This window comes from Hymenobacter metallicola (assembly GCF_004745645.1).
GTDB lineage: Bacteria > Bacteroidota > Bacteroidia > Cytophagales > Hymenobacteraceae > Hymenobacter > Hymenobacter metallicola.
On the sequence record NZ_SRMB01000005.1, the window covers coordinates 340,993 to 398,663 of the forward strand.

At 62.2% G+C, this 57,671-nt stretch carries 46 protein-coding genes (2 of these 46 only partly in view); 23 read left to right on the plus strand and 23 right to left on the minus strand.

Features of this window, described 5'->3' with window-relative positions:
• The 3 genes from E5K02_RS22175 to E5K02_RS22185 form a co-directional block, all read right to left on the minus strand.
• Positions 1-181 carry the 5' end (the start) of a ParB/RepB/Spo0J family partition protein gene (locus E5K02_RS22175; protein WP_135398078.1) on the minus strand. 782 nt of this gene lie to the left of the window's left edge, so 181 of the gene's 963 nt are visible here — the first part of the coding sequence; the start codon lies at positions 179-181; the stop codon falls past the left edge of the window.
• Positions 182-409: 228 nt separating this feature from the next.
• The gene (locus E5K02_RS22180; RefSeq protein ID WP_135398080.1) at positions 410-1,216 is read right to left on the minus strand and encodes a ParA family protein; all 807 of its coding nucleotides are present in this window, start codon (positions 1,214-1,216) and stop codon (positions 410-412) included.
• Positions 1,217-1,317: 101 nt separating this feature from the next.
• Positions 1,318-1,998, minus strand: coding sequence for a metal-dependent hydrolase (locus E5K02_RS22185; protein ID WP_135398082.1), 681 nt, complete (start codon positions 1,996-1,998; stop codon positions 1,318-1,320).
• A gap of 153 nt (positions 1,999-2,151) precedes the next feature.
• Between E5K02_RS22185 and E5K02_RS22190 the strand changes: the two genes are divergently transcribed.
• Both E5K02_RS22190 and E5K02_RS22195 read left to right on the plus strand, forming a co-directional pair.
• Positions 2,152-3,819: an ABC transporter substrate-binding protein gene (locus E5K02_RS22190; RefSeq protein WP_135398084.1), complete on the plus strand. Its 1,668-nt coding sequence runs from the start codon at positions 2,152-2,154 to the stop codon at positions 3,817-3,819.
• Positions 3,820-4,054: 235 nt separating this feature from the next.
• Positions 4,055-6,502, plus strand: coding sequence for a TonB-dependent receptor (locus E5K02_RS22195; RefSeq protein WP_135398086.1), 2,448 nt, complete (start codon positions 4,055-4,057; stop codon positions 6,500-6,502).
• 68 nt (positions 6,503-6,570) lie between these two features.
• On the opposite strand, the gene E5K02_RS22200 is transcribed toward E5K02_RS22195, so the two are convergent.
• The 3 genes from E5K02_RS22200 to E5K02_RS22210 all read right to left on the minus strand — a co-directional run bounded on the left by E5K02_RS22200 (position 6,571) and on the right by E5K02_RS22210 (position 11,304).
• Entirely contained in the window at positions 6,571-7,128 is a 558-nt protein-coding gene (locus E5K02_RS22200) for a DUF6438 domain-containing protein (protein ID WP_135398088.1), read from the minus strand.
• Between the two features lie 261 nt (positions 7,129-7,389).
• Positions 7,390-9,252, minus strand: coding sequence for a membrane protein insertase YidC (yidC, locus tag E5K02_RS22205; RefSeq protein WP_135398089.1), 1,863 nt, complete (start codon positions 9,250-9,252; stop codon positions 7,390-7,392).
• Positions 9,253-9,657: 405 nt separating this feature from the next.
• Positions 9,658-11,304 carry a CTP synthase gene (locus E5K02_RS22210; protein WP_135398091.1) on the minus strand — a complete coding sequence of 549 codons (1,647 nt, stop codon included), beginning with the start codon at positions 11,302-11,304 and terminating at the stop codon, positions 9,658-9,660.
• Positions 11,305-11,628: 324 nt separating this feature from the next.
• On the opposite strand from E5K02_RS22210, the gene E5K02_RS22215 reads away from it, so the two are divergent.
• Entirely contained in the window at positions 11,629-12,945 is a 1,317-nt protein-coding gene (locus E5K02_RS22215) for a D-alanyl-D-alanine carboxypeptidase/D-alanyl-D-alanine-endopeptidase (protein WP_167856540.1), read from the plus strand.
• A 383-nt stretch (positions 12,946-13,328) separates the two neighbouring features.
• Positions 13,329-15,050 (plus strand): RICIN domain-containing protein, encoded by a 1,722-nt coding sequence (locus tag E5K02_RS22220; RefSeq protein WP_135398095.1) that lies wholly within the window; start codon positions 13,329-13,331, stop codon positions 15,048-15,050.
• A gap of 105 nt (positions 15,051-15,155) precedes the next feature.
• On the opposite strand, the gene serA is transcribed toward E5K02_RS22220, so the two are convergent.
• Entirely contained in the window at positions 15,156-17,087 is a 1,932-nt protein-coding gene (gene serA, locus E5K02_RS22225) for a phosphoglycerate dehydrogenase (RefSeq protein WP_240737403.1), read from the minus strand.
• Between the two features lie 100 nt (positions 17,088-17,187).
• Here serA and E5K02_RS22230 point away from each other — a divergent pair, with 100 nt between their 5' ends.
• A complete protein-coding gene (locus E5K02_RS22230) occupies positions 17,188-17,940 on the plus strand; it encodes a hypothetical protein (RefSeq protein WP_167856541.1) in 753 nt (250 codons plus the stop codon).
• Between the two features lie 6 nt (positions 17,941-17,946).
• Here E5K02_RS22230 and gloA2 read toward each other — a convergent pair whose 3' ends face one another.
• Both gloA2 and E5K02_RS22240 read right to left on the minus strand, forming a co-directional pair.
• Positions 17,947-18,336: an SMU1112c/YaeR family gloxylase I-like metalloprotein gene (gloA2, locus tag E5K02_RS22235; RefSeq protein WP_135398098.1), complete on the minus strand. Its 390-nt coding sequence runs from the start codon at positions 18,334-18,336 to the stop codon at positions 17,947-17,949.
• Positions 18,337-18,382: 46 nt separating this feature from the next.
• On the minus strand, positions 18,383-19,096 hold the full coding sequence (locus E5K02_RS22240) for a DUF421 domain-containing protein (protein ID WP_135398100.1): 714 nt from the start codon (positions 19,094-19,096) through the stop codon (positions 18,383-18,385).
• A gap of 246 nt (positions 19,097-19,342) precedes the next feature.
• Between E5K02_RS22240 and E5K02_RS22245 the strand changes: the two genes are divergently transcribed.
• Complete coding sequence (locus tag E5K02_RS22245) at positions 19,343-20,020, plus strand: alpha/beta hydrolase (protein ID WP_135398102.1); 678 nt, start codon at positions 19,343-19,345, stop codon at positions 20,018-20,020.
• A 78-nt stretch (positions 20,021-20,098) separates the two neighbouring features.
• Here the strand turns inward: E5K02_RS22245 and E5K02_RS22250 are convergent, their stop codons facing one another.
• Positions 20,099-20,398, minus strand: coding sequence for a hypothetical protein (locus E5K02_RS22250; protein WP_135398104.1), 300 nt, complete (start codon positions 20,396-20,398; stop codon positions 20,099-20,101).
• Between the two features lie 193 nt (positions 20,399-20,591).
• Here E5K02_RS22250 and E5K02_RS22255 point away from each other — a divergent pair, with 193 nt between their 5' ends.
• The 4 genes from E5K02_RS22255 (at position 20,592) to E5K02_RS22270 (ending at position 23,993) form a co-directional block, all read left to right on the plus strand.
• Positions 20,592-21,782, plus strand: a complete 1,191-nt coding sequence (locus tag E5K02_RS22255; RefSeq protein WP_135398106.1) for a helix-turn-helix domain-containing protein — start codon at positions 20,592-20,594, stop codon at positions 21,780-21,782.
• A 109-nt stretch (positions 21,783-21,891) separates the two neighbouring features.
• Positions 21,892-22,419 (plus strand): hypothetical protein, encoded by a 528-nt coding sequence (locus E5K02_RS22260; RefSeq protein WP_135398108.1) that lies wholly within the window; start codon positions 21,892-21,894, stop codon positions 22,417-22,419.
• 32 nt (positions 22,420-22,451) lie between these two features.
• On the plus strand, positions 22,452-23,021 hold the full coding sequence (locus E5K02_RS22265) for a YceI family protein (RefSeq protein ID WP_135398110.1): 570 nt from the start codon (positions 22,452-22,454) through the stop codon (positions 23,019-23,021).
• Positions 23,022-23,138: 117 nt separating this feature from the next.
• The gene (locus E5K02_RS22270; protein ID WP_135398112.1) at positions 23,139-23,993 is read left to right on the plus strand and encodes a pirin family protein; all 855 of its coding nucleotides are present in this window, start codon (positions 23,139-23,141) and stop codon (positions 23,991-23,993) included.
• 47 nt (positions 23,994-24,040) lie between these two features.
• On the opposite strand, the gene E5K02_RS22275 is transcribed toward E5K02_RS22270, so the two are convergent.
• Together E5K02_RS22275 and E5K02_RS22280 are read right to left on the minus strand one after the other, a co-directional pair.
• Entirely contained in the window at positions 24,041-25,474 is a 1,434-nt protein-coding gene (locus tag E5K02_RS22275) for an alpha-amylase family glycosyl hydrolase (protein ID WP_135398114.1), read from the minus strand.
• Between the two features lie 157 nt (positions 25,475-25,631).
• Complete coding sequence (locus E5K02_RS22280; protein ID WP_135398116.1) at positions 25,632-26,585, minus strand: aldo/keto reductase; 954 nt, start codon at positions 26,583-26,585, stop codon at positions 25,632-25,634.
• 249 nt (positions 26,586-26,834) lie between these two features.
• On the opposite strand from E5K02_RS22280, the gene E5K02_RS22285 reads away from it, so the two are divergent.
• The 3 genes from E5K02_RS22285 to E5K02_RS22295 all read left to right on the plus strand — a co-directional run bounded on the left by E5K02_RS22285 (position 26,835) and on the right by E5K02_RS22295 (position 28,669).
• A complete protein-coding gene (locus E5K02_RS22285; protein WP_167856542.1) occupies positions 26,835-27,242 on the plus strand; it encodes a YciI family protein in 408 nt (135 codons plus the stop codon).
• 119 nt (positions 27,243-27,361) lie between these two features.
• On the plus strand, positions 27,362-28,168 hold the full coding sequence (locus tag E5K02_RS22290) for a class D beta-lactamase (protein ID WP_135398120.1): 807 nt from the start codon (positions 27,362-27,364) through the stop codon (positions 28,166-28,168).
• A 48-nt stretch (positions 28,169-28,216) separates the two neighbouring features.
• Complete coding sequence (locus E5K02_RS22295; RefSeq protein WP_135398122.1) at positions 28,217-28,669, plus strand: hypothetical protein; 453 nt, start codon at positions 28,217-28,219, stop codon at positions 28,667-28,669.
• Positions 28,670-28,698: 29 nt separating this feature from the next.
• On the opposite strand, the gene E5K02_RS22300 is transcribed toward E5K02_RS22295, so the two are convergent.
• A complete protein-coding gene (locus E5K02_RS22300; protein WP_135398124.1) occupies positions 28,699-31,722 on the minus strand; it encodes a TIM-barrel domain-containing protein in 3,024 nt (1,007 codons plus the stop codon).
• Positions 31,723-31,831: 109 nt separating this feature from the next.
• Here E5K02_RS22300 and E5K02_RS22305 point away from each other — a divergent pair, with 109 nt between their 5' ends.
• Together E5K02_RS22305 and E5K02_RS22310 are read left to right on the plus strand one after the other, a co-directional pair.
• Complete coding sequence (locus E5K02_RS22305; RefSeq protein WP_135398126.1) at positions 31,832-32,221, plus strand: hypothetical protein; 390 nt, start codon at positions 31,832-31,834, stop codon at positions 32,219-32,221.
• A 39-nt stretch (positions 32,222-32,260) separates the two neighbouring features.
• Positions 32,261-32,614 carry a hypothetical protein gene (locus tag E5K02_RS22310; protein WP_135398128.1) on the plus strand — a complete coding sequence of 118 codons (354 nt, stop codon included), beginning with the start codon at positions 32,261-32,263 and terminating at the stop codon, positions 32,612-32,614.
• Positions 32,615-32,908: 294 nt separating this feature from the next.
• Here the strand turns inward: E5K02_RS22310 and ggt are convergent, their stop codons facing one another.
• Positions 32,909-34,630 (minus strand): gamma-glutamyltransferase, encoded by a 1,722-nt coding sequence (gene ggt / locus E5K02_RS22315; RefSeq protein WP_135398130.1) that lies wholly within the window; start codon positions 34,628-34,630, stop codon positions 32,909-32,911.
• A gap of 304 nt (positions 34,631-34,934) precedes the next feature.
• Here ggt and E5K02_RS22320 point away from each other — a divergent pair, with 304 nt between their 5' ends.
• Both E5K02_RS22320 and E5K02_RS22325 read left to right on the plus strand, forming a co-directional pair.
• Positions 34,935-36,977: an alpha-amylase family glycosyl hydrolase gene (locus tag E5K02_RS22320; protein WP_135398132.1), complete on the plus strand. Its 2,043-nt coding sequence runs from the start codon at positions 34,935-34,937 to the stop codon at positions 36,975-36,977.
• A 20-nt stretch (positions 36,978-36,997) separates the two neighbouring features.
• On the plus strand, positions 36,998-37,357 hold the full coding sequence (locus E5K02_RS22325; protein ID WP_135398134.1) for a hypothetical protein: 360 nt from the start codon (positions 36,998-37,000) through the stop codon (positions 37,355-37,357).
• A 68-nt stretch (positions 37,358-37,425) separates the two neighbouring features.
• Here the strand turns inward: E5K02_RS22325 and E5K02_RS22330 are convergent, their stop codons facing one another.
• Both E5K02_RS22330 and E5K02_RS22335 read right to left on the minus strand, forming a co-directional pair.
• Positions 37,426-37,899: a YdeI/OmpD-associated family protein gene (locus E5K02_RS22330; protein ID WP_135398136.1), complete on the minus strand. Its 474-nt coding sequence runs from the start codon at positions 37,897-37,899 to the stop codon at positions 37,426-37,428.
• Between the two features lie 29 nt (positions 37,900-37,928).
• Complete coding sequence (locus tag E5K02_RS22335) at positions 37,929-38,951, minus strand: glycosyltransferase (protein WP_135398138.1); 1,023 nt, start codon at positions 38,949-38,951, stop codon at positions 37,929-37,931.
• A gap of 194 nt (positions 38,952-39,145) precedes the next feature.
• On the opposite strand from E5K02_RS22335, the gene E5K02_RS22340 reads away from it, so the two are divergent.
• Positions 39,146-41,590: a glycoside hydrolase family 31 protein gene (locus tag E5K02_RS22340; protein WP_240737404.1), complete on the plus strand. Its 2,445-nt coding sequence runs from the start codon at positions 39,146-39,148 to the stop codon at positions 41,588-41,590.
• Between the two features lie 873 nt (positions 41,591-42,463).
• Here the strand turns inward: E5K02_RS22340 and E5K02_RS22345 are convergent.
• From E5K02_RS22345 to E5K02_RS22360, 4 genes are all read right to left on the minus strand, one after another.
• On the minus strand, positions 42,464-43,540 hold the full coding sequence (locus E5K02_RS22345) for a lipase family alpha/beta hydrolase (protein ID WP_135398140.1): 1,077 nt from the start codon (positions 43,538-43,540) through the stop codon (positions 42,464-42,466).
• Positions 43,537-44,463, minus strand: a complete 927-nt coding sequence (locus E5K02_RS22350; protein WP_167856543.1) for a T9SS type A sorting domain-containing protein — start codon at positions 44,461-44,463, stop codon at positions 43,537-43,539. Before E5K02_RS22350 ends, E5K02_RS22345 begins: the two co-directional genes overlap by 4 nt.
• 96 nt (positions 44,464-44,559) lie before the next feature.
• A complete protein-coding gene (locus E5K02_RS22355) occupies positions 44,560-45,420 on the minus strand; it encodes a rhomboid family intramembrane serine protease (protein WP_135398144.1) in 861 nt (286 codons plus the stop codon).
• A 72-nt stretch (positions 45,421-45,492) separates the two neighbouring features.
• Positions 45,493-46,359 carry a hypothetical protein gene (locus tag E5K02_RS22360; RefSeq protein ID WP_135398146.1) on the minus strand — a complete coding sequence of 289 codons (867 nt, stop codon included), beginning with the start codon at positions 46,357-46,359 and terminating at the stop codon, positions 45,493-45,495.
• A 154-nt stretch (positions 46,360-46,513) separates the two neighbouring features.
• Here E5K02_RS22360 and E5K02_RS22365 point away from each other — a divergent pair, with 154 nt between their 5' ends.
• The 4 genes from E5K02_RS22365 to E5K02_RS22380 all read left to right on the plus strand — a co-directional run bounded on the left by E5K02_RS22365 (position 46,514) and on the right by E5K02_RS22380 (position 49,995).
• A complete protein-coding gene (locus E5K02_RS22365; protein WP_135398148.1) occupies positions 46,514-46,822 on the plus strand; it encodes a hypothetical protein in 309 nt (102 codons plus the stop codon).
• A gap of 69 nt (positions 46,823-46,891) precedes the next feature.
• Positions 46,892-47,191, plus strand: a complete 300-nt coding sequence (locus E5K02_RS22370) for a hypothetical protein (RefSeq protein ID WP_135398150.1) — start codon at positions 46,892-46,894, stop codon at positions 47,189-47,191.
• Positions 47,192-47,337: 146 nt separating this feature from the next.
• Positions 47,338-48,099 carry an arylamine N-acetyltransferase family protein gene (locus E5K02_RS22375; protein ID WP_135398152.1) on the plus strand — a complete coding sequence of 254 codons (762 nt, stop codon included), beginning with the start codon at positions 47,338-47,340 and terminating at the stop codon, positions 48,097-48,099.
• A gap of 129 nt (positions 48,100-48,228) precedes the next feature.
• Positions 48,229-49,995 carry a glycoside hydrolase family 10 protein gene (locus tag E5K02_RS22380; protein WP_135398154.1) on the plus strand — a complete coding sequence of 589 codons (1,767 nt, stop codon included), beginning with the start codon at positions 48,229-48,231 and terminating at the stop codon, positions 49,993-49,995.
• Between the two features lie 72 nt (positions 49,996-50,067).
• Here E5K02_RS22380 and E5K02_RS22385 read toward each other — a convergent pair whose 3' ends face one another.
• Genes E5K02_RS22385 through E5K02_RS22395 form a run of 3 tightly spaced genes read right to left on the minus strand, consistent with a single transcriptional unit; the run spans position 50,068 to position 56,128 of the window.
• Entirely contained in the window at positions 50,068-51,354 is a 1,287-nt protein-coding gene (locus E5K02_RS22385; protein ID WP_135398156.1) for a hypothetical protein, read from the minus strand.
• A gap of 49 nt (positions 51,355-51,403) precedes the next feature.
• Positions 51,404-52,933 carry a SusD/RagB family nutrient-binding outer membrane lipoprotein gene (locus E5K02_RS22390; protein ID WP_135398158.1) on the minus strand — a complete coding sequence of 510 codons (1,530 nt, stop codon included), beginning with the start codon at positions 52,931-52,933 and terminating at the stop codon, positions 51,404-51,406.
• Between the two features lie 48 nt (positions 52,934-52,981).
• Positions 52,982-56,128, minus strand: coding sequence for a SusC/RagA family TonB-linked outer membrane protein (locus E5K02_RS22395; RefSeq protein ID WP_135398160.1), 3,147 nt, complete (start codon positions 56,126-56,128; stop codon positions 52,982-52,984).
• Positions 56,129-56,490: 362 nt separating this feature from the next.
• On the opposite strand from E5K02_RS22395, the gene nagB reads away from it, so the two are divergent.
• Positions 56,491-57,671: the 5' portion of a glucosamine-6-phosphate deaminase gene (gene nagB, locus E5K02_RS22400; RefSeq protein WP_135398162.1), read on the plus strand. 733 nt of this gene lie beyond the right edge of the window; 1,181 of the gene's 1,914 nt are visible here — the first part of the coding sequence; it begins with the start codon at positions 56,491-56,493; its stop codon lies beyond the right edge, outside the window.

Genomic DNA, 57,671 nt, shown 5'->3' on the forward strand with positions numbered 1-57,671 from the left:
TTTGCCCGACCGGAATAAAGCCCACGGAGTTCATGGGATGAGGCACTAGGCCCACCCGCTCACTCTTCTTCTCGTAGCTTCCTTCAATCAGGGCATTCAGGCCGCGGCCCAGGCCACCGATTTTGCGTTTGGCCGCTGCGGGAGCCGCCGGAGCGTTTTTCTCTTCGTTCTTCTCTGACATACCGACATTCAGTTTCCACCCAATACCAGGGGAAAGCAGGATCCAAAAATACACAAACGACCGGGAAGCAGCGGGAAAAATGTTCCACGGATCGGAAATAATCGTGGAACATTACGCGCTGGTTGGCTTGAGCTAAGGAATAGGCCGATGTGAGTCAGGTGCTTAGGCCAAATGCAAACGGCCAGCAAAAGTCGCTGGCCGTTTGCATTAACTTGAATGGGGGTTCTTCTACGCCGCCTCGTCGCTGGTTGCTTCGGGGGTGCCGGCCTCCACGTTCTTTTCCACGATTTCGCGGGCCAGGTTGAGGTAGCTGATGCTGCCCTTGCTTTCGGCGTCGTGCAGGATAACCGGGATGCCGAACGAAGGCGACTCCGACAGCTTCACGTTGCGCGGGATGATGGTGTCGAACACGAGCTGCTGGAAGTGCAGCTTTACTTCTTCCACCACTTGGTTGGAGAGGCGCAGGCGCACGTCGTACATCGTGAGCAGGATGCCCTCAATTTCGAGCTCTGTGTTCAGGCGGCTCTGAATGATCTTGATGGTGTTGAGCAGCTTGCCCAGGCCTTCGAGGGCGAAATATTCGCACTGCACGGGCACAATCACCGAGTGGGCGGCCGTCAGGGCATTCACCGTAATGAGGCCCAGGGACGGGGAGCAGTCGATGATGATAAAATCGTACTGGTCGATGAGGGGGCGCAGGGCGTCCTTCATCTTCTCTTCCCGGTTGGGCAGGTTAATCATCTCGACCTCGGCCCCTACCAGGTCGATATGGGAGGGCATCAGGTCGAGGTGGGGCAGAATATTGGTGTTGAGGATGATATCCTGGGCGTTGATGCCATCCACCATGCACTCGTAGATGCTGTTCTCGATGTCCTTCGGGTCGAAGCCCACGCCGGAAGTGGCATTGGCCTGCGGATCGGCATCCACCAGGAGCGTCCGGTACTCCAGCGCTGCCAGACTGGCCGCCAGGTTGATGGCCGAGGTGGTTTTGCCAACGCCGCCCTTCTGATTGGCTACCGCAATGATTTTTCCCATGAGTTGTAGAAGCTGTGAGCTATGTTAAAGATAGCCGTTAGCTTGTCGATAGTTAATGTCCAAAGGTAAAAAGCTGGCCGCACTTGCGCGGCCGCAGCTCCTTACAGCGTAATTGTTTCCCCGACCTGCAACAGCACCAACTCCTTGCCGGCGGCTTCGGCCTTGGCTTTGGCGCTGGCGTGGTCGATGGCAATGGGGGGGAAGGTGTCGAAGTGCATGCCGATGATTTTGCTCGTGCCGGACCAGTCGGCGGCTACCAGCGCATCGTCGATGCCCATGGTGAAATGGTCGCCGATGGGCAGCAGAGCCGCATCGAGCTTATACCGCTCGCCGATGAGCTTCATGTCGTAAGTCAGGGCCGTGTCGCCGGCGAAGTACAGGGTCTTGCCTTCCGACTCGATGATGAAGCCCGCAGCCAACCCGGCGTAGGAGCCGTCGGGCAAGGAGGAACTGTGGGCCGCAGCCACCAGTTTGACGGTGCCGAAGGGCAGCTTTACGGTACCGCCCAGGTTCATCTGGTAGGTGGCTTTGAGGCCTTTCTCCGCAAACCAGGCCAGCAGCTCGACCATGCCCAGCAGCTCGGCCCCGGTGTTCTGAGCAATTTCCACGGTATCGGCCACATGGTCGCCGTGGCCGTGACTGAGGAAGATATAGTCGGCCTTAATAGCAGCTACGTCGATGTCCTTGGCCAAAGGGTTGGGCCGGATGAAGGGGTCGAAGAGAATTTTGCTGCCACCAGTTTCGAGCAGAAAGCTTGCGTGGCCGTAGTACGTCAGGTTCATAGAAGAGCAGTTTGCCGGAAGTTGTAGGATAAGCGGCGCGGAGGAAATGCAGCCGTAAAAAAACAACCCTCGACGGAAAGACAACAACTATTAGCCAAAAGCTAGTAGCTATACGCTTAGTTTTGCACAAATATAAGTGATTCCCCCGTTCTCATGCTGTCGTCTGCACGTCGTTTTGCCGGTTATGTTGTCCCTTTGCTCACGGCGTTAGCCAGCTGCGGCAGCCCGGGTCAAACCACCGACGCGCGGCGGGTTTTCCGCTACAACCAGCCCGAGGCACTGACGTCGCTGGACCCGGCTTTTTCCAACAAGCAAGCCAACATCTGGGCCGTAACCCAGCTCTACAACGGTCTGGTCGAGCTGGACTCTACCCTGCAGCCGGTGCCTGCCCTGGCCCGGCGCTACGATATTTCGGCCGACGGCAAGCACTATACCTTTCACCTGCGGCCGGGCGTCCGGTTTCACGATGCCGAGGTGTTTGCCGGGGAGAAGGGCCGCGTGGTAGTAGCCCAGGATTTCGTGTACAGCTTCCGCCGCCTGCTCGATGCTACGACGGCCAGCCCGGGCGGCTGGATCTTCCGCGGCAAGGTGCTGGAAAACGGGGCTGGGGAGCCCTCGGACACCTGCTTCGTGGCCGCCAACGACTCCACGCTGCGCATTCACTTGCAGGAGCCGTTTATTCCCTTCCTGGGCATTCTGGCCATGCCCTACGCTTACGTGGTGCCGCGCGAGGCCGTGACGAAGTACGGCAAGGACTTCCGGGAACACCCGGTGGGCACCGGGCCGTTCCGGTTCAAGGAGTGGGACGAGGGCAACGCCATTATCTACCACCGCAACCCCTCCTACTGGAAAAAGGACGAGCAGGGCCGGCCGCTACCCTATATGGACGCGGTGCAAATCAGCTTTATTCAGGACCGCAAAACCGAGTTCCTGACTTTTATGCAGGGCAAGCTCGACTTCCTCTCGGGCATCCGGGCCGGCTCGCGGGACCTGATTATGCACCCCGACGGCACCGTGCGGGAAGACTTCCAGGGCAAGTTCCGGTTGCAGAAAGCGCCGTACCTGAATACGGAGTACCTGGGCTTTCAGCTCGACCCCACCAACCTGCGCGGGGATGCGGCCAACCCGGCCCTGCGCGACGTGCGGGTGCGGCAGGCTCTGAGCTACGCCCTGAACAAGCCCGAGCTGATTGCCTACTTCCTCAACAACGTGGGCGTGCCGGGCCACTCGGGCTTTGTGCCCTCGTCGTTGCCGTCGTACAGTGAGCAGCAGGTACCGGGCTACACTTACCAGCCCCAAAAGGCCCGGGAATTGTTGCTGGCAGCGGGCTTCGGACCTGACAAGCCCCTGCAGCTGCGCCTAGGCACCGTGGCCGAGCGCAAGGAAGTGTGCGAGTATTTGCAGAAGAAGTGGGCCGAGGTGGGCGTGCAGGTCAGCATTGAGGTCAACCAGTCGGCGGCCCAGCAGGAAATGGTGGACAACGGCCGGGCGGCATTCTTCACCAAAAGCTGGCTGGGCGACTACCCCGACGCGGAAAATTATCTTGCCTTGTTTTACAGCAAGAACTTCGCCCCGGCCGGGCCCAACAAAACCCATTATAAAAGCGCCGAGTACGACCGGCTCTACGAACAGGCCATCCGGGAACAGGACGTGGCCAAACGCTACGCCCTCTACCAGCAGATGGACCGCCTCGTGGTGGGAGCCTCGCCGGTTATTCCGCTCTACTACGACCAGGTGGTGCGCCTGACCCAGAACAATATCCGGGGCCTGACGCCCAACCCCATGAACCAGCTGGTGCTGGAGCGGGTGCGCAAGGAGTAGAAGGCAGGAGCAATGCTTTCAGGTTGCCTGTGTGTAGAGACGCGTATTCGCGTCTCCGGCGTTGGACGATTTTTGTTGCAACGGCTGCAACGATTGAGACGCGAATACGCGTCTCTACACCTTTCGGCAGTTGTATCAAGGTCGAGCTAAGTCGTAGTGGAGGAAGAATGTAGCCAGCGGCTGAACCCAACCGAAGGCTAACGGTTGTTGATATATTCACCTAGCTCTATTCTCCATGCCCCACCGCTACTGGCTGCTTTTTCTGCTGCTTGGCCTTGCCTTTCCCCTCCACGCCCAGACCGTAGGCCAGATTAGCGGGACGGTGCGTGACCGGGCCACTCAGGAAGCCCTGCCCGGCGTAACGGTGGTGCTGGAAGGAACCGAGCTGGGCACCGCCACCGATGAGCAGGGGCGCTACAAGCTCTCGGCCGTGCCCACGGGCTCCTATAATCTGCGGGCTTCCTTCGTAGGCTACGAACCGCTGCTGCGGGCCAACGTAAGCGTAACCAGCGGCAATGCCAACATCATCAACCTGGAGCTGGGAGCCGGAGCCAAGCAACTAGGGGAAGTAACCGTGACGGCCAACCGCGCCATTCGGGTAGCCACGGCCGAAACCCCGCTGAGTGTGCAGCGCCTCAACACTGAGGAAATCAAGACCTTTCCGGGGGGCAACTTCGATATTTCCAAAGTAGTGCAGAGCCTGCCCGGCGTGGGTGGGGGCGGCACCGGGGGCACAGCTGGCTTCCGCAACGACATCATCATCCGGGGTGGGGCGCCCAACGAAAACGTGTACTACCTCGACGGCATTGAGGTGCCCGTCATCAACCACTTTGCTACGCAGGGCAGTACCGGCGGCCCGGCCGGCATCCTGAACGTGTCGTTTATTGAGGACGTGACGCTGAGCAGCTCGGCTTTCGAAGCCCGCTACGACAACGCCCTGAGCAGCGTGCTGCAGTTTCGACAGCGCGAGGGCAACCCCGAGCGAATTCAGGGCAACCTGCGCACCTCCGCCACCGAAGTGGCCGGTACGCTGGAAGGCCCGGTGGCGAAGAATACGACCTTTCTGGTGTCGTTGCGCCGCTCGTACCTGCAGCTGCTGTTCAAGGCCATCGACTTGCCCATCCGGCCCGATTACTGGGATTCACAGTTCAAAATCACCACCAAGCTGTCGGACAAAACCACGCTCACGGCCCTGGGTCTGGGCGCCCTCGACCATTTCGAGGTGGGCGTGCCCCGCAAATCGTCGCCCGATAAAGAATACATTCTCCGCTCCACCCCTACCTACGACCAGTGGAACTACACCACCGGCCTGGCCTTGCGCCACTTGTTACCTAAAGGATACCTGAACGTGGCCCTGAGTCGGACTCAGCTCGAAAACAAGCTCGATTTGTTCGAGGGTGGCGTGGGCAATGACGAAGCCAACCGCGTGCTGCTCACCCGCTCGGGTGAAACGGAAAATAAGCTTCGCCTCGACATCAACCAGACGGTGGGGCGCTGGCAGTATGCCTACGGGGCCAGTGGCCAGCTAATTCACTACGACAACCGCTTTCAGCGCCGCCTGCGCCGGGAAGTGCGCGATGAGCAGGGCCAGGTAGTGGCGCCCGACGTGACCGTGCGGTTTGCTTCCGACCTGGACTTTGCCCGCTTCGGAGCCTTTGCCCAGGCCACGCGCACCCTGCTGCCCGCGGGGCGGCTCACGGTGTCGGCGGGTATCCGGGCCGACGGCAACACCTTTACCGACGACGGCGCCAACTTGCTGCGGACCCTTTCGCCGCGGGTATCGGCGGCGTATGGGCTAACGGACAAGCTGAATCTAACGGCTTCGGTGGGGCGCTACTACAAGATACCGCCGTCAACGATTCTCGGTTTCCGGGATGAGAATGGCACGTTCGTCAACCGCCCTAACCGCTACATCCGCTCCGACCACTACGTAGCCGGCCTGGAGCTGCTGCCCCGCCCCAATACCCGCCTTACGCTGGAAGGCTTCTACAAGAAGTACAGCAACTACCCGGTAAGTGTGCGCGACGGAATATCCCTGGCCAACCAGGGCGGCGACTTTGCGGCCCTGGGCAACGAGGCCGTAACCAGTACCGGCCGGGGGCGCACCTACGGGGCCGAGTTTTTCTTCCAGCAGAAGCTGACCCGCAAAACCTTCGCCGTAGTGTCGTACACGGTGTTTCGGAGTGAGTTTAGCGGACGCGACGGGCGCTACAAGCCCTCGGCCTGGGACTCGCGCCACTTGGTGTCGGGGCTGCTGGGGCGCAAGCTGGGGCGTAACTGGGAGCTGGGGCTGAAGTACCGCTTTGCGGCCGGCTCGCCCTACACGCCCTTCGACCTGGAGGCCTCCCGCCAGAGCTATTTCACCATTGGTACCGGGATTCTGGACTACAGCCAGCTCAATACCCAGCGTCTGGGCTCGTTTCAGCAGCTCGATTTTCGCCTGGACAAGAAGTACAACTTCCGCCGCCTGACCCTGGATTTCTACGTCGATGTGCAAAACGTGCTGCTGGCCAAGGCGCCGGCCGCGCCCAGCTACAGCTTCCAGCGCACCCCCGACAACTCGGCATTTGAAACCACCGACGGCCAGCCCCTGCGTCCCGACGGCTCCAACGCCCTACCCATCCTCATCGACAACGCCAGCGCCCTCGTGACACCTACTATCGGGTTTATCGTCGAGTTTTAGTTACCCCTGGAAGTAATAAGGGCCTCGCCAAACCTAAGCAGACCGGCTACACCACGCGCTGCCTGCTCTTACCGGTCGGTGGTGGAGGTGCCGCCCGACACTTTCTCGATTTCGGTGCTGATGTACTGAAGCAGGGCCTCTAGCTCGGCGGGGGTGCCTTCCTCCGCCTGTACGGTTTTGACCTGACCGTTGGGCTGACGAATGCTGAGCACGGTGGTTGGTAAGTCGGTGGAACCCTGGGAATAACGGTCCTCGTAGGTGGAGAAATTGAGGCGGCGGGCGTCGTCCAGAATGGTGCTCACCACGCGCTGGGGCAGTTTTAGCTCGTGGGTGCCGGTGCGCTGCACGTAGCCGTAGCCCGTGTACGACACCCGGCCATCGGCATAAATCGTGGCTTCGTAGTGCGGGCAGGTGCCAAAGCAAGGTGTGCGTTTGAAGACGATAAGCGGCGCCGAATCCACTTTCTTAGCCGCTGCGTTAGCCGCCGGCTTCTTGGTTACCAACTTGATTTTGGTGGGCTCGCGCGATACAATTTTGGACTTGGTACGATCGGCAGCAATGTTTTGGGCCGAAATACGATCAGCCCACAGCAGGGCCACGAACAGCAGAAGGGCAGGGACACGCATAGGGGCGGGGTGTAAGAGGAAAGATCTTTTTATAAGATCCAAAAAACGAGCCAGGTAGCAAGTAGCATACGTCGGGACGGCTTGCTCCGGTTTGTGCTTCAGCGGAATGCTCCGTTCTGACTAGTGGTATACTGTTCGCAGGAGTGAAGTAGCTGACTTTGATGAAAAGCAGGGTGCAGACACCAGCAGGGCTATTATGCCAAACGCCTTTCCACCGGGCGGTAGAAAGGCGTTTGGCGCGGGAGCGAAGCTCAAAATAAACTACGAGCGACGGGTAGGCTTGCGGGGCTTGTCGCCTTTGGGCTCCCGGGGTTCCGAGCCGCCTTGCTTGGCCTGGGCTTCGCGCTCCTGGGCGGCTTTCATGGCCTCGGCCAGGCGGGCCTGGAAGCCGGAAGGCTTCTTGTCCTTGTTCTTCACCTTGTTGGCTTCGAGCTGGGCACGCAGCTTGGTTTCGTCCACGAAGCTGCGGGTAATGAACTGCTGGCCGAAGGTGACCATGTTCGAGACGAAGTAGTACCAGGTCAGGCCGGCGGCAAAGCTGTTGAGCACGAACATGTAGATAACCGGCATCACGTAGCCAATCACCTTCATCTGGCCCTGCATCTGGGTGTTGACCTGGTTGCTCTGCCAGGTCATGAGCAGGGTGGAGGCCGTCATCAGCAGAGTGAAGAGGCTGACATGGTCGCCGTACCACTTGATGTAGAAGGGCAGCTTAATAAATACGTCGTAGCTGCTCAAATCCTTGGCCCAGAGGAACTGCTCCTGGCGCAGCTCAATGGCGTTGGGGAAAAACTGGAACATGGCCAGCAGAATCGGGATGGTGAGCAGCGTGGGCACGCAGCCGGCCAGGGGGCTTACTCCGAAGGTGGAGTAGAGCTTCATGGTCTCACTCTGAATCTTGGTCTGGTCGTCGCCGTACTTTTCCTTGAGCGCATCGATTTCAGGCTTGAGCACCTTCATGCGGGCCTGCGACACGTAGGTTTTGTAGGTCAGGGGCCAGGTTACGAGCTTGATAATGAGCACGAGCAGGGCGATGATGATGCCGTAGGAGCCGATAAATTGCTCCAGGAAGTGAAACACGGGCAGAATTACGCCCCGGTTTACCCAGCGGAAGATGCCCCAGCCCAGGTAGACGTTGCGCTCAAAGCCGGGCGCCACGTTTTCCAGAATCGGCAGGGAGTTGGGACCGAAATAATAGCGGAACTGCGCCTTGTTAGCCTGCACGTCGGCCACGGGAATGGCCAGCGTAGAGCTCATCGTCTTGAGGTAGGTCGAGTCCTGCAGATCGACCTTGGAGTTGAACTGGCCAGTGCTGAACTGATTGTCGGCAATGATGCCGGCAATAAAGAAGTCGTGCTTGTGGGCCGCCCACTTCAGCGGCTCCGTAATCTTAATTTCCTCGGGATTCTCGGATGCCTCAGTCAGGGCGCCGTGGTCGTCGGAGGCCAGGTAGTGGTTGATGGTCGAGTGGTTGCGGTTTTGCTGGGCATCCTGCTCGGTCTGGCGCACGTGGTCCAGGAAGCTGAAGGTCAGCGGCTCGGCGGCCAGCGTGTTGGCCACGCCGGGCATGCGCAGGGCGTAGCCCACTTCGTAGGAGTCCTCAAACAAGGTGTATTCCTGCTCGATGCTGCCCCCGGCCACGGCAGCCGTGAAGGTTAGCCGCTGGCCTTTCCGCTCCCCAACCGTTACGGTCTGGGCTGCGCCGGGCTGGAAATAGAGGTCCGAGAGCTTGATGGTGCGGCCGTCGGTGGTGCGGAAGCGGGTGTCGAGCTGGGCGCTCTGGGCGTCGAGCAGGTCGAGGGGCTTGCCCGAGAAGGTCTTGTATTTATTCAGGCGCACGGCTTCCACCCGGCCGCCTTTCGTGGAGAAAGTCACGGTCAGGTTGGCATTCTGGAGCTGCACCTGCTGGGCCGTGCCCTGGCCGGCGGCGGCAAAGGCGCCGAGCGTACGGGCTGCCGTGGCCGAGTCGAGCGGGGCAGCTGCGGCGGGCGAGCCGGTTTTGCTGGCGGCTGTAGTGGGCTGGGCGGCGGGTTGTTCTTTCGGCGGCTTGGGCGAAAAGAAGAACAGGTAGACGAGGAGCAAGGCCGAGATTATAAACAGGCCGGTTGCTTGGTTTTTGTCCATCGAAGGAAGGTACTGACGGGGAAAAGGAAGGGGCGCCGGGCGGCGCGAAATGCAAAGGTACGGGGAAAGCGTGGCTCGTCTCAAAAATCCGGCGAGCTAGAGCAAAGGTCGGGAATGGCAGAAGAATATTCACGAACCGGCGTATTTGGCAGAAGACTGGTTCTCCCGCGGTATAGCCTGTCATTGGCAGCCGTGCAAAGCTCTTCATCTGCTGCGCAGACAGGCCCATCTTTTCGCCACTAAAGCCCGCTGCCTGAACAACATAGCAATGGCCCTAAGCGTGCAACGCGCCCACGAAAAAGCCCTTTGCCACGCTGAGTGGTAAAGGGCTTTCCGGGTAAAAAACAGGACTACCGGCGCAGAGGACGGATTGCTTCGCGCTGCTCGCAAGGACCGACGGGTAGCCTAGAACTCGTTCTTATGGTGCTGGATGGCGGCCTTCACGAAGCGCACAAACAGCGGGTGAGGATTCTGCACGGTGCTTTTCAGCTCGGGGTGAAACTGCCCGGCCACAAACCACGGGTGAGTTGGAATTTCGATGACTTCCACCAGGCCGGTGTCGGGGTTCAGGCCCGAGGGTACCATGCCAGCTTCCTCGAAGGCCTGCAGGTACTGGTTATTGAACTCGTAGCGGTGGCGGTGCCGCTCACTGATGTGGTTGCGGCCGTACGCCTTAGCCGCTTTCGAGCCCTTGCGCAACTCGCAGGTGTAGGCACCCAGGCGCATGGTGCCGCCTTTTTGGGTAATGGTTTTCTGCTCTTCCATCATGGCAATGACGGGGAAGGGCGAGTTGGGGTCCATTTCGGTCGAGGAAGCGCCTTCCAGCTGCAGCACGTTGCGGGCAAACTCGACCACGGCGCACTGCATGCCCAGGCAGATACCGAAGAACGGAATCCGGTTTTCGCGCACGTATTTAATGGCTGCTACCTTGCCCTCGAAGCCCCGCTCGCCGAAGCCGGGCGCTACCAGCACCCCGTCCACGCCGTGCAGTAGCTGCCCGATGTTTTCGGCCGTCACGTGGTCGGACTGAATGCTGCGCACTGTGACTTTACACTCGTTTTGGGCGCCGGCGTGCACGAAGGCCTCGTTGATGGACTTGTAGGCGTCGGGCAGCTCCACGTATTTACCCACCAAGGCAATGGTGATTTCCTCGGTCGGGTTCTTGAGGCGGCCCAGAAAGTCCTTCCAGATTTCCAGGTCGGGCTGGGCGCTGCCGCCCGTCAGCTTCATTTTTTTAATAACCCGCTCGTCGAGGTGCTCCTTGAGCATGAGCAGGGGCACGGAATAGATGCTGTCGGCGTCGAGGGCCTCGATGACCGAGTTGATTTTCACGTTGCAGAACAGCGCAATCTTCTTGCGCATCTCCATCGGAATCGGGTGCTCGGAGCGGCACACCAGGATGTCGGGCTGCAGACCAGCCTCGCGCAGGTCGCGCACCGAGTGCTGGGTGGGCTTGGTTTTGAGCTCCCCGGCCGCCGCCAGGTAGGGCAGCAGCGTGAGGTGAATAACCACCGAGTCGTTGGGGGGCAGCTCCCAGCGCAGCTGGCGCACGGCCTCCACGAAAGGCAGGCTCTCAATGTCGCCGATGCAACCGCCGATTTCGGTGATGACGATGTCAAACTCGCCCTTTTCGCCCAGCATAAGCATGCGGCGCTTGATTTCGTCGGTAATGTGGGGTACTACCTGCACGGTTTTGCCCAAGTAGGCTCCTTCGCGCTCCTGCCGGATGACGTGGTCGTAGATGCGGCCGGTCGTCACGTTGTTGGCCTGCGAGGTCGGCACGTTCAGAAACCGCTCGTAGTGGCCCAGGTCCAGGTCGGTTTCGGCCCCGTCGTCGGTCACGTAGCATTCGCCGTGCTCGTAGGGGTTCAGCGTGCCCGGGTCGATGTTGATGTAGGGGTCGAACTTCTGGATGGTGACTCTAAAACCGCGGGCTTGCAGCAGTTTGGCGAGGGAGGCGGCAATGATGCCTTTTCCAAGCGAGGAGGTCACGCCGCCGGTAACAAAGATGTACTTGGCGGTATTCGGGGAAGCGGGGGCTCTGTCTGGCATAACAGGGCCCAAATGTAGGGAAATAGTCGGAGGGCCGCGGCCAAAACCCGAATGTTGCGCAGAATAGTTGGCTCGGCAGCCGGAAAAAGTCTGGGTCCGCCACCGAAAAAACACCTCCTTGGCCCCGGCCTGCTACCAGCCGGCTGGCGCCTAAAAACGAGCTTTTCGATTACGTCTGTGCTTCAACTACTTGGCGCTAAGTCTTAATGGCTACAACTTCTGGCTGGCTGGGTCGGAAGTTGTAGGCGCTTGTGCATATTGTGGGGCTCAATCCTGCTTCTGATGTACCGCCTGCTGCTGCCCTTTTCTTTTTTATTTTTCTACTTGTTGTCCTCGTCCGCCCCGGCTCAGAATAAAGCCGCCGCCGACAACGTGGCCGAAACCGCTCTGCACCGGGGCAAGGGCCCGCGCTGGCTCAATAGCCTGCTAAGCAGCTCCTCCGTGCTCCGCCAGCACCAGGTGGGCCTCAGTCTCCGCGACGCGGTTTCGGGCGAGCCGCTATATGAGTTGAATTCCGAGCAGTATTTCACCCCGGCCAGCACCATGAAGCTGTTCAGTCTCTACGCCGGCCTGCACCTGCTCGGCGACTCGCTACCCAGCCTGCGCTACGTGGTGCGCCATGATTCGCTGCTGTTCTGGGGCACCGGCGACCCGACCCTGCTCCACGGCGACGTGCCCTCGCGCCGGGCCTTCGACTTTTTGCAGGGCCGGCCCGAAAAGCTGTTTTACACGCCGATTCCCTGCGTCGACGCTTTCGGCCCGGGCTGGAGCTGGGACGATTACAACTACTATTTCTCGCCGGAGCGCGGGCCTTTTCCGCTGTATGGGCACACCGTGCGCTTCCGAGCCACCCCGGGGCAGGCACTGTGGATAGCCCCCCGCATTTTCGCGCCCTTGGTGGAGCCGGCACCCGCGGGCATGGTCAGCGCCGACCACGTGCGGCGGCCCTTGCTCGAAAACCGGTTTTACGTGCTGCCCTTTACCCGCAGCTGGGTCGACGAAACGCCCTTCCGCACGAGTACCGAGGTTTTGACCAAGCTCCTGCAGGATACCTTGCGGCGCGAGGTACGGGTGTTGCCCTGGCGCCCGCGGGTGGCCGACAGCGCCCGTACGCTCAGTGGCTTGCCCGTCGATTCGCTTTACCGGCGCATGCTGCAGGTGAGCGACAATTTTCTGGCCGAGCAACTATTGCTGATGTGTGCCAGCCGCCTCAGCCCTGACTCCCTCAACACCGACCGCGCCATTCGTGCCGTGCGCCAGCAGTGGCTGCAGGACCTGCCCGACGCCCCGCGCTGGGTCGACGGCTCGGGCCTGTCGCGCCTGAACCTGGCCACGCCCCGCTCCCTGACGGCCCTGCTGGTGAAGCTTCATCAGGAAGTGCCCGAGCCGCGTTTGCTAAGTCTGCTGGCGGCGGGCGGCGGGCACGGCACTCTGCGGCGCGTATACCATGATGCCCGCGGCACCTGGTTTTGGGGCAAAACCGGCACCCTGACCAACACCCACAACCTCTGTGGCTACCTGCGCACGCGCACGGGCCGCCTGCTGGCCGTCAGCTTCACCAATAACAACCATGTAGTCGAAACCAGCGCGGTGCGTAAGGAAATGGAGCGCATCCTGTTGCAAGTGCGCAACCGGCTGTAGAACGCTGCTGCCTGCAGGGTAGCGCTGGCCGCCCCGCGAGTAAGGCTGAAATCCTGACGGTGGAGCACACCCAGCCCGTGGGTTGGGGTAGAGCAGAAAGGTGGCAGAACACTCAGAAAGTGGTTGCTTGCCCCTGTAAATCAGCAAAAAAGTCGTGTTGGATCAGTGCAACTTGGTGTTGATAGAGCACTAGTGAAGATGACTGCAGCGCCGGCTGATTGTAGGAGGGTGTATAATAAGAGCCTGATTATCAACGTGTATTATGGTTGTGCTGGTATGGCTGACCTATAATCGGTAAATTCATGCCTGCATTTACTTACCACCAATGGGTCTTTGTCAAGATCTAGCGGTTTAATATCTGGTATCACCTAAAAGTTTTCGCTGTGCGTTGCTTGATCCTCTGCTCGTTGGTAGCTGGCCTTAGTGCCGGTACGACCACCCTGGCGCCGCCCGCCAACGCTACCGCCCTTGTTGCTGGCGACCCGCGCGTACTTCGCCCGACCCTGCCGCCGGTTCAGAATGCCGGCACCGGCCTGACGGGCAGCTATTTTGCCAGCGGCTCGCTAGCTGGGGCCACTGTCCTACGCCGCGTCGATCCGGCCCTTGACTTTAACTGGGGCCAAGGCTCCCCCGGCCCCGGCCTGCCCAACGACAACTTCTCGGCGCGCTGGGAAGGCTTGGTAGCGGCAGCGGCTACGGGCAGCTACCGCTTCGTGGCCAAAACCAATGACGCAGTACGCCTGTGGGTAAATGGTAAGAAGATCATCGACACGTTTGACGGGGGGAAACTCGGCGCCCAGGGTAGCGCAGGGGTAGGCCTGGCCGCCGGCGAAAAAACCACTATCAAGGTGGAGTTTGCCGAGGGTGAAGGCGACGCCATGTTTCAACTGATGTGGGCCCCTCCCGGCCAGAGCCCGCAGCTAATACCCTCCACCAGCCTGTACCCGCTTGGCTCGCCTACTACCCCCGACCCGCCCGGAAGCACCCCGCCCGCGGTAGCCAAAGCCGCGGTAGCTCCCAAGCCGGCACCGGTAAAAGCCGCCGCTAAAGTGGAACCCAAGCCCCGGCCAGCCAAGGCACCGGTGGCCGCCGCGCCTGCCAAGCCGGCCGTGAAGACCCCAACGGCGGAAGAAGAAGCGGCCTTAGCCGCGAAAGCCGCCGCTAAGGCCGCCGAAGCGCAGGCCAAAACCGATAAGCTGGCCGCCGAGGCCAAGGCCAAAGCCGATAAGCAGGCGGCCAAAGCCGCCGCCGATGCTCTGGCCAAGGCCGAAAAAGCCCGTCAGGAAGAGCCCATGAAACCCCTAGACCCCGGCGTATACGTGCTGACCTCGCGCACCACCGGGAAGCCGCTGGAGGTAGTTGACCCGTACCGGCCCAACAGCCAGGCCTACCAGCCGGCCGCAATTGGCGCCGGCGGGGTTGCTGCCCCTACTACCCGCAACACCGCTCCGCAGTGGCGTATCGAAAGCCTGGGCGGGGGCTATTACCGCCTGATGGTACCCGGCAACAACCGGGTACTGGAAGTACTGGGCAGCTCGACTTCTAACGGCGCCGACCTGGATTTGTGGCCTTACTACAGCGGCAACAACCAAGCCTGGCGCATTGAGCCGGCTGGTCCCCAGGGTTATTACAAGCTGGTCGCCAAGCATAGCAACAAGGCCCTGACGGCCAAGGACTCGGCCAATGTGGCCACGGAAGGAGCCATACACCAGTGGCGCGACAATGGCCGCGAAAACCAGATGTGGAAGCTGGAGCCCATCAAAGGGGAAGAGCCGGCCCTGACCGCCATGGCCGGCAGCAAGCCGGGCGTGGGGGCCCACAAAATGAGCATTTACCCCAACCCCAGCAATGGCGTAGTGCAGCTGCGCTACGAGCTACCGGAAGAAATTCCGATGGGCTGGGTACTCTACAACCAGAGTGGAGCTCCCGTGCGCGTGTCGGATTACCGCCGCCAGCCTTCCGGGCCGCACCACCAGACCCTGGACTTCACCGGCCTGCCCGCCGGCGACTACAACCTGCGCATGACCGTCGGCACCGTCACGACGCGGGAGCAGCTGCAGCTGCGCAGCCCCAAGCCCTCGGTGCCCACGCCCAGCGGCAACTAGTACCGAAATAGACTTCATCAAGCAACAACGGTCGGCCCCATGTGGAGCCGACCGTTGTTGTTTTTGATTACTGTCAGTGAACCGCTTTTAAAAGCGGAAGCTAGGTTAGTACAGCACCCGAAACTTAATGGTGTGCTCTACTTCGCGCAGGGCCTGAATGACTTCCTGGTCGTATTCCTGGTTGATGTCGGTAATCACATAGCCGATGTGCTCGTTGGTTTTCAGGTACTGCCCCAGGATGTTGACGTGGTGGGCGGCCAGCACGTTGTTGATCTGGGCCAGTACGCCGGGCACGTTAGCGTGAATGTGGATCAGGCGGTGCGCCTGCTGCAGCGGGAGCTGAATGTTGGGGAAATTGACGCTCTGCTGGGTGTTGCCGGTGTTGATGTACTGCATAATTCGCTCGGGCACGAACTCGGCAATGTTGCGTTGGGCCTCGGCCGTGCTGCCGCCGATGTGGGGCGTAAGCAGTACGTTGGGCAAACCCCGCAGCTCACTCTCGAAGCCTTCGTCGTTGGTTTTGGGCTCGTAGGGAAACACATCGACGGCGGCGCCGCCGAGGTGGCCGCTGCGTAGGGCGGCGGCCAGGGCCGGTACATCCACGACGTGGCCGCGGGCGTTGTTGAGCAGGATGGCGCCGGGCTTCATCAGGGCTAGTTCGGCGGCGCCGATGAGGTTGGTGTTGTCCTTGCGGCCGTCCACGTGCAGGGTCACGATGTCGGCTTGCTGGAGCAGCTCCTGCAGCGTACGGCAGCGCACGGCGTTGCCCAATTGCAGCTTTTCGGCCACGTCGTAATACAGCACCTGCATGCCCACGGCCTCGGCCACTACCGACAGCTGGGAGCCAATGTTGCCGTAGCCCACGATGCCGAGCTTTTTGCCCCGGATTTCAAACGAGCCCCGGGCCGACTTATCCCATTCGCCCTGGTGCATCTTGGGGTTTTTCTCCGGAATACGGCGGGCCAGCACGATGATTTCGCCCAGGGCCAGCTCTACCACCGAGCGGGTGTTGGAGAAAGGGGCGTTGAACACGGCCACACCCCGCTTCATGGCCTCAGTTAAATCAATTTGGTTGGTGCCGATGCAGAAGGCGCCGATGGCAATGAGGCGGTTGGCTTTGTCGAGCACCCGCTGCGTGACCTGGGTTTTGCTTCGGATTCCGAGGATGCTTACGCCCTCGATGCGCTCCATGAGCTCTTCTTCGTCGAGGCCGCCGGGCACGGAGTCGACTTGGTAACCTTCGGCGCGGAATAGCTCGGCGGCCCGCACGTCGGGGTTTTCGAGCAGCAATACCTTAATGCGGTTTTTGGGGTAACTCAGGGTCATGGGCAGCTTGTTCTGATAGAGAAACTCGTCGAAAGAGGGGAGAACTTCGTCGGCGCGGGCCACCACGGCTTCGCGGCTGACGTTTTCGGTGAAGGCGTAAAAGCGGTTGGCCAAGCCGGCTTCCCGGATCTGGTAGTCGGTGTAACCGTCGCCGAGCACGTACACGTCGCCTTCCAGCTCCAGCTCGCGCAGCTGCAGAATCTTGCCCCCGTCGCGGCTCAGCACGTTTTCGGGGTCAAAGCCGGTGATGCGGCCCGTCTCGTCGAAGGTGAAGGTGTTGGCCAGCACGTGGTCGGCGCTGATGCCGAAGTCGGCCACGACGGGCTCGATGAATTCCCGAAAGCCGCTGCTGACGATGTAGACCCGCCCGGGAAACCGCTCAAAAAAGCCGCGGTTGCGCACGATACTCTCCGATACCTTGCCCTTGAGCTGCTCCACGAGCAGAGGCAGGTGCTCGCGCCGGGCCGGCAGCAGGGCCAGCCGCTGCTTCAAGGACTCCGAAAAGCTCAGGCTGCCACTCATGCCGCGGTCGGTCAGGGCCCGGATTTGGCCGACTACCTTTTCCCGGTCGGGGTGGCCGTGCAGGGCAATATCGGCTAGCTCATCCAGGCCCTCCACCTGAGTAAACGTGCTGTCGAAGTCAATAATCAGGTAGGGCAGCGTTGCGGTTATTTGGGCCATAGCGGCGGTAATATCGGGGACAAAACTCATTTGAAAGTGTAAAAGTCTTCTTAGTCGATTGGGGAAGGGGCTGGCAACCTTTTCGGGGCCGCGGGGCTCTTCTGCTAGTCTAGCCATTTTAATCCCCTTTATGATGAAAAGAATTACCCTGCTATTTCTCGCTTTACTACCGGCCGGGCTCAGCTACGGACAAGCCACCGAGTATTCCCTGCACCTGACGTCGGGCTTTTCCGCGTTTCGCGGCCCCTCGGCCCCCAATGAAACGGTCCTTGTGATTCCCGCCAATCAACGGGATTTTGAATTTGGTTATATGAATCCGCGCATCACGGAGCCCTTCGCGGTTAACCCCTTTGGGCGCAAGCTGGGACTGGCGTACGGGGCCGCCGGGCAGGTGCAGCGTATTTCGGCGGCTAACCTGGTTTTTGGGGTGCAGGCCGGCTACGAGGTGCTACGGAGCCGGACACCCGTTTCGGTGATTTTTGACAAGTCCGACGCCGGGGCCTCAGCCAACGGCCATGCCACGCTGGCCAACAGCTTCATCAACCTGCATGCTTTCCTGGGGCACCGTTTCACGCGGGGTAAGCTCGACTATGACCTGACGACGGGGCCGGAAATCGGCTGGTTGCAGCGCAGCCACGAATCGGCCGAGGCCACGGTAGAGTCGGCGGGCCGGGAGGTGTACACCACCGACCTGGACCGCAGTCAGCGGAAGGTGGATGTGCGGGCCCGCGTCAATCTGACGGCCTATTACCAGCGGCTGGGCTTTTCGGTCGGATATTCGCTGGGGTTGAGCAAGTACCGGCAGGACTACATCAGCAGCAACGACAAGCTGTATTCCCAGGTTTTCCGCACGGGCATTGCCTACCGGCTCACGCGCTCCTAGCCAGCGCTACTGCTCGTAAAATTCCACCGGCAGCCCGTCGGGGTCCTGAATGAACGTGAAGCGGCGGCCGGTAAACGCATCGGTACGAATGGGCTCCGACGCTACCTGGTGCTGAGCTAGCCAGGCCACGGTGGCATCCAGGTCGGAAACGGCAAAGGCAAGGTGGCGCAGGCCGGTGGCCTCGGGCCGCGACAGGCGGGCCGGCGGCTCCGGGAACGAAAACAGCTCGATGATGTAGTGCCCCTGCAGGGCCAGATCGAGCTTATAAGACTGGCGCTCGGCGCGGTACACTTCCCGAATTACCTGCAGGCCCAGTACCTCGGTGTAAAAGCGCTTCGACACGGCATAGTCGGCGCAGATAATGGCAATGTGGTGAATGTGCAGCAGGGGCAGCATAGGCAGAAACAGGTAGCTAGCGAGTGTTGAGGCAAAGCAACAAGGGTTAGGTTATCCGCTTGGCCTCACAGGCCGGAATCCAGTGGTCGTCCTGGCATACGGGGCAGCGGGCCACTGCCGCTTTGAGCAGTTCGCGCACTTTGCCGCAGGTGGCGCAGGCGTACGGGCCGGCTTCAGGGGCGTGGCGGTATGTCTGGGTGAGGCGCTCGGGCCAGATGGGCAGGCCCGGCTGCACGTCCTCATCGACGTAAAAGTAGATGCTGATGTTGCCGGTGGCCTCGATATAGGCCCGGCGCACCTGGCCCAGGTGCTCAACCTGCAACTGGCGCATCTCGCCAAATAGCTCCTTCTGGGTCAGATTCTGCTGCCGAAACTCGTCGATGCAGATCCGGCCATCTTCCACGAGCAGCACCGGCCGGCCTTCGAGCCAGTCGCTGAAGCGGGGGAATTTTTCGGTGGCTTTGTTGAAGAGCAGATACAGAATCGGAACGATGATGAATACTACGGCCGCGTGCAGCAGGGGCGTATCGTCGTAGAGCATGGCGTCGCCGGCGGCCGAGCCCAAGGCCAGAATGATGCTCAGTTCAAAAATGGACAGTTGACGCACACCCCGCCGGCCCGTCACGCGCAGCGCCCCAATCACCATGAAGTAGGTGAGCACGCAGCGCAGCGCTACTTCGAGCAGAAACAGGGGCGGGGCATCCTCGGAAAACAGCAGGCGGTTCCAATCGAAGGGTTGGATGGTAGCAGCTAAAAGCATAGAAGCAAGTATAGAGTATCTGCCGTAACGTATGCCAGCGGCTTCTTGTTGAGCTTCTCGAAGTTCAGAGAGTTGATTTATAAGGAAATAGCACGGGCGTGGCCTTCTTGCCGGGCCTTCTCAAATCAGGCTTAGGTACTTGATTTTCAAAGTTCTAGTGATGAGTCTGGCGTAAGCCCGGCTATATCATAATTACGGCAGGCGAGTATACGCTTATCTGTTTCTAAGGGCCCGCCCTGCATCGCTATGAATCGTACTACCCCACCGGTTGAGTTTATCCTGCACGCCGTTACGCACCACGATACGGCCGATGGCGTAGAAGCGCTGACCCTAGGTACCAACCGGGGCGAAATGCCCGCCCGCCTGCACCCGGCGCCTGCCGGCGCCCCGGCCGTCGTGTGGGTAGGGGGCGCGGGCGGGGGCCTCGACGGCCCGGCCTGGGGGCTGTATCCGCGGCTGGCCACGCAGCTCAGCCACCACGGTATCGCTTCGTTGCGGCTGCACTACCGCAGGCCCAACTATCTGGAAGAGTGCGTCATGGATACGCTGCTGGCCGTGGAATACCTGGTGCAGCAGCGCGGGCACCGGGGCGTGGCGTTGGTCGGCCATTCGTTTGGCGGCGCGGTGGTTATTTCGGCCGGGGCCCTGAGCGAGGCCGTAACGGCCGTAGTAGCCATGAGCAGCCAAACCTACGGCACCGACCTGACCCCGCAGGTCAGCCCGCGGCCGTTACTGCTGCTGCACGGCACCGAAGATGAAATTCTGTCGGCGGCCTGCTCGCAGGATATCTACCGCCGGGCCCGGCAGCCCAAGGAGCTGGTGCTGTATCCCGGCTGCCACCACGGCCTCGACGAGTGCCGGGAGCAGGTCGACCACGACCTGGTGGCGTGGCTGCGGCGGCAGCTGCCCGCCAGACAGCAATAGCAGCCCAATAAAAAAAGCCCGGCTGCAAAGGCTTGCAGCCGGGCTTTTTCTTAGAACCTGGGTTCTGGCGGTCAGAACTTAGTCCTGAGGCTTGATTTTGGCTTTTTTACGCTTGTCTTTCACTTTCGCGTCGGCGGGCACGGTTTGTACCGCAGGAGCCTGGGTTACGGTCGTGGCGGGCTCCACGGTTGTAGTCGTCGACTCGACGGTTGTGGTGGCCGGGGTCGTCGTGGTGGCGGGCGTAGCAGGGGTAGCGGGTGTGGCCGGCGTAGCGGGCGTTACCGTGGTTTGCTTCGTGGTAGTAGTGGTGCTAGACTGGGCCTGAGCCGAATATGCACCCGTAACGAGCAGGGAGGCGAGAACAAGAAGCTTCTTCATGGGAGCAAGTATGTTTCGTGGATACTAAAGCCGTGTGGAAGGAAAGGCGGCTTTTTGAGTGCCTATAACGAAGCTCGACGGAAAGTGTTGTGCATGGGCTATATCTTGGCGGAGAAATATTACAACGTCAGTTAGGCAAGAGGGCCCGGAGTAGGGGTGAGTCCGGCCGGCGGGTTTCGTATCTTTTCGGCCTATGCAGCTCACCATTACGCCCCTTGCCGTTCTGCTCTTTGCCGTTATTGCGCAGGCGGGCTTCGCGGCGGCCTTGCTGTGGTCGGGGCCGCATAACCGGGTGCCCAACCGGTTTCTGGCCCTGCTCATGCTGGCTATTGCCCTGTGGCTGCTCGATGGATTTTTTCGGGTAGCGGGCGTGTACCGACAGCGTCCCGACTGGTATTTTCTGCCTATTTATTACTCTCTGGCTTTTGGGCCGCTGCTGTATTTCTACGTGCAAAGCCTGGTTAATTACGACTTTCGGCTGCGGACCCGGCATCTGGCTCACTTCGGGCCGGTGCTGCTGCAGGCCGCTTTGTACACGGGGCTGAGTACCCAGAGCTACGCCTTTCGCAACGACTTTTGGGAACAGGTGCACCGCCCCTACACCTACCGGCTGGAGTTTATCGGGACCTGGGTGTCCTTGGCCCTGTATCTGGTGCTGAGCTTGCGCCTGCTGCGGCAGTACCGGCGCTGGCTGGTCGACAATTTCTCGGAGGTGTCGCAGCTGCGCCTGCAGTGGCTGGGTACCTTGCTGGTGCTGGTAGCCGTGGTTAGCGCGCAGTGGGTGGTGGAAGTGGTATTGCGCGAATTCTTCGACCTCTACTACCGCTACGACTACTCCACCGAGCTGCTGGGGCTGGTCGTGTTTCTGATTGGGGTAGTGGGGCTGCGGCAGGCCAATATGCAGACCGTGCATTTCGCGCCCGAAGCGCCCGAAGCCGAAACCGTAATAGTGGCAGCTTCGGCGCTGACCGAAGCCGCGCCCACTACCAGCCCGCCCCAGTCGCCGGCTACGACGAAAGAGGCCAAGGAGCCGGCGGTGATAGACGCGGCCGTGCAGGAGCGGATTCGCCGGGCCCTGGAAGACGAGCAGCTTTACCGCAACCCCACGCTGACGCTGGCCGAGCTGTCGGCCCACACCGGGCTGGCCCCGCGCCTGATTTCGTTCACGGTCAACAACGGCTTTGGCAAGTCCTTCAATGACCTGGTCAATGGCTACCGGGTGGCCGAAGTGCAGCGCCGCCTGGCCACCACCGACGATGCGGCTCACCTGACGTTGCTAGGCATTGCCTTCGAGTGCGGATTCAATTCCAAAACCACGTTTAACCGCATTTTCAAGCAGATTGCCGGCGTCGCCCCGAGCGAATACGCCGCGGGGACCCGCTAAAACCTGGTGCCAAATCCGGATCTGGGACGTCCCAGATCCACCTGTGGGGCGCTTGCCCCGGCCCGGCCCCCCACCTTCGGACCGTACTTCAACCCCCACGAATACGGCCATGAAAATTCTGCTTCCGGCGTTGCTGCTGCTCGCCCCCCTTGCCCCGCTCCGGGCCCAGTCGGCCTGGACCGACCACACCCGCGCCCTACCCGACAAGCTCCGGCGCGTGCCGGTGGGCCTGCAGCTCTGGCACTCGCCCAACCCGAATTATCCCGAACCCAACACCGCTCAGCCCGGGCAGTTTGTGTGGAAGCACCGCACCATGCTGCGCAACGACACGGATCAGGAACTGGATATTGTGGAGTGCGGCAGCTTTATCTGGTACAGCGCCGCGGGCTGGCAGGCCAACCTGACGCAAACGCCCGCCGAGTTTGCCGAGCTATTCAATTGCCCCCAAGGCCGGCTGCGGCCGGGTCAAACCTACACTTTCGCCAAAAATTACCGCTACGCCCGCAGCGCCAACAGCCTCTACGGCGGCGACGCCCTGTGGTACATTCTGGCCAAAGACGCCAGCGGCCGGCTCTACAAGGGCATGGGCCTGATTGAAACCGAAGCCGAGGTCCAGGTTCCCGGGTCAGCCAAGTAATAAGCTCTCATCTCACGCCAGATAGTCTCGTCATGAAAACGTTTTTTGCTCTTTTGCTGACCTGGGCCAGCTTCGCTTTTCAAACCGCGCCCCTCGTGTATCAGGCCGACCCGGTGGCCAGCAAACTCACCTGGACGGGGCACGCGGAGGTGGGCTCCTGGGCGCCGGCGGGCACGGTGCAGCTGCGGCGCGGGCAACTGGAAGTAGTGGGCCACGCGCTGCGCAAAGGCCGCTTCGAGGTAGATATGCGCACCATAGCCCACTCCAATACCGACTTGCAACGCCACCTGCAGGGCACCGATTTTTTCGATGTAGCGCAGTTTCCCACGGCGGTGTTTGAATTGCGGGAAGTCGTAGGGAAGGAGGCCCTGGGGCAGCTTACCCTGCGCGGCATCACCAAGCCGCTGCGCTTCCCCGTGACCGTGACGCGCACGGGCCGCACGCTGCGGGTGCAGGGCACAGCCACCGTCGACCGGACCCAGTACGGGGTGCGGTTCAACTCCAGCTCGTTTTTTCAGAACCTGGGCGACCAGGCCATTCGCAACGACTTTCAGCTCACCTTCGACCTGGTGGCTACTGCCGGGGCTGGGCCGGCGCAGTAGGGCGGCATCTCCCACGTAGCGGTGTGCGTAGAGCCAGGATTAGCTATTTTCCCACCCGCCGGCTCACAAAATGGCCCCGGACCGGTTTACCTGCCGCAACCCTGACCACTCCGCCTCATGCGCACCATCAAGAAAATTCACCGCGCCGCCTATTCGCCCATCGGCGACCTGACTACTTATTCGCCGCTGCCCTCGCGCACCCTCGACCAGGTTGACCCCTTCCTGTTTCTGAATCACCACGGCCCCCAAACCTACCGTCCGCACAACAACGGGCTGCCCTTCGGGCCCCATCCGCACCGGGGGATGGAAACCGTCACCTTTATTCTCGACGGCGACATTATGCACAAGGACAGCGGCGGCCACGAAAGCGTGATTACCGCCGGGGGCGTGCAGTGGATGACCGCTGGCCGCGGCCTGATTCATGCCGAAGTATCGTCGTCCGAGTTTAAACAGCAGGGTGGGCCCCTGGAAATTCTGCAGCTGTGGGTCAACCTGCCGGCCCGCCTGAAAATGACCGAGCCCCGCTATATCGGCCTGCAAAAGGAAGACATTCCCAGCCTTACCCTCGACGAGGGCCGGGTCACGGTGAACCTGATTTCCGGCGACTGGCAGGGGCACCAGCCCGCTTTCGAAACCTTGTCGGAGGTGAGCCTGAACACGATTTTCTTCCAGCCCGGGGGCCAAATCGAGGTGCCGGTGCCCGCCGCCCACAATATTTTCTTCTACATCATCCGCGGGCAGCTCACCGTCAACGGGCAGGCGGTAGAGGCTCTGAACCTGGTCGAGTTCAACAACGACGGCGACGCGCTCCGCATCGAGGCCGGCCCCGAAAGCGTGTTGCTCTTCGGCCACGCCCAGCCTTTCAACGAGCCCGTGGTGGCCCAGGGGCCGTTCGTGATGAACACGGAAGCCGAAATCTACCAGGCCTACGACGACTACCGCCGGGGCAAGTTCGGGCAGTGGCAGCACTAATAGGGCAGGAGCCTTGTGGTTCTATGCAACGACGCCGTCCCCGGGTTTTACTTCTCCATTCGCTCAAACACCACGTAGCCGTGGGGCGGCAGGGGCAGCTTGGTAGCGGCGGCCAGGCGCAGGAGCTTGCCGGTGAAGACCTCCCGGTAGTTGCCCGGCAGCTTATCTTGTAAGGTGAGCTGTCGGCGCTGGGGCCCCACGTTCACGGCCACCAGTATGCCCGAAGCCTTTTTCTGCCGCGTGAAGGCGAATACGTCGGTTGAGTCGGGGGTGGGCAGGCTGGTCAACTCGCTGCACGGGTCGCCGTTGAGCAGGGCCGGGTGGTCCTTTTTAAGCGTGAGCAGCTTGGTGTAGAAGTTTTCCAGCGGGTAGTTGCCCCAGGCAATTGTGTCTTTATCGAAGAAGGCCAGGCGTTTGGTCAGACCAGCTTCCTGGCCGGTATACACCATGGGCATGCCGGGCAGCATGGCTGCCAGCACCGCCATGGGCAAGACGTTGGGGCCTAAACGCTCGTACTCGCTGCCGTCCCAGCTGTTGATGTCGTGGCTGGAAGTAAAGTTCATCAGGTAGACGCTGCGGGGATACAAGCGCCGTTCCCGGGCTAGGTAAGCATTGATATCGTGGGCGGGGCGCTGGCGGCGGGCCACGCTGTCGAGCACGTCGTGCAGGCGCAGGCCGTAGGTCATGTCGAAGGCTTTTTCCAGCAGGTGGGTATTGGGATCAAACTCGCCGGGCTTGAGGAAGGTGGGCGGGAACAGCTCGTCCCACTCGGCCAGCATAAATACCGGCTTGATTTTCTCCAGCTCGGCCCGGGTTTGTTCCCAGAACGGCGTAGGCACCAGGCCGGCTACGTCGCAGCGGAAGCCGTCGAGGTTGGCCTCGCGCACCCAATAGGCCATGCTTTCCCGCATGTACTCTTGTAGCTCGGGTTTGCTATAGTCGAGGTCAATGACGTCCTGCCAATCGGCCACCGGGGGCCGAAACCGGCCGTCGGCGCCTTTGGTAAACCAGTCGGGGTGCTCCTGGGCCAGCTTGCTGTCCCAGCTGGTGTGGTTGGCCACCCAGTCCAGAATGACGTGCATGCCCAGCTTGTGGGCTTCAGCCACCAAGTGCTGCACATCAGCCATCGTACCCAGCTCCGGGTTTACGGCCCGGTAGTCGCGGATGGAGTAGGGGCTGCCCAGCTTACCCTTGCGGTGTTGCTCACCAATGGGCTGAATCGGCATCAGCCACAGAATGCCCACGCCCATTTTCTGCAGGCGGGGCAGGTGGGCTTCGAAGGCCCTGATCGTGCCCTCGGGCGTGTACTGGCGGATATTGACTTCGTAGATACTGGCCGTACGGGCCCATTCCGGGTGCTTGACGGAATAGGCCGCCGGAATGTCGGCGCAGGGTTGGGTGGCCGAGTCCGCGGAGTTGGAAGTGCAGGCCGCCAGCAGCAAACCAGTGCCGAGCAGGGCCGAAAGAAGACGGTAGCGCATGCGGGCAAATACAGGTTTTTCGGCCAAAGTCAGGACCTGTTCCGCCGCCACCGGCTTGCTCTACCCTTCAAGCCCGAGTAGCCGATAGACAATGGAGCCGCCACAAAAAAAGCCCCGCCAGCTACCGGCGGGGCTTTTTTTGTTCTAGTAAGGCTGCTCAGGCGCTGGCCTGGCCCAGCTCCGCTATGTCTTCCGGGCTGAGCTGGAGTTCCGTGGCTTGCAGCAACTCGGTGACCTGCTCGGGGCTGGTAGCCGAAGCAATGGGAGCCGTGAGGCCGGGCTGGGCCATAATCCAGGCCAGGGCCACCTGGGCGGGCGTGGCCTGCTGGCGGGCCGCCACCGCGTCGAGCGACTGAAGAAGGCGCAGGCCTTTGTCGTTGAGGTACTTCTGGCCCACGCCCCCGCCCCGGGCGCTTTTTTGCAGGTCGGCCTCCGAGCGGTACTTGCCCGTGAGGAAGCCTGCGGCCAGGCCGTAGTAGGGAATTACGCCGATGTTCTGCTCCTGCACCAAGGGCCGCAGGTGCTGTTCGAAATCGGCCCGGTCGTAGAGGTTGTAGAGGGGCTGCAGGGTTTCGTAGCGGGGCAGGCCGTGCTTTTCACTGGCTTGCAGGGATTCGCGCAGGCGCTCGGCCGTAAAGTTGGAGGCCCCGATGACGCGCACCTTGCCTGCTTTCACCAGTTGGGCATACGCCTCCAGGGTTTCCTCGACCGGCACGGTGGGGTCGTCCTTGTGCGACTGGTAGAGGTCGATGTAGTCGGTTTGCAGGCGCCGCAGGGAGCCTTCCACGGCCCGCAGAATGTAGTTTTTCGCCAGGCCTTTGTTGTCGGCATTCACTTCCCAGCCTACTTTGGTGGCAATAACCACGTCGTCGCGGCGGCCGCGCTGCTTGAGCCACTGGCCGATGATGGTTTCGGATTCGCCACCCACGTGGCCGGGCACCCACACCGAGTAGCCGTCGGCGGTGTCAATAGCATTGCCGCCCCCGGCCACAAAGGCGTCGAGGATACGGAAGGAAGTAGCCTGGTCGGCCGTCCAGCCAAAGACGTTGCCACCGAGAACCAGGGGAGCAATAGAGAGGTCGGAGCGACCCAGAGGACGAGAGGAGGTCATAATATTAAAAAAAGACTATGCAGTGAAGAGTGCGGCCGAATTCGGCGGCAGCGTAGTAGTACTGTTGGCGCCGCAAATTGTTTTATTGGGCTGACTTGGCTGCGGGGTAATCCGTTCGTAATCAGGGTGGAAGGGAAAGAAGGGTAGGTTTTGTGTTCGTGCTGCTGATAAAAATTGCAGTGGCGCAGCGACTTTCGAATAGAATCTGCCGTACAATTTCTCTAGTTGTCACGCTTAAGGATGCTTCCCATGACCAAACATGGTTTTCTGCTGCTCGCCCTGGTACTAAGTTTTAGCGCTGCGCCGGTAGCGGCCCAATCCGGCAAGGCGGTTCGGAGTGCGGCGGCCGGGGGCAACACGCAGTACCTGGTGCTGCTCAAAAAAGCCGAACAGCTTCGGCAGGCCGATCTGGAAACCGTGGCCACTATCCGGGCCGGGCACGTGGCCCACTTGCAGCAGCTCACCCAGCAAGGGCGCCTCACCCTGGCCGGCCGCTGCCCGGGCGCCGACAGCGCGCTGGGGGGCATGTATATCCTGCGGGCCGCCAGCTACGAGGAAGCCCGCCGCCTCACCGAAACCGACCCCGCCGTGCAGGCCGGCAGCCTGACGATGGAAATCTACCCCTGGGAGAAGCAGGACTTGGGCAAACGTCCTTAGTGGGCCGCGGCCCGGCAAAGTCCACTATCTTGCGGCGGGCTGCTACTGCTGCTGGTTTGGCCCAGCTGCTGCCCGGGCGGCTTGCCCCGCTGTAACCTTTCTTTTTCGTCTGCTGCCTGATGCGTATTCTGGCCTTGTCTGTCTTGTTGCTGCTGGTTCGGCTGAGCGCCCACGGGCAGGCGCTTACCGAGCGGGATTTCAAAAAGTATTTCGACAGCTACGGCCTGCGCGGCTCGTTTTTGCTCTACGACCAGAAGGCCAACCACTTCACGGCCTACGACGTGGCCCGCTGCAACCAGGGTTTTCTGCCCGGCGCCACCTTCGACATTGCCAATACGCTGGTTGGGCTCGAAACGGGCGTGATTCCCGATACCAGCCACGTGTTTGCCTGGGACCAGACCAAGCGCGAAAACGAAGCCTGGAACCAGAATCTGCGGCTGCGCCAAGCCCTGCGCCTGCAGTGCCTGCCCTGTATGCAGCAAGTCGCGCAGGAAATAGGCGTGCGCCAGTATCAGCAGAGCTTGCTCAAGCTCAAGTTCGGCCAGATGGTGGTGACGCCCGAAGTGCTGCAAACCTTCTGGCTGGGCGGCGTTTCCCGGATTTCGCAGTTTCAGATGGTCAATTTCCTGCGCCACCTCTACGAGGAAAAGCTGCCGCCTGCCCCCCGTAACCAGGCCCTGACCAAGCAACTGTTTCGGCTGAAAGCCACGCCCCAATACAAGCTCTACGGCACCAGCGGCCACACCCTGCGGGCCAAGCTGACCAATGGCTGGTTTGTGGGTTGGCTGGAACAGGGCGGCAACGTCTATCTGTTTGCCCTGAATGCCGAGCCCAAGGACGGCAAGCCCGCCGACGAAAAGTTTATCGGTGGCCGCCAGGCCATTGCCGAGCTCATTCTGCAGGATCTGGCCCTGCTGCCCAACTAAGCCGGGGCGGCGGCGGCGTATGCCAATGCTTTACCTTGTCTTCACCCGATGAAATGGAATGTGCGAGAATGGCTGCAACGCTACGGGCCGGCCGAGGTGCTGTCGATTCTGGCGACGCTGGCAGCAGCTGGCCTCACCTTTCAGCTCACCGGTAGCTACGTGAGTACGGCCCTGGCGGGCACCTGGGCCGGCAACGCGGCGTATTTTGGCTACATACTGGCCCTGGATATTTGGCAGACGCGGCGGCAGCTGCGGGCGGCGGGCCGGGCCTACTCTGCCCACACGCTGGGGCGCAACCTGCGGGCCTTGGTCGTGGAGTTTGGCCTGGCCGAGGTCTTCGACAGCCTGCTGATTCGTCCGGCCCTGATGTACTACCTGCCCAAGGCAGTCGGCAGCTTGTCGGGCGGCATTCTGCTGGCCAAAATCCTGGCCGACGTTACTTTTTACGTGCCCGCTATTGTCAGCTACGAGCTGAGCAAAAAACGCCTGCGCCGCTTCTAGGTCCCGGGCTTTTTTCCTTTATCCCCGGTTTAGTTTCGGAGCACTACCAGCCGCTGGTGCTGGCCGTGCATTTCGGCGGTGTATACCCCACTGGGTACCGGGTTGCCGCTGGTATCAGCGCCGTTCCAGGTCAGAGTGTGAGGGCCGGCCGGCTGCGCGGGTAGGCTAAACGTGCGTACTACCTGGCCTTGGGCAGTGCGGATCAGCAGGGAGTAGGCGCCGGGCGTGTGCACGGAGTAGCGCAGCTCGGTGCTGCGGCTAAAAGTTGAGCTGCTGGGTGCTTCCAGGGTCAAGGGCTCCGGGGGGGCGTTGGTAACCACCGCAGTTGCCAATTGCAGGCCTTGTATCGTTACGGTCACGGGCTTTTCAGCCTGCGTAAAGCGTAGGCGCAGGGTCTGGCTGGTTGGCTCAAACTGCCAGTCGGTAGCGGCCAGGGCTTGCCCGTTGAGGGTAGCGCCGGCGGGTGCTGCCGTGACGCGGGGTATTTCCAGCGTGATGGTGCGGTGGGCCGGAGCGCCGGGGTAGCCGTTGCCGCTCTGGCGTACCTGTACCGTTGTGCGCCCGCGCCCCACCTTGCCGGTAAAGGAAAGCAGGTGGTAAGCCGGGTTTTGCGCGGTGAGAGTCGTTTTGCCGTCGTCGTCATACAGGGTAAAGCTCGACTCGGGCGCCGATTCGTCGGCGTAGAAGCGCACCCGCAGCGTGTCGGTGCGGTACTGGGCCGTGGTGGGCACGTAGGGCCCCGTGGGCAGAAAAGCGCCGGCCCGCACCAGCAGCGGTAGTTGGGCCAGGGGCGCCGCCACGCCCACCGTCTGGTTGCCGCTAAAGGTGAGGTGGGAGTAGAAGTCAATCCAGCGGCCGGGCGGCAGCACCACATTGCGCCGCCGCTGGCCGGGTTGCACCACGGGAGCCACCAGCAGGTTGGGCCCCAGCAGGAACTGGTCGTTGACGTTGGTCAGGGCCGCTGTGTTGTTGGCCCGGTGCAGGCGTTCCTGCCGGGCCAGCAGACGCTGGGTGCCCCAACTGGAGGAGGCTTCGGTGTTCCAGTTCCAGGTGGGCACGGGGCGGGCTGCCTGAATAATGGCCGGGTTTTGCTCTTCTTCCGCCAGCAGCATCTCCAAGGACTGCGGGTCGAGGACCGTTTCGCCGTAATGCATGGGCCGGGCCAGGGGCGTGCCGGTCTGGGCGTTTTCCCAGGCCAGGGTATAGAGGTAGGGCAGCAGCTCGTAGCGCAAATGCGCGTAGCGGCGCACGATGCTCTGGTGCGGCTCGGGGTAGGCGTAGGGCTCGGGCGCTACCACGCCGTGGGGCCGCATAATGGGGCCGAGGCTGGCCATTTGCAGCCAGCGGGTATACAGTTCGGGGTCGATGGTGGAACCCGCAAAGCCGCCCGCGTCGGAGTGCATGTAGCCCACGCCGCCCAGGCCCATGCTGAGCATAATCGGGACCTGGGCCTGCAGGCCGGACCAGGAGCGGCTCACGTCGCCCGACCACGGGAACACGCTGAGGCGCTGCAGGCCCGCCCAGCCTGAGCGGGCCAGGTTGAAGAGGCGCTCCTGCGGATACTGTCGGGCGTAGCCTTCGGCCAGAATGCCGGCCCAGGCCTGCCCGTAGGCGTTGTGAATGCGCCGCGTCGGGCCCAGGTCGTAGTGCATGTCGGCGGGCTGGTTTTCCGGTTCGCCCAGGTCGCTCCACCAGCCGCCCACGCCGTCCTGCTTCAGCCGGTCGTACTGCTGCCAGAGCCACTGCCGGGCCGGGGGACGGAACATATCCAGCAGCGTCGCCGGCCCGGCCCAGAACGACTCGACCGTGTAGGGCCGGCCATTCCGGTCCCGGCCCACCAGGTTCTGGCTCCGCACCAGCGAGTCGTTCCGGGAGGTGCGCATCACGTAGGGCTCGGTAATCAGCACGGTTTTCACGCCGGCCGAGTCGAGGCGGCGCAGCATCCGCTTCGGGTTGGGAAACTGCTCGGGCTGCCAGCGGAAATCACCCTGCCGGGTAGTACCCCCAAACCAGTACAGGTCGAGCACCAGGGCATCGAGTGGGAAGCCGGCCCGGCGCATGCGGGCGGCCGTCTGATACATCTCCTGCTCGGTTTTGTAGCCGAAGCGGCTCTGAATCAGGCCCAGGGCCCAGCGTGGGGGCAGGGGCTGCTTGCCGGTCAGGGCGGTGTAGCGGGCCAGAATTTCGGCGTAGGAGCCGCCCGTAATGATAAAGTAGGCCAGGTTGTCCAACCCTTCGCCCCGGTATTCGAGGATGTTTTTCTCGGTGGCTCCCAGGTCGAGGGTGCCGGGCGCAGGAGTGTCAAAGAACAGCATATAGCCCCGGCTGCTGAGCACCGTGGGCAAGGTCAGGTTCAGCGTAGGCTCCCCGTTCTGGTAGCCGTAGTGGGCCTCGTTGTAGAGCATGAGCTTGCGGCCGCGCCGGTTCAGGGGCAGGGCCCGGGAGCCGGTGCCGTAGAGGTGCTCTTCGGGCGTGAGCTGAAACGAGACGCCCAGGCCCGCTGGCCCGCCGCCGGTAGTCAGCAGCTGAAAGCCGCTGCTGGCCTCGGTCGTCAGGGCTACCGGGCAGCGCTGATAGCCGATGCGTAAGGGGCTTTTCTGAATCACGACTTCGCCCGGACAATCGAGGTACCAGTGCAAGGCCGCTGGACTGTTGCGGAGGCGGGCCCCCACGTAGGGCTGGCCTTGCACGGGGCCGCCGTCCCAGCCTTCCCCTTTGCAGGAAGGGGCCAAGGACTGCGGCTTCTGCACCACACTCACGGAGGGAATGTCCTCCACCGGCTGCCCCGCCGGAAACTGCTCTACCCGCACCACGCCCTCGGCCCAGGGGCGGATGCGCAGCGTACCGCCGGTAGTAGTGCGGATACGGAGCGTGTGGGTGCTGTCGTCGTAGGTATGACTGCGGTAGTTGCCCAGGCCCCGGGTCGGGGCCTGGGCTTCGCGCCGCGGAAACGGGTCTTGCTCAGGAGCGCTGCTCACGCGCTGGGCCAGGGTCGATACACTCAGCAGAAACAGGCTCAGCAGGAGGCCGGCGCGGCAAAAAAGTGGAAGCATATAGCAGGGCAAGTGGGGGGCCGCAAGATACGGCCTCCGCTACCGGCTCTAGCAACGACCCGCGCACCCAGCCCGTAGAGAGTAGCTCAACCCCTCAATTCCTACGACCATGGCCCTTTCCTCCGACAACCTCAACGACCACCTCTATTCGACCAATCTGGCGCTGAGCGACCTGTTCAACAACCGCACCTTCGCCCACGACCCCAGCGGCCTGATTCCGATTTTGGACAGCTGGGGCCCACAGCTGCAGAACTCCACTAGCCCCGTGCTCCACACCGCCGCCACCGACCTGGGCCAGCTGAAAAGCTACCTGCAAAACGGCGACCGGGCCGGCGCCAGCACCCTGATGCAACATTTGGGCGAGCAGGCCTCCCGCGCCGCCAGCAACACCCACGACTGGGCCGGCCCCCACCTGCACAATGGCATCGGTGACCAGCTGCGCCACCTGGGCCAGCTGCTGATTATGGCCGCCGGCAACCTCAAATCCATGGTAGCCTAAGAGCTGCTTCCGTCTTGCTTTCCACCAAACCCCTACCTCATGGCCACGCCAACCGATAACCCCGAAAACCACCTCAATGCCGCCATCAACGTGTTGAATGGCAATATTCAGCAAGCCAGCACCGAAGGCCTGAGCAATATTCAGGACTGGATTCGCACCCTGAGCCAGAGCGGCGAAGCCGTGCACGCGGAAATCCTGCAGGAACTGCGCAGCCTGCAGCAGCATATTCAGAACAACGACGTCGACAGCATCGGCAGCTCCTTGTTTACCCTGGGCGAGCAGGTCACCGGCGCCGCCGACTCCCAGACCGAATCCATTGCTACCCGGCTCAACCTGCTGGGCCAGGCCCTGGCCAACGCCGCCCGCCAGCTTAAGCCCGCAGATCAGGCGTAGATTTCTTTTCGCCTTTCCGCCTGCAGCTGGCCCACGCGCAGCCGCGCGGAAGACCTTTCTCACCTGCGTAAAAAGCCCTTTCTCGTAGCATACGGGAAGGGGCTTTCTGGTACAAGGGCGGGGCGTACTTCGCAGAGGACGGATGGCTCCGGCTACCGCCTCGCAAGGACAGGTGAAAAAGGAGCTTCGCGGGTAAAGGGCGTAACTACCTGCGCAGCGGATGGGTTGACGCCGCTTGATGCGCGGAATGTCGTGCCGCCTCGCAAGGACAGAACAGCAAACGCACCACTTCACCTAATACCCCAGGGCTGAGTCGTCGCCGCGGGGGTCGGCGCCGCCTTCGAGGCGGCCGTCGGGCAGTACCCGGATGGCATCTACCCGGCCCCAGGCGTTGCGCGGGTTGATGCTGTAGCCGCGGCGTTGCAAGGAGTCCGTAACGGCCGGCGTCAGGGCTTCCGTTTCGGCGTCGATGCGGTCGGGTAGCCACTGGTGGTGCAGGCGGGGCGCGGCCACGGCCTGCTGCATAGTCATGTCGTAGTCGAGCACGTGCAGAATGGCTTGCAGCACGCTGGTGATGATGGTGCTGCCGCCGGGCGTGCCCACTACCATGTGCAGCTTGCCGCCCCGGGTCAGGATGGCCGGCGTCATGGAGGAGAGCATCCGCTTGCCGGGGGCAATGGCGTTGGCCGTACCGCCTACCAGCCCGTAGGCGTTGGGCACCCCGGCTTTGGCGGAAAAGTCGTCCATTTCGTTGTTGAGCAGAAAGCCCGCCCCGGCCACCACGACCTTGCTGCCGTAGGCCCCGTTGAGCGTGGTCGTGCAGCTCACCGCGTTGCCCTGGGCGTCCACAATGCTGTAGTGCGTGGTTTGGTCACTCTCGTAGGCGGGCAGCCCGGGGCCGGCCGTCACGGCTTTGCTGGGCGTGGCCCGGTGGGGCTGGGTGGTGGCCATGCGCTGCTGGTTGTAGTTCTTATCGAGCAGCTGGGCCACGGGCACCCGACCAAAATCCGGGTCGCCGAGGTAGGTGGCGCGGTCGGCGTACACGCGCCGCTCGGCTTCGGTAATCAGGTGCACCCCCGTGGGCGAGTGCCAGCCGGCCTGCCGCAGGTTGAAGGGTTCCAGCATCTGCAGCATTTGCAGCAGGGCCACGCCGCCGCTGCTGGGGGGCGGGAAGGTCGTTACTTCGTAGCCCCGGTACTGGCCGTGGAGCGGGCTGCGCCACTTGGGCTGGTAGGCTTTTAAGTCCTGCTTGGTAATGAGTCCTTTGCCGCGCTGCATTTCGGCGGTGAGCAAATCCGCGGTGCGGCCCTCGTAAAACCCGGCCCGGCCCTGGTCCCGGATGCGGGCCAGCGTCTGGGCCAGCTCGGCGTAGCGAATCGTGTCGCCGGGCTGCCAGGTGCCGTTGTCGGCGGCCAGGTAGGCCAGGGCTTTTTTAGGGTTGTACTTGAGAAAAATGGCCCGGTTGGCGTTCAGGCCAGTGGCTTCCTTGGCCGTGAGGGGCAGGCCGTGGGCGGCCAGGTCCACGGCGGGCTGCACCACTTCGGCCCAGGTCAGCTTGCCCAGCTTTTGGTGCAGGACTTCCATGCCCGCCACGGTACCGGGCACGCCCACGGCCAGGTGGCCGGCCGTGCTTTGGTCGGGCACCACGTTGCCCTGGGCGTCGAGGTACATGTCGCGGGTGGCGGCGGCCGGGGCGGTTTCCCGGAAATCCAGGGCGCCTTCCTGCCCGTCGGCCCCGCGGTAGAGCAAAAAGCCGCCCCCGCCAATGTTGCCGGCTACGGGCAAGGCCACGGCCAGGGCAAACTGCACCGCCACGGCCGCATCGTAGGCATTGCCGCCCCGGCGCAGGATGTCAAGCCCAATGCGCGAGGCGGCCGGGTGGGCCGAAACTACCATGGCTTTGGCGGCCGTGACGCCCAGCGCGGCGGGTACCGTAGCGGTGGGCGACGATGGGGTGGAAGCCCGGGAGCAGGAGAGCAGGGCCGCCAGGGCCACCACAGGAAGGCGAGTATTCATCCGGTGAAGATAGGAAAGCGGGCAAGGCCGCACACGGCCGGAACTAAAAAAGCCTGCTGCTCACGGCTTCCTTCGGGCTGTTGTATATTTTTATAATAGGTTAAAATCTACAACAAACCATGTTGTACGTTTTGCGAAATATGAAAAATAAACAACAGCGAGTTTGTCTTTTGGCCCCTCGCCCGCCAGGCGCCGCCCTCGGCCAGTTGAATCCTTGAAACCATTGCGGCGTACCGTTACCTTGCGCCGTCTGGCGGTAGCTCCGCCGGGAATCGTAGATTTGGCCCAAACCTCTCCCGTTGCTATGGAACCTTCCGCCCTGACTGCCGCCCCCGAGCCGCAACTGCCCCTGGTGCAAAATGACCCCTGGCTGGCGCCCTACGAACCCGTATTGCAGGCCCGGCAGCAGCGCCTGGAGCGGCGCCTGGCCGAAATAACGGCGCAGTGCGGCTCCCTGAGCAAGTTTGCCACCGCCCACCAGCGCCTGGGCCTCGTCTACGACGGGCGCCGCCGCGGCTACTGGTTCCGGGAGTGGGCCCCGGCCGCCACCTACTTATCCCTCACCGGCGACTTTAACAACTGGGACCGGGGCGCCAACCCGCTGCAACCGGGCTCCGACGGCGTTTGGGAAACCTTTCTGCCCGACAAGGACTACGCCGGCCGCCTGACCCACGGTAGCCGCTTCAAGGTGCACGTGGGCGCGGCCAACGGGGGCAAGGACCGGCTGCCGGCCACCCTGCGCCGGGCCGTGCAGGACGAGGACACCAAGGACTTCGCCGGCCAGGTGTGGCGCCCCGAAGCCCCGTTTGCCTGGACCGACCAGAAATTCCGCATGCAGAACTACGTCCGGGAGCCGTTCATCTACGAGGCCCACGTGGGCATGGCTACCGAGGAGCACCGCCTGGGCACCTACCGGGAGTTTGCCGAAAAGGTACTGCCCCGGGTGCAGGCGCTGGGCTACAACTGCATTCAGCTGATGGCCGTGATGGAGCACCCGTACTACGGCTCCTTCGGCTACCACGTCGCCAATTTCTTTGCCGCGTCTTCCCGCTTCGGCACGCCCGAGGACCTTAAGCACCTGATCAACGAGGCCCACAACCGCGGCATTGCGGTACTGCTCGATGTGGTGCATTCCCACGCCGTGAAAAACGAAGCCGAGGGTCTGGCCAACTTCGACGGCTCGGGCGGGCAGTATTTCCACGAAGGGGCCCGCGGCAACCACCCCGGCTGGGACTCCAAGCTCTTCGACTATAGCAAGCCCGAAGTGCAGCAGTTTCTGCTTTCGAACCTGCGCTACTGGCTCGAGGAGTTTCACTTCGACGGCTTCCGCTTCGACGGCGTGACCAGCATGCTCTACCACCACCACGGCGAGGGCGTGGCTTTCGGAAGCTACGACCAGTACTTCGGGCCCGACGTAGATGAAGATGCCGTGCTCTACCTGCAACTGGCTACCACGCTGGTGCACGAGCTCAAAAAAGGCGCCCTGCTCATTGCCGAAGACATGAGCGGCATGCCCGGCCTCTGCCGCCCCATTCAGGAAGGCGGCATCGGCTTCGACTACCGCCTGGGCATGGGCATTCCCGATTACTGGATCAAGCTGCTCAAGCACAAGCGCGACGAGGACTGGAACCTGGGCGAGCTGTGGTACACGCTCACCAACCGCCGCCTGGGCGAGAAAACCGTGGCCTACGCCGAAAGCCACGACCAGGCCCTGGTCGGCGACAAAACCCTCGCGCACTGGCTCATGGACGCGGCCGTGTACCATAACATGCACCGCGACGACCCCAGCGACATCGTGGCCCGGGGCCTGGCGTTGCACAAGATGATCCGGCTGCTGACCCTGGCTTTGGGCGGCGAAGCCTACCTCAACTTTATCGGCAACGAGTTTGGTCACCCCGAGTGGGTTGACTTCCCCCGCGAGGGCAACAACTGGAGCTACCAGCACGCCCGCCGCCAGTGGTCGTTGGCCGACAACCCCGACCTGAAGTACCAGTACTTCCAGGCCTTCGACCAGGCCATGATAACCACGGCCCGGCAACGCCGCCTGCTCTCGGCCCCGCCAGCCAAGGAGCTGAATCAGGACAACACCAACCAGGTCCTGATTTTCGAGCGGGCCGGCCTGATCTTTATCTTCAACTTCCACGTGAGCAGCAGCATTTTCGATTACCGCTTCTTCGTGCCCCAGCCCGGCCGCTACCGCATCATCCTCACCTCCGACGCAGCTCAGTTCGGCGGCTTCCAGCGCGTGGATGACTCCTTGACCTACGAGACCTTCCGGGAAGATGAAGTCAACAAGCTGAGCTTGTACGTGACCAACCGCACGGCTTTGGTGCTGGCCCGGGTATAACAGGGTGTTAAAGCAGTCCGATGAAAGATATGCTACTGAGTGCTGTGCTGCTAGTAGCAGGATGTTGCTGCCTCTTTATTCTGGTGAAGGTAGCAGTTGCAAAAGCGCGGTTTGTTCAAGCATTACAGAAAGCAAACAGTCAGATGGAGGCTAACGAGCAAGTGGCAGATAGCTGTGGTGTTACTAGCTCTTTATACGAGCTGGAGGTAAATTTTCTGCGTGATGAAAAAGTGCTGATACTAGAAGCTTACCGAAGCACCGCAGCATACGATTCACTTATAGAATCCTATCATCTGCTGCTAGTCAAATGGTTGATTTGCTTTGCGGCCTCGGGTATGGTTATGATGGTCGCCTTACTGGCAGTAGTTGACCTCTCGTAGCCTTCTTGGCCCCGGATACTTTTGCAGCAAAAAAGGCCGTCGGTACCGACGGCCTTTTTTGTTGCTCCTTAGCTCAGCTTTTTGCCCGCGCTAATCAGTTCAATGGACTCCTTGATGCGGCGCAGGCGGGTGTCGGGCTTTTTGGCCCGCTCTATCCACTGCACGTACTCGCGGCGGTAGGGGTAGGGCAGCTGGTCGAACTTGGTCCGCCAGCCCGACTGCGCCAGGGCCCGCTCCAGATCCTGTGGTAATTCAAACGAGGCTTCCTCCGTGTCGAGCTGCACTACCACGTCGACCTCGTGGCCCCAGGTTTTGTCGATGGCCCGGCGGATCTGCTTGCCCACGGGCAGCATGTACTCGCCGTCGGCGTTCTGCACCAAGGTCAGGCGGAAGGGAAACCCGTCGATGGTGCCGCGCACGTGAAACGGGGGCTTCTGCTGGAAGGTCTCGCCGGGCGCGAAGGGAATCAGAATCTGCACGCCACCGTCGGTGTCATCCAGCTCCAGGGCGGCGGTAAAGCGTTGTTCGAAAGAATCGGACATGAAAAAGGGAATGCTGTGGGGCGCGCCGATTAGGTGCGGGGAGTCACATGGGTCAATGCGTCGTTGATGGCGGCCGTGTCGTCGGCATCAACTACCCGAATTCGGGTCGCGGGAAGATTGTAGAAGGAAGCCAGGCGCTGGGCCACGGCTTCCGTGTGGGCCAGCACCAGGTCGGCCCGGCGCAAAGTTAGGCGTTCCAGCTCCAGAATCCAGCCCCGGTCGGCGGGCGAGTCGCGGTCGGCGGCCAGGGACTGCACGTGCACGACCAGGGGGCGCCCCGTGGCCTGGCGAATTTCCAGCGCCGCCAGCCAAGCCGGCCAGGCCGCGGCATAAATCACCCCGAACGGCTGACTCACGGCCAAGGGCGTGGCAAACCGGGCGTACTGAATTACGCGGAAGTTTAAGTCTGCGTCCTCGCCCGAGCTGTCCAACGATTGCAGGGCTTGCACCAGCGAAACCTGGGCCGCGGCTTGTTCGGTAGCTGGCGTGGCGGCTACCGGCTGGCTGCTCGGGGCCGGGGCGGCCTCCGAATCGGCGAGAGTCAGGTTGTCTGCGGTCTGGTGGGTAGCGGCGGCCTCGTCCGGACCGATTTCGGCCGTGGCTTCGGCAAACTCGTCCTCATGCAGCAAACCTGGGCTGGCTGTTGCAGTATTGGCCGGCGCCAGATCGGTGGGAGGGGGCGTGCCCGGCGTCGCGGGAGCGGCCAGGGCCACGGCGGTGCCGGGCAGCGTAGCGGCAGCAGGCTGCCAGCTGTTTGGGGGCGGCATGCTAGCGCCGGCGTAGGGGGCGGCCGGGGCCTGCCACGAGCTGGCGGAGGCCGCTGGGCGGGTAGTGGCCGCTTGGGCCAGCCGGGCCGCACTCAGCAGGTTGAGGCGAATAATTTGGTCGGCCGACGTCAGCGCGGCCGAATCGGGTAGGCGGGGTACAATGGCCGACACGGGCGTGTGTTCGGCCAGCTGCCGCGAAAATTCCAGGGCCGGCGTGACGGAGGCGGCCGCCTGCGCCGCTTCATCCCAGCCCAGCAGTAACACGTTGAGAGGAGGATGTTCCATGAGAATCAGGCGGGTAGCGCGGAAATAGAAGCGAAAGAAAAAGGGCTTGCAAGGGCCCCTAGCAGGTTTTCAGGCGTTGGAACGCTAATGTTAGGCAAATTTCGCGGGAATCGTTTTTACATTGCAGGCTTAATTGTTGGGCTTCCGGCTGGGCCGGAGCTATTTTGCCTACCTCTCCCCACACGACACACCCAATGGCCGACTCCGTTCAGGAAAATAATTACATGATTAATGACCTGGCCGCCCGGGGGAAGCAGGAGTTCTTCCCCGGCCAGGTGCTTTCCTGCTCGCAGCAGGGCAGCGACTTCCTCTTTACCTGCGACAATGGCGTGCAACTTAGCGTGCAGGTCATTACCGACAAAATTCTGCGCTTCCGCTACGCCACCGAAGTGGGCTTTGCCGCCGACTTCAGCTACGCCGTGCCCGCCGACCAGCCCCGGGCTGCCCTGGAGTTTCTGGAGTTTCGCGAGAAGCCCGACCACTACCGCATCACCACCGAGCGTCTGATCTGCACGATCAGCAAGCTCAACACCGCCGCCCGCATCCTGGACCGCTCCGGGACGCTTTTGTCGGCCGACGAGAAGGGCTTCCACTGGGAGTACGACTACGAAACCGGCAACGACATCGTTAAGATGAGCAAGCAGGTGCAGAGCGGGGTGCACTACTACGGCCTGGGCGACAAGCCCGACAACATGAACCTGCGCGGCAAGCGCTTCACCAACTGGGGCACCGACACCTACGGCTATACCAAGGGCTCGGACCCGCTCTACAAGAACATTCCGTTCTACCTGGAGCTGCAGCAGAAGATTGCCCACGGCATTTTCTTCGATAACACCTTCAAGGCCTCCTTCGACTTTGCCGCCGAGCGGGCCGACGTGACCAGCTTCTGGGCCATGGGCGGGGAGATGAACTACTACTTCATCTACGGCCCCACCCTCACCGAAGTCACCCAGGAGTACACCCGCCTGACCTGCCCGCCCGAGCTGCCGCCGCTGTGGGCCCTGGGCTACCACCAGTGCAAGTGGAGCTACTTCCCCGAAAGCAACTTCCGCAGCATCGCCAAGGGCTTCCGGGAACGGAAAATCCCCTGCGACGCGCTGTATCTGGACATCGACTACATGGACGGCTACCGGTGCTTTACCTGGAGCCCTACGCACTTCCCCGAACCTAAGAAAATGGTCAGGGAGCTGGCCGAGGATGGCTTCAAAACCATCGTCATCATCGACCCCGGCATCAAGATTGACCCCAACTACAGCGTGTATAAGGAAGGGCTGGAAAATGACTACTTCTGCCGCCGCGCCGACGGGCCCCTGATGAAAGGCTCGGTGTGGCCCGGCCTGTGCAACTTCCCCGACTACACCCGCCCCGACGTGCGCGAGTGGTGGGCGGGCCTGTTCAAGGGCCTGATTCAGGAGGATGGCGTGCGGGGCGTGTGGAACGACATGAACGAGCCGGCCGTGTTCGAGAAGGGCACCTTCCCCGACGACGTGCGCTTTCATTACGATGGGCACTCGGCGTCCCACAAAAAGGCCCACAACATCTACGGCATGCAGATGGCCCGGGCCACGGCGGCGGGTGTGAAGCAGTTTAGCTACCCCAACCGGCCCTTTACCATCACCCGCAGCACCTACGCCGGCGGGCAGCGCTACTCCTCGGCCTGGACCGGCGACAACATCGCCAGCTGGGAGCACCTGTGGCTGGCCAACATCCAGTGCCAGCGCCTGAGCATCTCGGGCTTCAGCTTCGTGGGCTCCGACGTGGGCGGCTTCATCGACACCCCCGACGGGGAGCTGTACGTGCGCTGGGTAGCCCTGGCGGCCTTCCACCCGTTCTTCCGCACCCACAGCTCTGGTGACCACGGCGACCAGGAGCCCTGGAGCTTCGGTGAGCAGTACCTCGACCTGGCCCGCGGCTTCATCGAGTTGCGCTACCGCCTGCTGCCCTATATGTACACCACCTTCTGGCAGTACGTGCAGGATGGTACGCCCGTGCTGCGGCCCCTCACGTTTCTCGACCAGAACGACACGGAAACCTACCTGCGCATGGCCGAGTTCAGCCTCGGCGACCACCTGCTGGTGTGCCCCATCACCCAGGCCGGCGCCGACGGCCGCTGGATGTACCTGCCCCGCGGCGACTGGTTCTACTACTGGACCGACGAAGCCAAAACTGGTGGCGCCGAAGTGTGGGCCAGTGCCCCCCTCGACCGGATTCCGCTGTTCGTGAAAGCCGGCGCCGTGATTCCGATGTACCCGCTGATGCAGTACGTGGGCGAGAAAAAAGTGGAAGAGCTTACCCTGCACGTGTACTACAAGCAGGGCTCGGAAACCAGCGTGGTGTACGAGGACGGGGGCGAAGGCTACGGCTACCAGCAGGGCCAGAGCACCACCCGCCGTTTTACCGTAACCGGCACCGCCGCCAGCCTGACGCTTACCCAAACCATTGAAGGAGACTATCAGCCCAGCTTTACCACCTACCGAGTGGTGTTTCACGGGTTTGGAGTAGGACAGGCCACTGCCGATGGCCAGGAAACCGCCGTAGCGGAAACATCGGAGCAGGGACTGGTTCTGCCACAGGTGCTGGTGGCCAGCAACTTTACGCAGATAGTGGCTACCCCTTTAAAAGAGGAAAAAGCTAGCTAGCCACTTTGTATTCGAGTCCGGTAGCCCCTTTGTCAGACTTCTGGCAAAGGGGTTTTTTATTTGACCAAGCACCGCGACAAAAGGATGAGTTTACGCTGCTTGGCACCGGGTTGATACTGCCAAAAGCAGGATTGGTGTAATAAATTTCAAGGGCCGCTGCGCCGTCACTACGTTTGTATCATCCTACTACAAGATAGTATTTGTGATATAGATAGAAGGGTTTATTTATAGAGTGATTCAATAAAATACAGGTTGCTATTTTAATTATAATAGGTAGTCTGATGCTGCCGGTATTATGTGATAGTTAGGTATTTATTTTTAGTTGATTAATTATTAGTTTATTGTATTTGTTATTTTATTGAAAGCCAACTCAGGTTATCTGAGTTGGCTTTCTCTTTTTAGGGCACTTGCAAACGAGAAGTGAACCCTCCTACGGTGAACTCGGATACATCTCCCGGATCCGAAACCTCGAATCGGGAGGCGTATAGGTGATGCTAGTGGCTTATAGATAGCGCAGCAGCCTTTCGGCAGGCCAGGCTGCGTCTTTGGGGCAGCTACCACAACTACTGCTACAGCTGGTCAGTAGCATCATCGGATTGGTCCTGACAAAGTACGGGTTGGTGTAATTTATTTTCGTTCGAGGAGGAGCTATTCTATGTTTGTATCATCAGAACGGCGAAATAAACCGGTGCTGTTAAAACAGGGTTTTTAAAAGGATAGGTTAAGCGTCGATTACTTATATTTTATATTATTGCGAGTTTATATTTATTAGCTGTATTCGTTATTTTATTTTTATTGTTATTTAAAAAAAAGAACCCGACACTGGCAGGTCGGGTTCTTTTTTTTGTCCTGGTTGGTTCAATGGCCGCCTGTTTACAGATGCTTCCGGATGTAGGCATACACTTCCGGATTAGAAAGCAGACCGGCGTGGCTTTGCTGCGCAAATACGCGGGTGTGAATCTGGGTGTCGGGCGGCGGGGCGGGGTCGCCGAAAATGCGGCCGACGGCACTCCCAGCGCCCACCAGACCATCCCCAAAATAGTGGTGCAGGGCCGAGCTCGCCGTTTTGAGCAGCGACCCCACCAGCACGTGATACGGAACGCCGGGCAGGGGCGGCACTACGGTGCGGGGTGGCATCAATACGTCGTCGGCGTGCGGGCTTTGCCAGTCCTGGTCGACCAGCCAGGCGTGGCGCAGGTCCTTGATGCCGTTGCTGCGCTGGTCCATGGCTTTGCTCAAAAAGCGCGTGGGGGCCACATTTATTTTGCGCAGCATTACGGAGGTCAGGTGGCTGTTCTGCTCCAGAAACGAACCGTCGTTGGGCACGCCCAGCAAAAAGACCGACCGTAGCCGGGCTACCCACGGGGCCGGGGCCGTCGGGCCGTGGGTGCCGTAGTAGCCCGCGCTGCGAATGACGAGTCCTCCCATCGAATGGCCCACCAAGACCAACTGCTCCACGGCGTCAGGGTGGGTCGTTAGCAGGTCGGTGAGCAGGTGGGAAAGCAGCTGGCCGTTTTGGGAAATGTGCAGGCCGCTGTTGTAGCGCACGTACAGGCAGCGCACCCCGGCCTCGCGCTGCAGCAGCGGTCCGTAGCGGGGCGTGTCGGGGGTGCCAGTCTGCCAGATCATTTCGTCGCCCATCAGGCCGTGCAGAAACACCACCGTCGTCAGGGCCGGGCCCGGCAGGTGCAGGTCGGCCACGGCCACGTCGGCGCCGAGCTGGCGGAAGCTCATTTGGATAGCCTTGGGGTCCTGACGCGCCGCCAGCTGGTCGCCAATAGCCCCGTTTAGAATAGGCAGGGTAAAATGGCGGTAAGCCTGCCCGGCCTGGTAGAGGTAGTCGAGGCCCTGGACCGGAAGCGAAGCCGCCCTTCGCGCGGCGGCCGAAAAACGGCGCCAGCGCGAAGGGCGGTCAGCAGAGTCACCAGCGGGGGTGGATGGTTCGGTCACGGAATCAGAAGTTTGTGCACTACGGGGCCTTCGGGCGTATTAAGACGAAGTGTGTACACGCCGGCCCGCTGCCCCCGCAAATCTACGGTGCGCGGTCCAGTTGCGTTGGCCGGCGCTGCGGGCTGCTGCAGAACGGTGCGGCCCGTCACGTCCGAAACGGTGTAGGCCGCGCCAGTCCAGCTGGCTTCCCGCGTGGTGCTGAGCGTAAACAGGCCGTCGGCGCTAGGGTTCGGATACACCGTTACGGCTGCGTTGCGGGCCGCATCCACCGTCGGCGTTGCCGTGCCGGTCATTACCACGTCGTCGATGAACAATACTGTGCCGGCCGTGGGCGTCGACTGGGTGCCGGTCACGAACAGAATCCGGATAGAGTCGGGAGCAACGGACGACTGATATTGTAGGGGCACCGTGCTCAGAGTGTAAGAGGAAGTTGGGGCCAGCTGAATTACTCCACCTGCTACAACGTTGGACCGGGCGCCGTCCCATTTGGTGAGCACCACCTGGGCCCCGGCGGCATCGGCGCTAGTGGCCGGAACCGTGAGCTTGTAGTAGAACTGCATGCTGGCCGGCCGGCTTGTGAAGGGGATGCCACCCGGAAAATCAGCGTCAATATTGGGGCTGGTGCCTAGACCCAATACGCCGGGGAAGGTGACGTCCAGCAGCGTGTTGGTTTTGCTTTCCAGCCGCGCTGCGTAGGTGCCGGCGTGCTTGTCGGTGGAGCGGGTGGTAGTACCGGCCGCCAGGGGGAAACCCGAGGAAGCCAGCACATCATCAAAGGTAAACCAACCGGCCGGCGCCAGGCTGATTGCCCGGGTTTCCCAGGTTTCCAGTGTGCCATTGGGAAGAGCCTGCGCCTGGGCGGCCGACAAGGCCAGCAGGCTGCTGAGGGCCGTGAGGCCAATTCGTACAAATTGCTGTTTCATAGCGTAGTGTGAAAAAGGGTTCGGATACAAGGATGTGTAAACGAGCAACATAGTTGCCAGCGGGGCAAAGGTAGGAGGCCCGCACCGACGACACTATCACATATTCGGGGGAGGTGAGACGGGCACTTTGGGCCGGATGATGCCATAGAGCAAGCCCAGCAGCAGGCCCGTGAGCAAGCCGCCCAGGTGAGCTGCATTATCCGTAGTGCCAGTGCCGCGCAGCCCCGCCTCCAGCTGGCTGGGTACCAGCAGCAGAATCAGCCAGAGCAGGCCGTAGCGCTGCTGCCGGCTCAGGGGCACGGCTCCGGTAACGGCCAGGGCCAGCAACAGGCCATACAAGCCGAAAATAGCCCCCGAAGCGCCCACCGAGTTTACGCCCGCCGCGTGCCACCACAGGCTGGCCAGGCTGCCACCGACCCCGCAGAGCAGGTAGAGTAGCAGCAGGCGGCCCGGGCCTACCAACGACTCGGTAAGCCGGCCCAGAAACAGCAGAGCCAGGGAATTGAGCAGCAAATGCGCCAGCCCGCCGTGCAGAAAGCAACTGGTCAGCAGGCGCCAGGGCTGGCCGTGCAGGGTCAGGGGCGAAAAGTTGGAACCCCAGGCCACGAGTATACTGGCCTGGGGCTGAAACAAATCGGCCCCGCCCCCGACCATGGCCCCAAACACGAGCAGGTTGAGCAGCAGCAGCAGCGGCGTGACATAGTAAGTAGCTGTAGGCCCGAAAAGCCGTTTCACAGAGTCGGCGGCCAGCCGATACCAGGGCTCATCGGCGGGGCTGGGCGCGGGCGGTGGGGGCGGGGGGCTAAGCTCGGTCGGGACCAGGCCCCGGTGCTGTAGCTCCCGCACGGCGGCTTCGCCCAGCGCGGGCGGGTAGCGGCGGGCATTCTGGGCAAAATACAGCAGCTCGGCGTCCGTTTTCTGGGCAAAAAGCTCGCTTAGGGTAGGACTGGCAGCCATAATGGAGAGAAAGCAGACAGGAAACAGATACTAAACCCGCAAGCCGCCCAAAAGTGAGTCCGGGCCGGAACGCTACACCTGGGGCATGGCTTTGCGGGCCACTTCGGCGTCCACGCGCTTCTGCAGTTCCTCCATCGGCCGAATCCGGTTCTGGGGTGGCACGCCCAGCAGGGTCTGGCGCATCACCGTCACCGAATCGTTGAAATACCGCAGGCCCTGGTCGAGCGGCGGCTGGCCGTAGATGTAGAAGTTTTTCATGGTCGTCAGCGTTTCGCGCCGTAGCAGGGCCGCGCGGTGCATCAGCTCTAGCTGCTCACTCATGGTAGGTTGCAGCTTGTGGTTGTACACCAGCACGCTGGTCAGGCGCTTCCACTTGTCGAGGGTAAGCTCTACCTGACCGGGAAAGGTGGAGTCGATGCGGGCCGCCTCGGCTTCCTGAAACAGGTAGGCCGACTGATTCTCGGCTTCCCAGAAACGGCCGGCCAGTAGCAGAAACTTGCGCTGGGCGGTGGTATCCTGCCGCTCGGCCGCGGGCAGCAAGGCGGGCATTTGCCGCACCTGGGCTTTGGTTAGGGAGTCGAACGACGGCATCAGGTGGGTTTGCACCGCCACCAGTTCGCGGCTGGGCACGGGGCCGTTCTTGTTTTTCCAGCTTTTGTTGCCGGTAGGCCACCAGTATAGCACGGCGGCTAGCACCACCAGGCCCAGCCCCAGCGCCGGTAGCAGCCAGGGCCGCTCCGAATCCTCATTTATTTCCGGCGGGGCGGCCTCCACCGACGCCGGGGGCAGCGCCCAGGCTACGCCGCGCCGCTGTAGTTCCTGGCGGGCAGTAGCCACCAAATCAGCGTGGTAGAAGCCCGGGTTCTGAACCAGGAACAGCAGCTCCGCATCGGTTTTGGCAAGCAGGAAATCGGGGGCCGAGGAAAAGGGGGCAGACATGGATAAAGCTCAACTATATGGCCGGTAATCAACCCGTAAGTTGGGAAAAACCGCGGGCAAAACCACGGGCTATTTCTAAACCAGCCCGGCGCAGCGGCGTATAGCATAGTCCCGGGCCGGGTGCCCGGGCTTCCCAACCTAGCACCTTCTTCCCATGCAAGATCCTCAGCAAATCCCTACCGATAGCCGCGACATTCAGCAGGCTTCCGGTTCGCAGTCGGAGCAGCGGCAGCCCGAGGGGCGGCAGGCACCCGGCACCGACGCCCTGCGCGGCCTCAACGCCGACGACAACTCCGGTAGCGGCGGCACGGAAGGCGGCCACGAAATCAAGGGCAAGCGCGTCAGCACCGGCCCCAACTACGACCAGCCCGGCAACGCCGCCGACGGCGACGTAGGCGGCAGCTCTACCTCGGCCGGTACTGGCGTTTCGGGCGGCGAAACCGGCCAGGTTCCGCAGCTCTAGCCTTCTTTTTCCTCGGGAAAGCTGCCCTGCTCTCCCCATTCCATCCATCCCACCTTACCTATTCTCATCATGTCGAATAAACCCAATAACCCCGGCAATACTTCCGAAGACAGCGGCGCCCGTCGCGTGAGCACCACCAACCACGGCCAGGACGGCACCTCGAAAAACGAGGCCTTCGCCGCCGCCCAGAAAGCTCAGCAGGAAGAGCAAGCCCAGCAGAACGATGCCACCACCAGCACCCAGAGCAACATGGGCAACGGCGACGGTATCCGCGGTGAATATGGCGACGCCAGCCAGACCAATGGTATGGAAGGCGGCAGCAACGCGGGCAACAAGGACCAGAACGACACCCGCAAAAACCACAACTAGGTTGTTGCCAGGTATGTAAAAGCCGCTCTGCCAGACAGCAGAGCGGCTTTTTTGTGGGTAGTGAGTGGCCGGTTGGAGCGGAGTGACTAGCGGGCGCGCTACAGTTCCGCTGTTATCTTCACCGCCGAACCCAACCTGGAAAGACCATGCCTACCCTGGAGCCCCGCTGGCAGCGCTACCTCGACCGAATACAGTACGCCGGCCCTCTAGCGACGTCGTTGCCGGTGCTGCGGGCACTGCAGGCCGCGCATCTGTTCCACGTGCCATTCGAGAATCTGGATATTCATCGGGGCCAGCCCATCCACCTGACACACAGCTACGAGAAGGTGGTGGAGGCTGGCCGGGGCGGCTTTTGCTACGAGCTGAACGGGGTGTTTTACGAGTTGCTCACGGCCCTGGGCTTTACGGCCCGCCTGATTTCAGCCCGCGTTTTCAGTTCGGCTACCACCTTCGGCCCCGAATTCGACCACATGGCCATTCTGGTGACCTTGCCCGAAGGAGAATACCTGGTGGACGTTGGCTTCGGCGAGTTCACCCAGGGGCCGTTGGCAAACCAGCTGGGCCTGGTGCAAACCGATCCGCGGGGCCACTTCGTGCTGGAGCAGTACGACGCCACCTACCGGGTCGTGAGCAAGCTCAGCGGCGAGGGCCAGGTGCCGGAGTACCTGTTCACCACCACGGCCCGCACCCTGCCCGACTTCGCGGCCATGTGCCGCTACCACCAAACCAGCCCAGCTTCCCATTTCACGCAGAAGCGCCTTTGCTCCCTGGCTACCGAAACGGGCCGAGTTACTATTTCGGGTACTACCCTGAAAATAACGCAGGGCGAGCTGGTAGAGGAAAGAATCCTGCCTGACGAAGCCGAGTTTAACGAGGCGCTGGCACGGTATTTCAACGTGCGGCTCTAACTGCCCGGTAGCCGAATCGGTCCTGAATTATACCAGGAAACGGGTGAGCGGGCCGGATTTTGCACCCAGGGCAGCGGATGCCGCCGCCGGGCTGCGTAATTTGCAACAGTTTTCTTCGTTTCTGTGCTGATGTTTCGATTGTCTTTGGCGGCTAGCCTGCGTTGGGTTTGGATTTTTTCATTCTTTCTGGTTGGACTCAATCCCGCGGCGCGGGCCCAGGACGGCCCGCCGAAACGGGAGCTGCGCGGCGTCTGGATTGCCACCGTCGAAAACATTGACTGGCCCAGCAGCCGCACCCTGACGCCCGAGCAGCAGCGCCGCGAGTACCGCCGCATCCTGGATGTGCAGCAGCTCAACGGCATCAACGCGGTGTTTGTGCAGGTGCGGCCCGCCGCCGACGCCTTCTACCAGAGCGAGCTGGAACCCTGGAGCAAGTGGCTCACCGGCCAGCAGGGCAAGGCCCCCAGCCCGGCCTACGACCCGCTGCCCTTCCTGATTGAGGAAGCTCACGCCCGGGGCATGGAGTTTCACGCCTGGTTTAACCCCTACCGGGCCAGCATGGACTCGGTGACGCGCCGCCTAGCGCCCAATCACCCCTTTAAGCAGCACCCCGAGTGGTTTCTGCGCTTCGGCGGCAAGCTACTCTTCAACCCCGGCCTGCCCGAGGTGCGCCAGTACATTACCCGGGTAATTCTGGACGTGGTGCGCCGCTACGACATCGACGGCGTCCACTTCGACGACTACTTTTACCCGTACCCCGAGCCCGGCCTGAAAATTCACGACGAGGCCGCCTTTCAGCAGTTCAACCCCGACAGCCTGAAGTTGGCCGACTGGCGGCGGCAGAACGTGAACAAGCTCATCCAGGGCCTCCACGACACGATTCAGGACACCAAGCGCTGGGTGAAATTCGGCATTTCGCCCTTCGGTGTGTGGATGAATAAATCGGCCCACCCCGAGGGCTCCGACACCCGCGCCGGGCAGCCCAGCTACGCCAACCTCTACGCCGACTCCCGCCTGTGGCTGCAGGAAGGCTGGATCGACTACATTGTGCCCCAGCTCTACTGGAGCACTAACTTCAAGCTCGTGCCCTACGCCACGCTGCTCGAATGGTGGACGCGCAACCACTTCGGCCGCCACCTCTACGTCGGGCAGGGCGCCTACCGCATGCTGGAAAACACCCGTTCGGATACCACCTGGCGCAACCCGCGCGAATTGCCCCGGCAGGTGCGCCTGAACCGTTCATACCCGACCGACGTGAGCGGCAGCGTGTTTTTCAGCGCCCGCTCCCTGATGGCCAACCCGCTGCACACCCGCGACTCGCTGCGCCAGAACCTGTTTCGCTACCCGGCCCTGGTGCCCACCATGCCCTGGCTCGACGCCGTGCCGCCCCGCCCGGCCCAAAACCTGGTACTCACCCGCGCCACGCCCGTCGTCACGCTTACCTGGCAGCCCGGCCCCGTGGCGGCCGACGGCGACCTGGCCCGCTACTTCGTCGTCTACCGCTTCACCAAAGACCAGACGCCCACCCCCGACGACCCGCGCAATATCCTGGCCCTGGTGCAGAACCGGCCCGGTACCTCGCCCGTGCTAATCGATACCAGCGCCGCGCCCGGCACCGACTATGCCTACTACATTACGGCCGTGGATAGGCTGCATAACGAAAGTACGCCCGTGCGGGTAACCACCCAGGGCAAGGCCGCTGAGGTGATTGTCGCCCAGCAAACTCCACCAACCAAACCCGCTGCACCCGCTGCCCCGGGACCAGCGGCCACCCCCGCTAAGCCAGGGCCCACCACTCGCCCGGCCATCGGCAAGCCCGAAACGGCCGCCGTTACCAAGGAGAAAGTCAAGCCCAAAAAGCGTGGTTTCTTCGCCCGCCTCTTCGGGAAGAAATAGGCTTGTGCCAGTAACCAAAAAAGCCCGACCAACTGGTCGGGCTTTTTTGGTGCAACTAGCTGCGGCAGCGTTCTACAGCGCCTTCACGTCCAACGTCAGCGTCACGCCCGCTGTGGTGCGGCTGATGCCGGTAATGGTGAAGATGGCATACTGGTCGGCGGCCCGCAGGCGGGCAATGACCACGTCGCCCACGGCCACGTTGTCGAGCTGGGCTACCTGGTTCGTAGCGGCGGCCGTTTGGTAGGTTTGCCGGATGCTGTTCAGGGTAGCCGCGCTGTAGACAGCCGCCGTGGTGCGCACAAATTTTGTAGTGTTTAGGGCTTTGAGCTGCACGGCGTTGGTGGCAATGCTGCTGATGGCCACGTCCTTGGCTTCCGGGGCCCCGGAAGCTGCTACAGTCGTAAAGGTCGTCAGGTCGTACGCGGCCTGGTCGCCGCCGGCAGTACCGGTGAAGACAAGCGTGGCGGAGCGGGCCGCGGCCAGGGCCGTGGGGGTAGTAGGCGTAATGGCCGGGGCCGTAACCGAGGCCGAACGAATGCTGGGGGCTCCGGCCGGGGCGGGCAGGGTGGGCTTGTCCTGGAAGCGCGACTTGGCCTCGAAGCGGTACACCACGCTTTGCCCGCTCGAGCCCGTGGGCAGCGTCACGTCTACGTTCACCAGCGTGGCCGCCCCCGACTGCGCCCCGGAGCCGACCGGTACCCGCTGCCGCGCCGCGCGCCGCTCGGGCTGGGTGCCCACGCGCACGAAGGTTATCAGGCTGTCGATGTCCTTGTAGAGGGTGCCGGCGGTGGTAATGGCGGCGGCCGTATTGATGCCGCCGGTATTGAGCCGGACCGGGAAGCGCACCACGTCGCCGGGCACGCGGGCCGCGTTGGAAGGTGCCGTCACGTTGGTCGAGGCATCCAGGGAAATGGTCGGGGTGGGCTCGGCCAGGCGGAAGTTGAAGCTGCGCACCTTGCTCTGGCCGTTGTCGGCCACCACCACGGCATCGACGCGCACGTTGGCCTTGTTGGCCCCGGCCGGTACCACGTAGTTGACAATCAGCGTGTCGGCCCGGTTGATGCGCGAGTAGGCGGGCTTGTAGGGAATGGTTTGCACCAGCGTGGAGTCGCGGCCGGGCTCCACTTTCTGCAGAATGCGGATTTCCCGGATAGGGGAAGTCTGCTGGGCAAAGCGCAGCTCAAAGCTCACCGTTTCACCCGTGGCGTACTTGGTGGTCGTGTTCAGACCATTGGCCAGGAAGGTTGGAATCTGGCCGCCTACTTCCTGGTAGGGTTCTTCCAGTTCTTTGTCGCAGGCGGCCAGGGCCGGGGCGAGCAGCGCCAGCAGCAGGGTGCGGCGCACAGGGGTATATAACATGAGATGAAGCCTTAGAATGAATACTGAGCGAAGCGGCAGTGGGCCGCCCTTAGGGCATGTCCCACCACAGGGGCTTGGTGATGTAGTCGGGGGCGCTGGCGCCGAGGGCCGCCACGGCCTGCGGGTTATACATCACCTCGGTAGCGCCGGGCAGCATCCGCCGGGGCCACTGTCCGCCCAGGCCGTTGGGGGCACCCACTGGGTACTTCAGGTTGGGGTAGATAGCCGGGTCGAAGTCGTAGCGGCGCAGGTCCGACCACGACTCCGGGTTCAGGAACATGGCTATGTACTTCTGCTCCATGATATGTTTGAGGGTCAACTCGGCCTCGGTCTGGGCTACGGCGGCGCTGGCCAGGTAGGCATCAATCTGGGCGGGCGTAATGGTGGGGAAGGTCACGTTGGGATTGGCAAAGGTGCCGCCCACTCCGATTTTGGTCATGTGGGCCCGGATACCGGCCTTGTAGGCCGTCAGGGCCCGGCCCTTCTCCCCAGCCTTAAAGGCGGCTTCGGCCTCAATAAACTTCAGTTCGTGGAAGGTAATAACCTCGAAAATACCCAGGTCGCGGGCGTACCAGCCATTGTAGAAGTCGGCCACGTTGTTGATCAGATTGCTGGTCGCCGGAATGCCCACCCCGGGGTCGGCGCCGTTGCTGCTGCCGGCCAGCATAATAGGCAGGCGCGGGTCCGTTACGCCGGGAAAGGCGGCCCCGGTCACACTGCCATTCAGGTAGCGCACGATGTTGTTGGAAAACGTGGCCGCCCCGAAGTTGGCCCGCGTCACGCCGTAGATGTTGGTCGTGCCCGAGAGCGGGGCCACGGCCACCTGATACTGCAACTGGGCGTCGTCGGCCGCGTTGCGGAAGCTGGCACTGACGAGCTGCAGAATCTGCTGGGGGTTGTAGGCGGCCTTCTTGCTCAGGTGGTTGAGCTGCCGGGCCTTCAGGGCATTGGCAAAACGAATCCACTTGTCCGTGTCGCCGCGGTAGAGGATGTCGCCGCTGATGCTGGGCGAGCTGATGTACAGGGGCAGCAGGTTTTCGGCGGCCGGGGTTCTCATCAGCGCTATGCCCTCGTCGAGCAAAGTCTGCACGGTGGCGTAAATCTGCTCCTGCGGGTCGTACTTGGGCGTGTAGTTCTCGGCGCCTTTAAAGGCTTCGGAGTAGGGAATGTCGCCCAGCATGTCGGTGGCGTGGGCCAGGTCCATGGCCGTAATGATCTTGCCGGCCCCGATGTAGTAGGGCGCCTTGGCTTTTTCGGCGGCCTCTATCATAGTCGGCACGTTGCCGGCCGAGTAGAAATAGGCGTAGTTGAAGGTATTGGTGCTGTTGCCGTTGGTCAGCACAAACTGGTCGGTGCTGCTGGCCGGGGTTTTGCGCACCGCGTACTGGGTGATGTAGGCCGTAGTGAGCGAAGTAAACATCTGCTGCTGAATGCCCTGGGAAATGATGCCGGGCAGCAGGAAGTTCGGCGACGAGGTAATGGGGTTATTGGGGTCGGTGTTCACGTCGAGAAAACTCTCGCACGAGGTCAGGGCCGCGCCGCTGAGGGCTACACCCAGACAGAGGATATATTTTTTCATTGCTGGAAAGTCCGGTAAGGTTGCTGACTGCTGAGCGGTCAGCAGCAGTTAAAAGTTCACGCGCAGGCCCATGTCCACGCCGCGGGTGGCGGGCACGCTGCCGTAGTCGAAGCCCGAGGAGCCGCCCCCGCGCACCCCGGCCCCGGCCGAAGCCGTTTCGGGGTCGACGCCGGAGTAGTTGGTCAGCAGCACCAGGTTGCGGCCCGTCACGCTCAGCTCCACGCCGCGCACGAAGGACGAGCCCAGCCAGGCGGCGGGCAGCGCGTAGCTCAGCGTCACGTAGCGCAGGCGCGTCCAGGAGGCATCTTCCACGAAGGAGGCGGCCGTGCCGGTCAGCACGTTCTGGTAGTAGCCCTGGGTCAGCTCCGTGGGCCGGGTGTTTTTCACGTAGCCGCCGTCAGAGTTGAGCAGGGGGCCCGTGTTGTTGGCGTTGGCCAGCACCCCGTCGAAGACTACCTGCTTGTAGCGGTCCAGGGTGCGGGTGCTCATGCCGGTTTTGGTAGCCAGCCAGTCGTTGCCGTTCACCACGTCGCCGCCCTGGCGGAAATCAACCAGGAAGCTTAGGTTCAGCCCCTGATAGGTGAAGGAGTTGGTGACTTGCACCGTGTAGTCGGGTGCGCGGTTGCCGGCGTACTCAAACACGCCGGTATTAACGATGGGGTAGCCCGAGGCATCGATGAGCAGCTGGCCGTCGGGGGTACGCTTAAAGTCTACGGCGCTGATGGAGGAAATCGGCTTGCCGGGAAAGGCCCCGCCCCGGGCCCAGTCGATGACAAAGGCGTCGGACTGGTACACCTCGGTCAGGAAGCTGGGCAGCTGGGTGGCGCGGTTGCGGTTCAGGGTGAAGTTGGCAATAACGTCCCAGCTCAGGCCCTGGGTCGACTTCAGCGGGGCGCCGGTCAGGGCCAGCTCCAGGCCCTTGTTTTCCACGGTGCCCCCGTTGATGTACTGCAGAATAAAGGCCGTGGCCTGGCTCACGCGGGGCGCAATGAGCTGGTCGCGGGTTTCCTGGTAGTAAGCGGCCACGTCCAGGGTCAGGCGGTTCTGCAGGAATTGCAGGTCCAGGCCGGCTTCCACCGAGCGGGTTTGCTCGGGCTTAAGCAGGCGGTTGGAGCCGAAGAAGCCGTTGCGGAAGCCGCCCCCGATGTAGGTGCTCTGGGCCAGCGGCGAGTCGACGCGGTAGGGGCCTGTGTCTTTACCCACCACGGCCACCGAGCCGCGCAGCTTGCCGTAGTTCAGAATCGGGTTTTGGTCCAGGCCCAAGGTGCGGGTGAATTCCCAGCCCAGGGCCGCCGAACCGTAGCCGAAGGCCCGGCCGAAGTTCTTGTTTTTCTCGGGCCGGGGCAGCGTCGACGACATATCGAGGCGGCCGTTCAGCTCCAGGGTTATCTGCTGCAGAAAGTCCAGGTTGAGGCGGGCAAAGTTGCCGATCAGGCGCCGCTCCTTGTTGGTAATAAGCGTGTTGCGGTTTACCGTGTTGTTGATGCTGACAAAGTCCGGGTTCTGGAAGATGCGGCCGTAGTTGTCCGTCGTTTCGTTGCGGCTCACTTCCACCGTATTGCCCAGCACCAGCGAGGAGCCCAGGTTTTCACTGAACTTGTGGTTGAGCGTCACCAGGAAGTTGGAGGTCAGCAGGCGGTTGATGATGGTGGTTTCCGCAATGCCCCCGTCCTGGTTATCGGGCTGGGAAGTGCCCACGGCCCGCACCGAGCGGTCTTTCTGGGAGTAAAAGTCGGTGCCGATGTTGTAGCTCACCGAGGCCCACTTGGCGGCCTCAAACGTGACCTGCGCGTTGCCGATCATGCGGTTGGTGCGCGTGGTCTGGGGGTTGCGGTAGATGGTGAAGTAGGGGTTGTCCGGGTCGCCGGCCGAGGTGGCCGCGCCCAGCAGGCGGCGGCGGGTGCCGTCGGGGTTGAGGTAGTTGCGGGCGTCGTCGTTGCGGGGCCAGTTCAGCAGGCTGGTGAAAAAGCCGCTGGGATTCAGGCCGGTACCAAACAGGCCCCCGCCCTGGAACGGCGACTGGCCGCCGCTGTTCAGGTACTGGGTCGAGGCCGAGCCGCTGAACTTGGGCGAAAACTGCACCGTGCCCGAGGCCCGCACCGTCGACTTGTCGTAGAGCGTGTTGGGCACCACCCCCTTCTGGTCGAGGCGGGAAGCCGACACGAGGAAGGTGGCCTTGTCGCCGCCGCCCGACATGGTCAGGTAGTGCTGCCAGGCCGTGCCTTTCTGGAACAGGTTGCCCAGGTTGTCATATATCGGCTCGCCCTCGCCAAAGCGCGGCCCCCAGGAAGCGCGGGTTGTCGCGTCGAAGATGCCGTTGGAACCCTGCTTGTACTGGTCCTGCAGCGTGGGCAGGCGGTTCACCTCGTCCACCGAAAACTGGGTGCGGTAGTTGATGTTGGTGCGGCCTGCCGTGCCTTTTTTGGTCGTGATAATCACGGCTCCGTTGGCGGCGCGCAGGCCGTAGAGCGCTGCTGCTGCCGGACCCTTGAGCACCGTCATACTGGCAATATCCTCGGGGTTCAGGTCGCCGGCCCGGTTCTGACTCACGGCGCTGCGGCCCAGCTGCCCGTTGAAGGCCGAGCCCCCGCCGGGGGAAGTCGACTCCACAAAGGAGGAGTTGTCCATGATGATGCCGTCGATAACAAACAGGGGCTGGTTGTCGCCGTCGAGCGAGTTGCCGCCCCGGATGACAATGGCCGAGCCTTCGCCGGGGGCGCCCCCGGCGCTGGTAATCTGCACGCCGGCCACCTTGCCCTGCAGGGCATTGACGATGTTGGTCTGCCGCGACTCGATGATGTCCTTGGACTTCACTTCCTGGGCCGCGTAGTTGATCTGCCGCCGTTCCTGCTTGATGCCGTAGGCCGTGACGACCACGTCGTTCAGATTGGTCGTGTTTTCGGCCAGGCTGATGTTGATGCTGGCGTCGGTGCCCACCACGCGTTCCTGCGTCGTGAAGCCGATAAAGCTGAACGTAAGCGTACTGCCCGGGGCGGCCTGCACCGAGTAGCGGCCGTCGGCGCCGGTGCTGGCCCCGGTGCTGGTGCCCTTCACCAGCACGGTTACGCCGGGCAAGGGGCTGCCTTTGGTATCAGACACTACGCCCGAAACGGCGCGGGGCTGGCCGGTTTGGGCGTAGGAGCCGGGCCCCAGCAGCACTCCGAGCGCCAACAGAAGCCATAAAAGTTTTTTCATAGGAGAGAGAGGAATTGGGTGGAAGGATAGGGAAAAGGGCAAAAGCAAAACCGGAGCCCCGCTACACTTGGGCAGCAGGACTCCGGTTGGAGAAAAGCAAGGCTAGGAGGGTAGGGCCAGACACCGACACAGGACGATTTTCATGGGAGAATTCGGCGCTGAAAAGTTGAGAGGAAACGGCAATACGGACAGAAGATAAAGCTTTTATTCAAAAAACTCCTGTTCAGGCTTGAAGAAATGCCAAATGCGGCTACCGTCAAACTATATAGGAGATTTTAGGTATTTTGAAGCCCGGTACCTTCCCCTCACCGAGGCCCGCCAGAAGCTTGGCTACGCCCGGCCTCTTCCACCAGCGCCCACCCATGATGCCCGCTACGCCTCCGCCCGCCTTGTCCGTTACTATCCACCCCGACTCCGAAACGGCTTCGGCGGCCGTGGCCCGCTCCATTGCCGAGCTGATCTGGCTGCGGCAGAAGGAAGGGCGTACCGTGGTGCTGGGGCTGGCCACGGGCTCGTCGCCCACCCGCGTGTATGAGGAGCTGGTGCGCCTGCACCGCGAAGAGGGCCTGAGCTTTCAGAACGTCATCAGCTTCAACCTCGACGAGTACTACCCCATGCCGCCCGACTCGCTGCAGAGCTACGTGCGCTTCATGCATGAGTACTTGTTCGACCACGTCGACATCCGGCCCGAAAACGTGCACATCCCCGACGGTACCCTGCCCCAGGAGCAGGTAGCCGAGTTCTGCGCCCAGTACGAAGCGCAGATCCGGGCCGCCGGGGGCATCGATTTGCAGCTGCTCGGCATTGGCCGCACCGGCCACATCGGCTTCAACGAGCCCGGCTCCGGGCCCGACTCGCGCACCCGCCTGATAACGCTCGACCACATCACCCGCACCGACGCCGCCTCCGACTTTTACGGGGAGGAAAACGTGCCCCGCCGGGCCCTGACGATGGGCGTGGGCACGATTCTGGAAGCCCGCCACATTGTGCTGCTGGCCTGGGGCGAGGGTAAAGCTGCCGTCATCAAGCGCATGGTGGAAGGGGAGCCCAGCGACTCGGTGCCGGCCACCTACCTGCAGAAGCATCCGTGGGTGGACGTCGTGCTCGATGAGGCCGCCGGGGCCGAGCTGCCCGAGCGCAAAACGCCCTGGCTGGCCGGGGTGCCCTGCCGCTGGCAAGACGAAGCCCTGGTGCGCAAGGCCGTAACCTGGCTGGCGCGCCGCCTCGAAAAGCCCATTCTCAAGCTCACCGACGAGGAATACAACGAAAACGGCCTGTCGGCGCTGCTGGCCGAGTCGGGCCGGGCCTACAGCATCAACATCCGGGTCTTCAACCAACTCCAGCACACTATTACGGGCTGGCCCGGCGGCAAACCCGACGCCGACGATACCCACCGCCCCGAGCGGGCCGAGCCCTTTCCCAAGCGGGTGCTTATCTTCTCGCCCCACCCCGACGACGACGTAATCAGCATGGGCGGCACGCTGCTGCGCCTCGTGGAGCAGGGCCACGAGGTGCACGTGGCCTACCAGACCTCGGGTAATAT

Coding starts and splice junctions, on each gene's coding strand:
- E5K02_RS22300 (WP_135398124.1), bottom strand. CDS start 31,722: ATGCTTCCACTTTTTTGCCGCGCCGGCCTCCTGCTGAGCCTGTTTCTG.
- E5K02_RS22370 (WP_135398150.1), top strand. CDS start 46,892: ATGTCGAATAAACCCAATAACCCCGGCAATACTTCCGAAGACAGCGGC.
- E5K02_RS22290 (WP_135398120.1), top strand. CDS start 27,362: ATGCGTATTCTGGCCTTGTCTGTCTTGTTGCTGCTGGTTCGGCTGAGC.
- ggt (WP_135398130.1), bottom strand. CDS start 34,630: ATGAATACTCGCCTTCCTGTGGTGGCCCTGGCGGCCCTGCTCTCCTGC.
- E5K02_RS22245 (WP_135398102.1), top strand. CDS start 19,343: ATGAATCGTACTACCCCACCGGTTGAGTTTATCCTGCACGCCGTTACG.
- E5K02_RS22240 (WP_135398100.1), bottom strand. CDS start 19,096: ATGCTTTTAGCTGCTACCATCCAACCCTTCGATTGGAACCGCCTGCTG.
- E5K02_RS22285 (WP_167856542.1), top strand. CDS start 26,835: ATGACCAAACATGGTTTTCTGCTGCTCGCCCTGGTACTAAGTTTTAGC.
- E5K02_RS22195 (WP_135398086.1), top strand. CDS start 4,055: ATGCCCCACCGCTACTGGCTGCTTTTTCTGCTGCTTGGCCTTGCCTTT.
- E5K02_RS22255 (WP_135398106.1), top strand. CDS start 20,592: ATGCAGCTCACCATTACGCCCCTTGCCGTTCTGCTCTTTGCCGTTATT.
- E5K02_RS22305 (WP_135398126.1), top strand. CDS start 31,832: ATGGCCCTTTCCTCCGACAACCTCAACGACCACCTCTATTCGACCAAT.
- E5K02_RS22385 (WP_135398156.1), bottom strand. CDS start 51,354: ATGTTATATACCCCTGTGCGCCGCACCCTGCTGCTGGCGCTGCTCGCC.
- E5K02_RS22250 (WP_135398104.1), bottom strand. CDS start 20,398: ATGAAGAAGCTTCTTGTTCTCGCCTCCCTGCTCGTTACGGGTGCATAT.
- E5K02_RS22280 (WP_135398116.1), bottom strand. CDS start 26,585: ATGACCTCCTCTCGTCCTCTGGGTCGCTCCGACCTCTCTATTGCTCCC.
- E5K02_RS22265 (WP_135398110.1), top strand. CDS start 22,452: ATGAAAACGTTTTTTGCTCTTTTGCTGACCTGGGCCAGCTTCGCTTTT.
- E5K02_RS22270 (WP_135398112.1), top strand. CDS start 23,139: ATGCGCACCATCAAGAAAATTCACCGCGCCGCCTATTCGCCCATCGGC.
- E5K02_RS22185 (WP_135398082.1), bottom strand. CDS start 1,998: ATGAACCTGACGTACTACGGCCACGCAAGCTTTCTGCTCGAAACTGGT.
- E5K02_RS22200 (WP_135398088.1), bottom strand. CDS start 7,128: ATGCGTGTCCCTGCCCTTCTGCTGTTCGTGGCCCTGCTGTGGGCTGAT.
- E5K02_RS22365 (WP_135398148.1), top strand. CDS start 46,514: ATGCAAGATCCTCAGCAAATCCCTACCGATAGCCGCGACATTCAGCAG.
- E5K02_RS22210 (WP_135398091.1), bottom strand. CDS start 11,304: ATGCCAGACAGAGCCCCCGCTTCCCCGAATACCGCCAAGTACATCTTT.
- E5K02_RS22190 (WP_135398084.1), top strand. CDS start 2,152: ATGCTGTCGTCTGCACGTCGTTTTGCCGGTTATGTTGTCCCTTTGCTC.
- E5K02_RS22390 (WP_135398158.1), bottom strand. CDS start 52,933: ATGAAAAAATATATCCTCTGTCTGGGTGTAGCCCTCAGCGGCGCGGCC.
- E5K02_RS22340 (WP_240737404.1), top strand. CDS start 39,146: ATGGCCGACTCCGTTCAGGAAAATAATTACATGATTAATGACCTGGCC.
- E5K02_RS22380 (WP_135398154.1), top strand. CDS start 48,229: ATGTTTCGATTGTCTTTGGCGGCTAGCCTGCGTTGGGTTTGGATTTTT.
- E5K02_RS22275 (WP_135398114.1), bottom strand. CDS start 25,474: ATGCGCTACCGTCTTCTTTCGGCCCTGCTCGGCACTGGTTTGCTGCTG.
- E5K02_RS22310 (WP_135398128.1), top strand. CDS start 32,261: ATGGCCACGCCAACCGATAACCCCGAAAACCACCTCAATGCCGCCATC.
- E5K02_RS22230 (WP_167856541.1), top strand. CDS start 17,188: ATGATGAAAAGAATTACCCTGCTATTTCTCGCTTTACTACCGGCCGGG.
- E5K02_RS22325 (WP_135398134.1), top strand. CDS start 36,998: ATGAAAGATATGCTACTGAGTGCTGTGCTGCTAGTAGCAGGATGTTGC.
- E5K02_RS22180 (WP_135398080.1), bottom strand. CDS start 1,216: ATGGGAAAAATCATTGCGGTAGCCAATCAGAAGGGCGGCGTTGGCAAA.
- E5K02_RS22355 (WP_135398144.1), bottom strand. CDS start 45,420: ATGGCTGCCAGTCCTACCCTAAGCGAGCTTTTTGCCCAGAAAACGGAC.
- E5K02_RS22375 (WP_135398152.1), top strand. CDS start 47,338: ATGCCTACCCTGGAGCCCCGCTGGCAGCGCTACCTCGACCGAATACAG.
- E5K02_RS22395 (WP_135398160.1), bottom strand. CDS start 56,128: ATGAAAAAACTTTTATGGCTTCTGTTGGCGCTCGGAGTGCTGCTGGGG.
- E5K02_RS22260 (WP_135398108.1), top strand. CDS start 21,892: ATGAAAATTCTGCTTCCGGCGTTGCTGCTGCTCGCCCCCCTTGCCCCG.
- E5K02_RS22360 (WP_135398146.1), bottom strand. CDS start 46,359: ATGTCTGCCCCCTTTTCCTCGGCCCCCGATTTCCTGCTTGCCAAAACC.
- serA (WP_240737403.1), bottom strand. CDS start 17,087: ATGAGTTTTGTCCCCGATATTACCGCCGCTATGGCCCAAATAACCGCA.
- E5K02_RS22330 (WP_135398136.1), bottom strand. CDS start 37,899: ATGTCCGATTCTTTCGAACAACGCTTTACCGCCGCCCTGGAGCTGGAT.
- E5K02_RS22295 (WP_135398122.1), top strand. CDS start 28,217: ATGAAATGGAATGTGCGAGAATGGCTGCAACGCTACGGGCCGGCCGAG.
- E5K02_RS22350 (WP_167856543.1), bottom strand. CDS start 44,463: ATGAAACAGCAATTTGTACGAATTGGCCTCACGGCCCTCAGCAGCCTG.
- yidC (WP_135398089.1), bottom strand. CDS start 9,252: ATGGACAAAAACCAAGCAACCGGCCTGTTTATAATCTCGGCCTTGCTC.
- gloA2 (WP_135398098.1), bottom strand. CDS start 18,336: ATGCTGCCCCTGCTGCACATTCACCACATTGCCATTATCTGCGCCGAC.
- E5K02_RS22320 (WP_135398132.1), top strand. CDS start 34,935: ATGGAACCTTCCGCCCTGACTGCCGCCCCCGAGCCGCAACTGCCCCTG.
- E5K02_RS22335 (WP_135398138.1), bottom strand. CDS start 38,951: ATGGAACATCCTCCTCTCAACGTGTTACTGCTGGGCTGGGATGAAGCG.